50 protein-coding genes, 1 tRNA gene, 1 pseudogene and 1 riboswitch (1 of these 53 running past the window's edge) are annotated in these 57,671 nt (G+C 44.9%); of the genes and pseudogenes, 25 read left to right on the forward strand and 27 right to left on the reverse strand.

Annotated elements, in window-relative coordinates; genetic code table 11:
• Positions 1 to 712: diaminopimelate decarboxylase family protein (locus MD535_RS11800; protein ID WP_390902926.1), on the forward strand; the 712-nt coding region annotated here is incomplete at its 5' end.
• A gap of 124 nt (positions 713 to 836) precedes the next feature.
• Here MD535_RS11800 and udp read toward each other — a convergent pair.
• The 4 genes from udp to MD535_RS11820 form a co-directional block, all read right to left on the reverse strand.
• Positions 837 to 1,595, reverse strand: a complete 759-nt coding sequence (udp, locus tag MD535_RS11805) for a uridine phosphorylase (RefSeq protein ID WP_265675225.1) — start codon at positions 1,593 to 1,595, stop codon at positions 837 to 839.
• 216 nt (positions 1,596 to 1,811) lie between these two features.
• Positions 1,812 to 4,145, reverse strand: a complete 2,334-nt coding sequence (locus MD535_RS11810) for a zinc/cadmium/mercury/lead-transporting ATPase (RefSeq protein WP_265675226.1) — start codon at positions 4,143 to 4,145, stop codon at positions 1,812 to 1,814.
• A gap of 81 nt (positions 4,146 to 4,226) precedes the next feature.
• Complete coding sequence (locus MD535_RS11815) at positions 4,227 to 5,690, reverse strand: MATE family efflux transporter (RefSeq protein ID WP_265675228.1); 1,464 nt, start codon at positions 5,688 to 5,690, stop codon at positions 4,227 to 4,229.
• Between the two features lie 83 nt (positions 5,691 to 5,773).
• Positions 5,774 to 6,190: a CBS domain-containing protein gene (locus tag MD535_RS11820; RefSeq protein ID WP_265675230.1), complete on the reverse strand. Its 417-nt coding sequence runs from the start codon at positions 6,188 to 6,190 to the stop codon at positions 5,774 to 5,776.
• Between the two features lie 237 nt (positions 6,191 to 6,427).
• On the opposite strand from MD535_RS11820, the gene MD535_RS11825 reads away from it, so the two are divergent.
• Positions 6,428 to 6,685: a hypothetical protein gene (locus MD535_RS11825; RefSeq protein WP_265675231.1), complete on the forward strand. Its 258-nt coding sequence runs from the start codon at positions 6,428 to 6,430 to the stop codon at positions 6,683 to 6,685.
• A gap of 45 nt (positions 6,686 to 6,730) precedes the next feature.
• On the opposite strand, the gene MD535_RS11830 is transcribed toward MD535_RS11825, so the two are convergent.
• The 5 genes from MD535_RS11830 to cobA form a co-directional block, all read right to left on the reverse strand.
• Positions 6,731 to 8,485 (reverse strand): bifunctional protein-serine/threonine kinase/phosphatase, encoded by a 1,755-nt coding sequence (locus MD535_RS11830; RefSeq protein WP_265675232.1) that lies wholly within the window; start codon positions 8,483 to 8,485, stop codon positions 6,731 to 6,733.
• A gap of 193 nt (positions 8,486 to 8,678) precedes the next feature.
• Positions 8,679 to 10,148 (reverse strand): NarK family nitrate/nitrite MFS transporter, encoded by a 1,470-nt coding sequence (locus tag MD535_RS11835; protein ID WP_265675233.1) that lies wholly within the window; start codon positions 10,146 to 10,148, stop codon positions 8,679 to 8,681.
• Positions 10,149 to 10,291: 143 nt separating this feature from the next.
• Positions 10,292 to 10,630: a nitrite reductase small subunit NirD gene (gene nirD, locus MD535_RS11840; RefSeq protein ID WP_265675234.1), complete on the reverse strand. Its 339-nt coding sequence runs from the start codon at positions 10,628 to 10,630 to the stop codon at positions 10,292 to 10,294.
• Between the two features lie 52 nt (positions 10,631 to 10,682).
• Complete coding sequence (gene nirB / locus MD535_RS11845) at positions 10,683 to 13,241, reverse strand: nitrite reductase large subunit NirB (RefSeq protein ID WP_265675313.1); 2,559 nt, start codon at positions 13,239 to 13,241, stop codon at positions 10,683 to 10,685.
• 21 nt (positions 13,242 to 13,262) lie between these two features.
• A complete protein-coding gene (gene cobA, locus MD535_RS11850; protein ID WP_265675235.1) occupies positions 13,263 to 14,084 on the reverse strand; it encodes a uroporphyrinogen-III C-methyltransferase in 822 nt (273 codons plus the stop codon).
• Positions 14,085 to 14,500: 416 nt separating this feature from the next.
• Between cobA and MD535_RS11855 the strand changes: the two genes are divergently transcribed.
• Positions 14,501 to 17,014 carry a molybdopterin oxidoreductase family protein gene (locus MD535_RS11855; RefSeq protein ID WP_265675236.1) on the forward strand — a complete coding sequence of 838 codons (2,514 nt, stop codon included), beginning with the start codon at positions 14,501 to 14,503 and terminating at the stop codon, positions 17,012 to 17,014.
• Positions 17,015 to 17,413: 399 nt separating this feature from the next.
• Positions 17,414 to 17,844 (forward strand): annotated as a pseudogene (locus MD535_RS11860) (regulator).
• A 67-nt stretch (positions 17,845 to 17,911) separates the two neighbouring features.
• Here the strand turns inward: MD535_RS11860 and MD535_RS11865 are convergent.
• From MD535_RS11865 to MD535_RS11875, 3 genes are all read right to left on the reverse strand, one after another.
• Positions 17,912 to 19,465 (reverse strand): hypothetical protein, encoded by a 1,554-nt coding sequence (locus MD535_RS11865; protein ID WP_265675237.1) that lies wholly within the window; start codon positions 19,463 to 19,465, stop codon positions 17,912 to 17,914.
• A gap of 337 nt (positions 19,466 to 19,802) precedes the next feature.
• Positions 19,803 to 20,228: a GNAT family N-acetyltransferase gene (locus tag MD535_RS11870; RefSeq protein WP_390902927.1), complete on the reverse strand. Its 426-nt coding sequence runs from the start codon at positions 20,226 to 20,228 to the stop codon at positions 19,803 to 19,805.
• A gap of 154 nt (positions 20,229 to 20,382) precedes the next feature.
• A complete protein-coding gene (locus MD535_RS11875; protein WP_265675238.1) occupies positions 20,383 to 21,393 on the reverse strand; it encodes a glycosyl transferase family protein in 1,011 nt (336 codons plus the stop codon).
• Between the two features lie 261 nt (positions 21,394 to 21,654).
• On the opposite strand from MD535_RS11875, the gene MD535_RS11880 reads away from it, so the two are divergent.
• Together MD535_RS11880 and MD535_RS11885 are read left to right on the forward strand one after the other, a co-directional pair.
• Positions 21,655 to 22,440, forward strand: coding sequence for a family 16 glycosylhydrolase (locus MD535_RS11880; RefSeq protein WP_265675239.1), 786 nt, complete (start codon positions 21,655 to 21,657; stop codon positions 22,438 to 22,440).
• Between the two features lie 83 nt (positions 22,441 to 22,523).
• Positions 22,524 to 23,330 (forward strand): Cof-type HAD-IIB family hydrolase, encoded by an 807-nt coding sequence (locus tag MD535_RS11885; RefSeq protein ID WP_265675240.1) that lies wholly within the window; start codon positions 22,524 to 22,526, stop codon positions 23,328 to 23,330.
• Positions 23,331 to 23,452: 122 nt separating this feature from the next.
• On the opposite strand, the gene moaE is transcribed toward MD535_RS11885, so the two are convergent.
• From moaE to moaA, 5 genes are all read right to left on the reverse strand, one after another.
• A complete protein-coding gene (gene moaE, locus MD535_RS11890; RefSeq protein WP_265675241.1) occupies positions 23,453 to 23,914 on the reverse strand; it encodes a molybdopterin synthase catalytic subunit MoaE in 462 nt (153 codons plus the stop codon).
• 1 nt (position 23,915) lies between these two features.
• Positions 23,916 to 24,161: a molybdopterin synthase sulfur carrier subunit gene (gene moaD / locus MD535_RS11895; RefSeq protein WP_265675242.1), complete on the reverse strand. Its 246-nt coding sequence runs from the start codon at positions 24,159 to 24,161 to the stop codon at positions 23,916 to 23,918.
• Positions 24,158 to 24,637 (reverse strand): cyclic pyranopterin monophosphate synthase MoaC, encoded by a 480-nt coding sequence (gene moaC, locus MD535_RS11900; protein ID WP_239941082.1) that lies wholly within the window; start codon positions 24,635 to 24,637, stop codon positions 24,158 to 24,160. Before moaC ends, moaD begins: the two co-directional genes overlap by 4 nt.
• Before the next feature lie 10 nt (positions 24,638 to 24,647).
• A complete protein-coding gene (gene moaB, locus MD535_RS11905) occupies positions 24,648 to 25,160 on the reverse strand; it encodes a molybdenum cofactor biosynthesis protein B (protein ID WP_250616973.1) in 513 nt (170 codons plus the stop codon).
• A gap of 51 nt (positions 25,161 to 25,211) precedes the next feature.
• Positions 25,212 to 26,201 (reverse strand): GTP 3',8-cyclase MoaA, encoded by a 990-nt coding sequence (moaA, locus tag MD535_RS11910; protein WP_265675243.1) that lies wholly within the window; start codon positions 26,199 to 26,201, stop codon positions 25,212 to 25,214.
• A riboswitch (molybdenum cofactor riboswitch) is annotated at positions 26,190 to 26,337 on the reverse strand. Its footprint overlaps the gene before it by 12 nt.
• A 173-nt stretch (positions 26,338 to 26,510) precedes the next feature.
• Here moaA and yvcK point away from each other — a divergent pair.
• Positions 26,511 to 27,422, forward strand: a complete 912-nt coding sequence (yvcK, locus tag MD535_RS11915) for a uridine diphosphate-N-acetylglucosamine-binding protein YvcK (RefSeq protein WP_265675244.1) — start codon at positions 26,511 to 26,513, stop codon at positions 27,420 to 27,422.
• A 77-nt stretch (positions 27,423 to 27,499) separates the two neighbouring features.
• On the opposite strand, the gene MD535_RS11920 is transcribed toward yvcK, so the two are convergent.
• From MD535_RS11920 to uvrB, 3 genes are all read right to left on the reverse strand, one after another.
• Complete coding sequence (locus MD535_RS11920) at positions 27,500 to 27,847, reverse strand: Hpt domain-containing protein (protein ID WP_265675245.1); 348 nt, start codon at positions 27,845 to 27,847, stop codon at positions 27,500 to 27,502.
• The gene (gene luxO, locus MD535_RS11925) at positions 27,844 to 29,244 is read right to left on the reverse strand and encodes a quorum-sensing sigma-54 dependent transcriptional regulator LuxO (RefSeq protein WP_265675246.1); all 1,401 of its coding nucleotides are present in this window, start codon (positions 29,242 to 29,244) and stop codon (positions 27,844 to 27,846) included. The genes MD535_RS11920 and luxO overlap by 4 nt, the downstream gene beginning before the upstream one ends.
• A gap of 124 nt (positions 29,245 to 29,368) precedes the next feature.
• Positions 29,369 to 31,399: an excinuclease ABC subunit UvrB gene (gene uvrB, locus MD535_RS11930; RefSeq protein ID WP_265675247.1), complete on the reverse strand. Its 2,031-nt coding sequence runs from the start codon at positions 31,397 to 31,399 to the stop codon at positions 29,369 to 29,371.
• A gap of 487 nt (positions 31,400 to 31,886) precedes the next feature.
• Between uvrB and MD535_RS11935 the strand changes: the two genes are divergently transcribed.
• The 9 genes from MD535_RS11935 (at position 31,887) to gloA (ending at position 39,710) form a co-directional block, all read left to right on the forward strand.
• A tRNA-Asn gene (locus MD535_RS11935) sits at positions 31,887 to 31,962 on the forward strand.
• A 311-nt stretch (positions 31,963 to 32,273) separates the two neighbouring features.
• Positions 32,274 to 32,855, forward strand: a complete 582-nt coding sequence (rsxA, locus tag MD535_RS11940) for an electron transport complex subunit RsxA (protein WP_250616967.1) — start codon at positions 32,274 to 32,276, stop codon at positions 32,853 to 32,855.
• Positions 32,855 to 33,436: an electron transport complex subunit RsxB gene (gene rsxB, locus MD535_RS11945; RefSeq protein WP_265675248.1), complete on the forward strand. Its 582-nt coding sequence runs from the start codon at positions 32,855 to 32,857 to the stop codon at positions 33,434 to 33,436. Before rsxA ends, rsxB begins: the two co-directional genes overlap by 1 nt.
• 7 nt (positions 33,437 to 33,443) lie before the next feature.
• Positions 33,444 to 36,065, forward strand: a complete 2,622-nt coding sequence (gene rsxC / locus MD535_RS11950; RefSeq protein WP_265675249.1) for an electron transport complex subunit RsxC — start codon at positions 33,444 to 33,446, stop codon at positions 36,063 to 36,065.
• Positions 36,065 to 37,111 carry an electron transport complex subunit RsxD gene (gene rsxD, locus MD535_RS11955; protein ID WP_265675250.1) on the forward strand — a complete coding sequence of 349 codons (1,047 nt, stop codon included), beginning with the start codon at positions 36,065 to 36,067 and terminating at the stop codon, positions 37,109 to 37,111. Before rsxC ends, rsxD begins: the two co-directional genes overlap by 1 nt.
• A gap of 5 nt (positions 37,112 to 37,116) precedes the next feature.
• The gene (rsxG, locus tag MD535_RS11960) at positions 37,117 to 37,749 is read left to right on the forward strand and encodes an electron transport complex subunit RsxG (protein WP_265675315.1); all 633 of its coding nucleotides are present in this window, start codon (positions 37,117 to 37,119) and stop codon (positions 37,747 to 37,749) included.
• Positions 37,746 to 38,435, forward strand: coding sequence for an electron transport complex subunit E (locus MD535_RS11965; protein WP_250616963.1), 690 nt, complete (start codon positions 37,746 to 37,748; stop codon positions 38,433 to 38,435). The genes rsxG and MD535_RS11965 overlap by 4 nt, the downstream gene beginning before the upstream one ends.
• Before the next feature lie 148 nt (positions 38,436 to 38,583).
• A complete protein-coding gene (gene nth, locus MD535_RS11970) occupies positions 38,584 to 39,219 on the forward strand; it encodes an endonuclease III (protein WP_265675251.1) in 636 nt (211 codons plus the stop codon).
• Positions 39,220 to 39,293: 74 nt separating this feature from the next.
• Complete coding sequence (gene gloA, locus MD535_RS11975) at positions 39,294 to 39,710, forward strand: lactoylglutathione lyase (RefSeq protein ID WP_265675252.1); 417 nt, start codon at positions 39,294 to 39,296, stop codon at positions 39,708 to 39,710.
• 102 nt (positions 39,711 to 39,812) lie between these two features.
• Here the strand turns inward: gloA and motY are convergent, their stop codons facing one another.
• On the reverse strand, positions 39,813 to 40,697 hold the full coding sequence (gene motY / locus MD535_RS11980; RefSeq protein ID WP_265675253.1) for a flagellar protein MotY: 885 nt from the start codon (positions 40,695 to 40,697) through the stop codon (positions 39,813 to 39,815).
• Between the two features lie 342 nt (positions 40,698 to 41,039).
• On the opposite strand from motY, the gene rnt reads away from it, so the two are divergent.
• Both rnt and MD535_RS11990 read left to right on the forward strand, forming a co-directional pair.
• Positions 41,040 to 41,690: a ribonuclease T gene (rnt, locus tag MD535_RS11985; protein WP_265675254.1), complete on the forward strand. Its 651-nt coding sequence runs from the start codon at positions 41,040 to 41,042 to the stop codon at positions 41,688 to 41,690.
• A 26-nt stretch (positions 41,691 to 41,716) separates the two neighbouring features.
• The gene (locus tag MD535_RS11990) at positions 41,717 to 43,042 is read left to right on the forward strand and encodes a Na+/H+ antiporter family protein (RefSeq protein WP_265675255.1); all 1,326 of its coding nucleotides are present in this window, start codon (positions 41,717 to 41,719) and stop codon (positions 43,040 to 43,042) included.
• A 138-nt stretch (positions 43,043 to 43,180) separates the two neighbouring features.
• Here MD535_RS11990 and MD535_RS11995 read toward each other — a convergent pair whose 3' ends face one another.
• Positions 43,181 to 43,516: a Grx4 family monothiol glutaredoxin gene (locus MD535_RS11995; RefSeq protein WP_265675256.1), complete on the reverse strand. Its 336-nt coding sequence runs from the start codon at positions 43,514 to 43,516 to the stop codon at positions 43,181 to 43,183.
• 313 nt (positions 43,517 to 43,829) lie between these two features.
• Between MD535_RS11995 and sodB the strand changes: the two genes are divergently transcribed.
• From sodB to MD535_RS12010, 3 genes are all read left to right on the forward strand, one after another.
• Positions 43,830 to 44,414 carry a superoxide dismutase [Fe] gene (gene sodB, locus MD535_RS12000; protein WP_265675257.1) on the forward strand — a complete coding sequence of 195 codons (585 nt, stop codon included), beginning with the start codon at positions 43,830 to 43,832 and terminating at the stop codon, positions 44,412 to 44,414.
• Between the two features lie 141 nt (positions 44,415 to 44,555).
• Positions 44,556 to 45,059 carry a VC2046/SO_2500 family protein gene (locus MD535_RS12005; protein ID WP_265675258.1) on the forward strand — a complete coding sequence of 168 codons (504 nt, stop codon included), beginning with the start codon at positions 44,556 to 44,558 and terminating at the stop codon, positions 45,057 to 45,059.
• A gap of 204 nt (positions 45,060 to 45,263) precedes the next feature.
• The gene (locus MD535_RS12010; RefSeq protein WP_265675259.1) at positions 45,264 to 45,938 is read left to right on the forward strand and encodes an SDR family oxidoreductase; all 675 of its coding nucleotides are present in this window, start codon (positions 45,264 to 45,266) and stop codon (positions 45,936 to 45,938) included.
• A gap of 182 nt (positions 45,939 to 46,120) precedes the next feature.
• Here the strand turns inward: MD535_RS12010 and adhE are convergent, their stop codons facing one another.
• Complete coding sequence (gene adhE / locus MD535_RS12015; protein WP_265675260.1) at positions 46,121 to 48,823, reverse strand: bifunctional acetaldehyde-CoA/alcohol dehydrogenase; 2,703 nt, start codon at positions 48,821 to 48,823, stop codon at positions 46,121 to 46,123.
• 663 nt (positions 48,824 to 49,486) lie between these two features.
• Between adhE and MD535_RS12020 the strand changes: the two genes are divergently transcribed.
• Positions 49,487 to 50,125 (forward strand): YchE family NAAT transporter, encoded by a 639-nt coding sequence (locus MD535_RS12020; protein WP_265675261.1) that lies wholly within the window; start codon positions 49,487 to 49,489, stop codon positions 50,123 to 50,125.
• Positions 50,126 to 50,227: 102 nt separating this feature from the next.
• The gene (locus MD535_RS12025; RefSeq protein WP_265675262.1) at positions 50,228 to 51,070 is read left to right on the forward strand and encodes an ion transporter; all 843 of its coding nucleotides are present in this window, start codon (positions 50,228 to 50,230) and stop codon (positions 51,068 to 51,070) included.
• A gap of 79 nt (positions 51,071 to 51,149) precedes the next feature.
• Here MD535_RS12025 and asd read toward each other — a convergent pair whose 3' ends face one another.
• From asd to yejK, 4 genes are all read right to left on the reverse strand, one after another.
• Positions 51,150 to 52,262, reverse strand: coding sequence for an aspartate-semialdehyde dehydrogenase (gene asd / locus MD535_RS12030; protein WP_265675263.1), 1,113 nt, complete (start codon positions 52,260 to 52,262; stop codon positions 51,150 to 51,152).
• A 193-nt stretch (positions 52,263 to 52,455) separates the two neighbouring features.
• Positions 52,456 to 53,658, reverse strand: coding sequence for a chemotaxis protein (locus tag MD535_RS12035; RefSeq protein WP_265675264.1), 1,203 nt, complete (start codon positions 53,656 to 53,658; stop codon positions 52,456 to 52,458).
• Positions 53,659 to 53,775: 117 nt separating this feature from the next.
• Positions 53,776 to 55,263, reverse strand: a complete 1,488-nt coding sequence (locus tag MD535_RS12040; protein WP_265675265.1) for an Hpt domain-containing protein — start codon at positions 55,261 to 55,263, stop codon at positions 53,776 to 53,778.
• A gap of 77 nt (positions 55,264 to 55,340) precedes the next feature.
• The gene (yejK, locus tag MD535_RS12045) at positions 55,341 to 56,339 is read right to left on the reverse strand and encodes a nucleoid-associated protein YejK (RefSeq protein WP_265675266.1); all 999 of its coding nucleotides are present in this window, start codon (positions 56,337 to 56,339) and stop codon (positions 55,341 to 55,343) included.
• 84 nt (positions 56,340 to 56,423) lie between these two features.
• Between yejK and MD535_RS12050 the strand changes: the two genes are divergently transcribed.
• Both MD535_RS12050 and MD535_RS12055 read left to right on the forward strand, forming a co-directional pair.
• Positions 56,424 to 56,639 (forward strand): YejL family protein, encoded by a 216-nt coding sequence (locus MD535_RS12050; protein WP_250616947.1) that lies wholly within the window; start codon positions 56,424 to 56,426, stop codon positions 56,637 to 56,639.
• Between the two features lie 38 nt (positions 56,640 to 56,677).
• Positions 56,678 to 57,671: the 5' portion of a DUF3413 domain-containing protein gene (locus MD535_RS12055; protein WP_265675267.1), read on the forward strand. 830 nt of this gene lie beyond the right edge of the window; the window shows 994 of its 1,824 coding nt (coding positions 1-994); its start codon is at positions 56,678 to 56,680; its stop codon lies beyond the right edge, outside the window.

Genomic DNA, 57,671 nt, shown 5'->3' on the forward strand with positions numbered 1-57,671 from the left:
CGAATACGCACGCAACGTTATCGAAATCTCTCGTGAGTGTGGCGTACAACCTTTCCAAGTTGATCTAGGCGGCGGTTGGCCACGTGAGCGTGAGCCAGAGTGTCGTAGCAAAGAGCACATGATGAACTCAAACACTATCGAAGACTACGCGAAAATCGTATGTACTGGTATGTTAGAAGAGTTCAACAAAGAAGGTTTCGAGATCCCACAATTGTGGCTAGAACCTGGCCGTTACATTGCAGGTAACATCGGTACGCTACTGACTTCTGTTTACGTAGTGAAAGATGACCAAGAGATGGATTACACGTACACCATGGTGGACGCGTCTACTTACCTAGCAACGCTAGTGGAATCTCAAGAGTCTAAGAACCCGGTACTTCCTGCGAACAAGATGACTCAACCTCTCGTTGGTAAAACCACTGAAATCGCGGGTCCTATCTGTATCCCATCAATCTGGGAAAGCGGCGCAACTATGCCAGCTCTAGTACCTAACGACGTACTAGCTATCATGGATGTGGGTCACTACGCAGAATCTCAAGCGAGCCAGTTCAACTCTCTTCCACGTCCTGCAACGGTACTGGTTAAAGACGGCGAAGCTGAACTAATCAAGCGTGCTGAAACGGTTGAAGATGTATTTGCTACGCAAATCCTTCCTGAGCGTTTCAAGAAAGCAAAAGCTGAAATCGAGAAAAAGAACACAGCGAAAGCTTAATCTTCTAACTCTCTGATTGATAAAAGCCTCTCAAATGAGAGGCTTTTTTATACCTAGTATTTCTGACCAAAAAAAACCTCCACAGCGGAGGTTCTTCATTAATATTTTTTCTTTAACTCAAGTACTAAATCAGCTTACGCGCCGCTTCAACCACAATCTTAATTGAACGCGTTTCGGCTTTCTTCAACGTGTCATGGTCTGGCGTTTCTTTTTGCGTACGATTGATGATCACACCTGCCACACAACCCGCTTTCAGACCTGAGCTTGCACACATGGTCAACAAGGTTGCCGACTCCATTTCAAAGTTAAGCACACCCATTTGTTGCCATTCATCCATAGAGCCTTGGAAACGACGAACAACACGTCCAGAAAACGTATCATAGCGCTCTTGACCTGGGTAGAACGTATCACTTGAAGCCGTGACACCAGTATGTACCGTAGAGCCAGCTTCAATAGCGGCTTGTTTCATTGCCGTTGCTACATCAAAATCAGCAACCGCAGGGAATTCCATTGGGGCAAAATGTAAGCTTGCGCCATCAAGACGAACTGACCCTGTTGTTACGATCATATCACCCACATTCACATCTGGTTGAATCGCGCCTGTTGTCCCTACGCGAAGGAAAGTACGCACACCAAGTTGCGCTAATTCTTCAACCGCAATAGACGTCGAAGGACCACCGATACCAGTAGAGCATACGACCACTGTCTTACCGTCTAACTTAGCACGATACACCGTGTACTCACGTTGGCTGGCCAAAAACTCAGGCTCATCCATCAACTCTGCGATTTTTTGTACGCGAGCAGGATCGCCAGGGATAATCGCTAAAGTTGCACCTTGAAGATCATCTTGGTTTACGCCTAAATGGAAAACAGCTTGGGACATAGGGTGGTTCCTCTTATTTCTTAGTTATGGGATCAAGCTTATAAGATAACCGTGAGCCTTTCTGCCCACAGATCACACTTTAGGAAAGGTAATTGCATTGAATTACAAATTAAATCGTTTGGCATCACACTTTTTAGAGCACCAACCAATAATTAGCATAAAAACTAAACGCCCACCTCACAATGAGATGGGCATCACCATAATTATCTACTTAGCTTAGTCTAATTTAGATTTATGTCTAAGTAGACGTAATGCGTTTAAGGTCACGATGGCTGTCGCACCACTGTCAGCAAGCACTGCAACCCAAAGACCCGTCATCCCAAGCAAGGTTGTCACCAAAAACACCGCTTTTAGCCCTAATGCTAATGTCACGTTCTGTTTGATGTTATTAAGCGTGGCTCTAGACAGCTCAACCATCACTGGAAGTTCCGCTAAACGATTGTGAGTCAACGCCGCATCCGCTGTTTCTAATGCGACATCGGTTCCCCCTCCCATCGCAATACCTATGTTTGCCGCTTTCATCGCCGGGGCGTCATTAATGCCGTCGCCGACCATGGCAACTCGTTGGTGCTGAGCCAGCTCATTGACATAGGCGACTTTATCGGCAGGTAACAAACTCGCTTTGTAGTCCATACCCAATGGCGTGGCAATCGCGTGGGCGCTGCGAGCATTATCACCCGTTAGCATGATGGTATTAATACCCAGTTTAGCCAACTTTTCTACTGCTTCAGCCGCGTCAGCCCTTACTTCATCTCGCCAAGCAATAAGACCAAGTTCCTGTCCTTCATTCATTGAAGTCGTGCTTTGGTTGGTGAGTACTACCACTGTTTTGCCTTGATCTTCCAGCAGGGCGATCTGTGACTGCGTATCGGCGGTAAGTTCGAACGTCACTTTACTTGGCGCAAGCAACGCGTAATGCCGCTCATGAACAATCCCTTCAATACCAACCCCCACCAATGCTCTCTTTTCCGTGGCTTCTGGAATCGATAGACCTTTGTCTTCAACATAACGTACCAACGACGTCGCAAGTGGATGGTTAGAACCCGATTCAATAGCAGCGGCAACCTTAAGTAGCTCTTCCTGCGTAAAGTTCATTAGTGCTATCGTATCCGTTACATGAGGTCGACCAAGCGTCAATGTGCCCGTCTTATCAAAGGCGATAGCTTTTACATTCCCCAGTTGCTCTAACGCGGCACCACCTTTAATGAGAGCGCCACGTCGCGTTGCCGCGGCTAAACCAGACGTAATGGCAGCAGGGGTGGAGATCACCAGAGCACATGGACAAGCAATCAATAACAGCGCCAATCCACGGTATACCCACGTTTCCCATGGCTGGGCAAACAACAACGGTGGCGTAATGATGACGGCAAGAGACACTAACATCATAAGCGGCGTATACCAGCGGCTAAATTTATCTAAAAATCGTTCAATCGGCGCTTTACGAGATTCCGCTTCTTCAATGAGATGTAAGATCCGGTCAATCGCATTTTCACCTTGTTTCGAGGTGACTTTTAATATGACCACCTTGTCAGTCAACACAGCACCGGCCATCACATTGTCGCCAATTAGGCGTTCAACAGGCAAAGACTCACCGGTTAATGCACTTTCATCGAAGCTAGCACTAGTCGAAACCAATTCACCATCAGCTGGTAACCTGTCACCCGGTGCGACTTCAATCATATCGCCAGGCTGTAACTCTGAGGCACTTTTCTTTGAACGTACCCCATCTATCACAACGGTCGCATCTTCGGGCACTAATGACATTAAGGCCTGTACGCCACTTCTTGCTTTCGATGCTGCAAATGATTCAAGACGTTCGCCAATCAAGAACAGTAACAAAACCATGCCGGCTTCTACTGTCTCTCCCAAATACAGTGCCCCTATGGCAGCTACACTCATGAGTGTTTCAATCGCAAAGGGAGTGCCTGACTTTGCTAGCTGAAACGCTTTCTTCGTAATAGGCATTAACCCTAACAAGCAGGTGAGAACAAACAGCCATTCACTCAATTGAGGAAAAGAAGATCGACTTAACGCCGCAATGAGCATTCCAGATGAAATGGCTAAAATATGGGCATTTTCTGATACGGTTTTACGCCAGCCTGACGGCATAGGTTGTTGAACGGTATGGGGTGATGAGCCACCATTGAGCGACTGTAATGTAAAACCGACTTTCAGTACCGCAGATTCAACTTCTGACACCAACGCTGGGTCATTGACTCGAACCACCAGCTTCTCTGTGGCAAAAAGCACCTTTGCACTCACAATACCTGGAATTTTACTCATTGCCGATTCCACCTTGCGAGCACAAGATGGGCAATCCATTCCAATCACTTTCCAAGAATGCATAGACGGATTTGTTTCTAGATTTCCCTCACTAACATGAGGTTCCTCTGGTTCACTCGCGCTGCACTCACCTTGTGTCGAGCAACAACCTGATGAGCTCTCTTCATTAGCTGAAATCGCCGCGATTGTCGGCGCGCTGCAACTTGTCCCCACTGGGCGAATGGCATTAATTTTTTGAGTACGGCATGCATCATGTTTATTACACATGAGGATCTCCTTGATTGACATAAACCTGTATCTGTTAATACAAGTTTAAACCTTGGAGCTAACTCCAAGGTCAAGGATTAATTAGTCGATCATCGAAACCGGTGACGTGCCTTGTTTATTTTTCGCTACATCTTCAATTAAGACCGCATCATGAGTACAGAATGGCTGGGAGTTAACACTGGTCAAACTCGGATCTTTGTCTTGTTGGCATTGTCCCGTTCTTCTCAGTTCCACAATATGATACTTAAGAACAATCAGCCCCAACACGCCAAACACGATGTTACCAATGGCTTGCCCATAGAGAACGCCCAATGCACCAAACCAATGTGCCCCTAGATAAACAAACGGCAGAGTACCCGCCGTCGCTTTCCCCAGATTCAATGCGGTTGAATAAAGTGGCCGACCCAGGTTATTAAAAGAAGTATTCGCCACAAATAACGCACCATTAAAAATAAACGTGATCGCGACATAAGTGGCAAACGTCACCACGATTAGGGCAGCGTCCCCCGTCAAAGAGAAAGCCGCGATGACATAATCTTTGACAAGGTAAAGAACGAGGCAGACCACGATCGTGTAAGTAGTGGTAACAATCAATGAGTTACGTAGGGTTTCTTCTACCCTATCAATTCTAAGCGCGCCAAAGTTTTGTCCGATAATTGGACCTACCGCACCAGATAAAGCAAAAATAACCGCAAAACAAACCGGTATCAGACGACCAATTACCGCATAACCGGCAACAAAGTCTTCACCAAATTGTGCGATAGACGTGGTCACAATCGCATTACCTATAGGGGTTGCCGTATTGGCAATGATCGCTGGTAACGCGATGGCTAATATGACTCGGCTATTTTTGATTACTTGATTAATTTGCGGCGCGGAGAGCAATTTATGCACTTGCAGTAAAGGCATGAACGAGAAATAGAACACCGTAAAACGTGCAATCACCGATGCAATCGCTGCACCTTCAACGTTCCAACCAAAACCAAAAATGAACAATGGATCTAAGATTGCATTGACGATTCCACCATAGAGCGTTGCCCACATGGAACGCTTAGCGTCACCCGCAGCGCGCAGACCCGCACCACTTGCCATACCAAGCGCAATCAAAGGGCTACTTGGCATGATGATCCATAAATACGCTTCTGCCCTTTCATGGGCGCGCCCTTCCGCCCCTATAGCGGTCAGTAGTTCGGGAATATACGCACACATTATCGCCGTAATAATGGCACTAATGACAAAAGCAATGACTAAGACACTACTGCCTATTTGCTTAGCATAAGCGGTATTTTTAGCACCAATCGCTTTCGACATCAGTGCGCCCATGGCTATTGACGTGCCGATAGAGACGGATGTGGCGAAAAACGTTAACGTGCCAGCGAACCCCACCGCGGCGGCGAGCTCAACTTGTCCCAACATACTAATGAATAACATATCGAGCAGGTCAACAACAAATAACGACATTAACCCAATAGAACCTGCACCCGACATCACTAAGATATGGCGCATGGTCGATCCTTCGAGAAACTTGGCTGATGGCTCTGTCATTACAATCCTTTGTATCCCGTTACCAAAAAATAAGGCGCTCTCGCGCCTACTAAACCAATTTATTCATTTGAAAACAAGATGATCTACACCGGATGCTTAAAGCACTCTTTCAGATTCTTACCAATCGCCTGAAGCACATCACGACGAGAAATCATGCCAACTAAACGCCCCTGATCAATAACTGGGTATACTTTAGGCTTTCCTACTTTCATCATATCAGCGAGTTCAATGATCGACATCTCAGGTGTCACGGATAGCACTTCTTTGTACATACAATCCCCCACCGTGTGCGTATCTTGACAGTGATACGTGACCTTTACCAACTTCTCTAGAAGATCCTGCTCCGAAATAAAGCCAATGACTTTTTCGTTTTCATCAATGACAGGTCCACCTAAATGCTTTGATTCCATCACCTTATCTAAAGCGGCACTCAATGGCATATCAACGGTAAACGTAATTGCTCTTTGAGTCATATAATCTCTTACTTTTAAAGATTCCATGATGTTCTCCTTAATCCCCAATAACTTACTTTGTTATTTTCATTGTCGTCTAGTTTATCGATTTTGCTAAATCGGAATGAGTGATTTTATTCATAGGCGATACCTATGTGGCCTCACTAAACGTCACTCCTTTTCCCTAAGCGTAAGACGAAAACGACAGCTTTGCCTATCTTCCCTTTAAGAAATTTGTAACAATCTCAAAGCTGTGCCTCTGTTTCACGTTTAGGATTATTGTCATTGTTTAAGAAAATACTCGCTGTACTTGCCGATGCCGTTGAGTACCGCTCACGAATTTGGGTGGTTCACGTGTCTGAATCGCTATTAAAAGATCAGTCTTACGTGGTTAATGAAGATGGCTTCAACACCTCCTTAGAGTGGATGAAACGCAAAGGGTATTCGTCCACAATGCTCGAGCAAGTGGAAGGTATGAAACGTTCTCAAGTTCTTGTGTTTGAACTTGGTCATACTCAGCACCAGCTGATGCGAGTAAAATGAAATAACGATGTTTACTCGCTCTCGTTATCGCGTGATGGCGCGCGATTAATCTTTTATGAGTATCAAAAACTCAACAAAAGCGATAAGCGCAAACAGCACCGCGATACCTTTCCAAAACAGTACCGGACTTTTTTTCATTAAGGGTCTGGATTCTACGGCCTTCAAAAGCGCAGCGTTTGGCAAAGTAATATCGGTGACAAACTCTCCAAGCACTTGGTAGCGGGATGTGGCTTGCGGGTGGCAGGCTTTCTGTATTGCTAACTCGAACCATAACGGAACATCCTCTCTTAGTTCTGCCATGCTTCTATATTGCCACTTTTGATGCCTGGCTTGCTGCACGGACAGCGCCGTTACTTCTTTATATGGCAGTACGCCACATAGCATTTCATAGCTGATCACTCCTACGGAAAACAAATCCGATACGGTTGTTGCAGGCTCTCCAGATAAGTATTCTGGAGCGATATAATTCGCCGCCCCCAGAGGATTTTCAACACTCTGTTTTGGTTGACTTTCTTCCAGCCCTTTGACCGATACTGCCCCTAAATCGATAATTTTTATCGTACCATCAGCACTTATCATCACATTCTCAGGTTTGAGGTCTCGGTGAACCATATCTAGCCGCTGCAGCACCCGTACGGCTTTGATCAGTTCATCAATAATCGTCCTCACTTGTTGCAATGTTGGCTGTGGATTGTCATACATCCACTGTCGCAGTGTTATTCCATCTATCCACTCACATAGATGATAGAGATAAGGGGAGGACTCAGTATGAGGATAGATTTTCATAATTCGATGATTATTCACCCGACTTCCCACCCAGTATTCATTACTAAAAAACACCAGCGTATCGGTATCATCGGCGTAATGTTGGGAGGGCGCTTTAAGCACATAACGTTGCTCGGTGGCCTCTTCTATGACTTCATAGACGTGACTGCGACTGCCCGAATGTATGACTCGAGTCACTCGGTAATCGTCTATGCGATTATTTACCTTCAGCGCAGGCGGTAATACACGGTTAAGGGTTTGCTGTTGAAATTCTAAAAACGTTAATTGCGGCAACGCCTCTACCGACACAAACAAACACGTTGCGTTATCTTGTCCCCCCGCTTTGATTGCTTGCTGGCACAGCTGATTCGCCTGGTGCTCCAAATCCGTCGCAAACCCTGAAGCGGACTGAGCCTCCTGCATCACCTTACAGAGTGCGCTGTCATCAAGTACATCATGCACCCCATCGGTGGTGAACAAGAACTGGTCACCCGTATGTAATTCTATCGTTTGGTAGTCAACTTCAAGCGCTGTATCCATGCCCAAAGCACGGGTCAAGTACGCATTTTTTCCGCCATTTATTCTTTGGTGGTCACGAGTCAGCAAGCGTAATCCCCCCGCGCGAAATAGGTACACGCGGCTATCACCAACATGAAAAATATGGGCGGTATTGGACTTAAAGATCGCACTGCTAAATGTCGTCACCAAACCGTTGTGCCTAAGTGCCTCTTTCGCGCCAGACTCATACAACCAAGCATTGAGTGATTTCAGCACTTGGCTGGCACAATGCTGGACGCTCCAGCTGTCTGGCGTCGCATAGTAATCAGACACAAATTGCATCACACTGGTATGGCTAGCCTTTTGTCCATGAGAACTGCAACTCACACCGTCAGCGATACAGGCAATGGTCCCCTTAAGTTCTTGCTCTGATTTTTCCTCAGGATGACGCACGACAAATGCATCTTGGTTTTCTTGCCGCTTCCCCGTTAAAGATGCGCCACCATAACTCAGTGATAGCGACTTTTTATGTTCCATATCGGGCTTCTCCATCATTTTCGCGCCGTATCGAGAACCTTATTTGCTTAAGGATATTATTTGGCTAAAGATATTGTTTGAATAAGGATATAAAATTGCAATACGAACAAAAGCCTCGTGCTAGCGAGGCCTTTGAACGAGAGGACATGATTTCATAAACTCATGAGCCAATGCCCTCTCTCCCGATATCGAATTAATGAGAGACATTAATCAGTGTCACACTGCCATCCTCATTCACTTCAGCGATTTGTCCACTTGGCTCTTCCATAAACATGAGCGTGACAAAACCAAGAACCGCGGTTCCGGCAATGACATAAAAGAACGTCTGGTAATCAACAAATGACAATACCGTCAAATACACTACTGCGCCGACGTTGCCATACGCGCCAGTCATACCTGCAATCTGTCCAGTCATACGACGCTTGATAAGTGGCACCGTAGCAAACACTGCCCCCTCACCCGCCTGAACAAAGAACGAACATGCCATCGCCGCACATACCGCTAACCATAGTGGCCATTCGCTGTCGACTTGCCCCATCATGAAGTAACCACCCGCCAGCCCTGCCGTAAGAATAAGTAGCGTCGATTTACGACCAAATTTATCTGAAATCCAGCCGCCACCAGGTCGAGACATCAAATTCATGAAAGCATAAGCCGATGCGACCATCCCGGCTAGAACAGGCGTTAATTCAAACGTTTCCAAGAAAAATAACGGCAGCATAGAGACCACAGCAAGTTCAGAACCAAATGTGGCAAAGTAGAGCACATTTAAAACGGCAACTTGTTTAAACTTGTATTGGTGCATCTCTGGAACTGGCTTGGAAAATATCGACTTATTCACTTTCCATACTTGAGATACTTCGTACACATACAGAGCGAACAAGCCAAGATAGAACGCGTTCACTACGGTTTCACTCAACATGCCGATGTTTGATGGCGACAGTTTCCACGCGAGTAAAGCCAGTGCCGCATACATAGGGATCTTCATAATCAACAGAAAGAAGAAATCCCCTTTCGACGTCACTTCCATCGCGGTTAAGTGCTTGGGTCTAAAGTAAGTCGAGCCTTTCGGAGTATCTTGCACGCTGCGGTAGAAAACCACAGAGAACAACAAGCTCATCAGACCTGTAATTGCCACCGCGTAACGCCAGCCATCTTCGCCACCAAACATCAAAGCAAGCGTCGGGAGCGTAAATGCGGCCGCTGCCGAACCAAAGTTACCCCAGCCACCGTAGATACCTTCTGCGGTACCCAGCTCATCATGAGGGAACCATTCCGACACCAATCGGATGCCAATAACAAACCCTGCACCAATAAAGCCCAACAAGAAACGGGCTATCGCGGCTTGAATAAACGAATCTGACAGCGCGAAGACAAAACACGGAATAGAGCACACCGCGAGTAAAGTGGAGTAAACCAGCCTTGGGCCATACTTATCCGTCAGCATGCCAATGACCACCCTAGCAGGAATGGTAAGCGCGACGTTTAAAATCAATAACGTCTTTATTTCTTGAGTCGATAACCCCAGTGACGTTTTCACCATTTGCAGCAATGGTGCAAAGTTAAACCACACCACAAAGGTAATAAAGAAGGCCATCCAACTCAGATGGAGCGTTTTCATTTTTCCAGAAAATGAAAACAGATTGAACTTAGTGTTTTCCATAATAAAATCCTTTTTACTGGTCAGCGAACTAACCAGAGTTCCTTGATAAATAGTCGATTACGTCGCCTGATGCTGTGATAGCTAGCTTAAGCGGTGATGGATAACTTAAGCGGCTATTAATAACTTAAGCCGCCATAGGTAACTTAAGCTGCAATTGGTAATTTCAGTTGAACCTCGCTACCACTTACTCTCACATCAAAGCGCGTGAGCGTAACCGCTGGCTCCTCAATACAAACACCGGTATGCAAATTAAAATGTTGCTTATAAAGGGGCGATGCCACACAAGGTTGCCCCTCAAATGACCCCATAATGCCGCGAGACATCACATAGGCGTGACCAAAAGGATCGTAATTACACAGCGCATACAGCTCATCACTACGCTGGCAATAAAAAATCGCGACTTGTTTATCTTCCACTCTGGCGCACACCCCCGTGTGCGGGACCAGATCGTCTGTTGAGCAGACGGTTAACCACTGACTCATCGTGTTCTCCTTAACTATCAAAATCGCTTCGCTAATGACGTAATAATCATGGTTACACTTCAACCACATCAATACGCTGCTCTAGAATGAGCGCTTGTTTCTTGTTATTCGTTGGGAATCTTTGTTGACGAATATTGACAAACTGCAAGGTACTATCTAGCTCATCAGTATTGATAAAATGTTGGAATCGTTTTAGTTTTTCTGGATTCTCAAGCGTGGTTTTCCATTCACATTGATATTTTCCAACGTTGGTGGCCATATCGGCTTCAAGTTCCTCGGCTAGGTTAAGCTTATCGTCGACGATAATTTGTTTGAGGTACTCGATGCCTCCTTCTAAATTTTCTAACCACACCGAAGTACGTTGCAAACGATCAGCGGTGCGAATATAGAACATCAACACACGATCGATATACCGTATCAAGGTTTCTTCATCGAGATCCGTTGCCAATAAATCGGCGTGACGAGGGCGCATACCACCGTTACCACATACGTATAAGTTCCAGCCTTTATCTGAGGCAATCACACCAATATCTTTTGACTGAGCTTCGGCACATTCGCGGGTACAGCCTGAGACTGCGAATTTAAGCTTATGGGGTGAACGTAACCCCTTATAACGATTCTCAAGGTCAATGGCTAAACCCACACTGTCTGCCACGCCGTATCGACACCATGTACTCCCCACACACGATTTAACGGTTCTGACGGATTTGCCGTAAGCATGCCCCGTTTCAAAGCCAGCATCGACCAATCGCTTCCAAATCAGCGGCAGCTCGTTTAATTGAGCGCCAAACAAATCCACACGCTGGCCACCGGTTATCTTGGTATACAAATCAAACTCTTTTGCCACTTGCCCCAATACAATTAGCTTGTCTGGCGTAATTTCCCCCCCAGCAATACGGGGAACAACCGAATAAGTGCCATCTTTTTGCATGTTGCCAAGATAGATATCATTGGTGTCTTGCAGCTCCATATGCTGCTCTTCCAAAATGTAGTCATTCCAGAATGACGCCAATATTGAGCCAACGGTCGGCTTACAAATCTCGCAGCCAAGCCCACTGCCGTGCGTTTCCAGTAAATCATCAAACGTTTTGATTTGGTTGACGCGCACAATGTCGCTCAATTCTTGGCGCGAATAAGCAAAGTGCTCACAAATATCGTTATTGACTTCAACACCGAGGTTAAGTAATTCGCTGTCTAGAACTTGTTTGGCAAGAGCGGAACAACCGCCACAACCCGTAGACGCATTCGTTGTCTCTTTTAGCGCGGCCATCGTATTACAACCACTTGCCACCGCTTGTTTGATGTCCCCTTTAGTCACATCAAAACAAGAACAGATTACGGCCGAATCTGGCAATGCATCCACGCCAAGTCCTGTCGCGCTATCGTCTGCGACATTTGGTAGAATCAGCACGGATGGGTTTTCTGGTAATGGCATATCATTTTGTTTAAGCTGCAACAGCGTCCCGTAGGCGTCCGCGTCACCAACTAATACCGCCCCAACGATTTTACTGCCATCTTCAGAGACAATTAAGCGTTTGTAGACTTGTTCAATTTCGTCATTATACGTGTAAGACTGCGCGCCCGGTGTTTGCCCATGCACTTCGCCAATACTTGCCACATCTACACCCAACAGCTTGAGCTTGGTACTCATGTCCGCGCCAATAAATAACGAATCCGACTCGCCATCACTCAAAATTTGTGACGCCGCTACTTTTGCCATTTGGTAGCCCGGAGCCACTAAGCCAAAAATTTTATTATCCCATAACGCACATTCACCTACCGCATAGACATCTTTGATATTGGTCTGGCAGTTGTTGTCGATCACAATGCCACCACGCTCACCAATGGCGATATTTGACTGCCTTGCCAATTCATCTTGTGGACGGATGCCTGCGGAAAAAACAATCACATCCGTTTCAAGGTGAGTACCATCTGCGAAGTTCATGCGATAGCGAGAATGGCTACCAGCAACAATCTCTGTGGTCGCTTTTTGGGTATGAACGGTGACGCCAAGATCTTCAATCTTTCGCTTCAGTAACGCACCGCCACCATCATCTAATTGCACCGCCATTAAACGAGGGGCAAATTCAACAACATGAGTTTCTAAACCTAAATTTTTAACGGCATTTGCCGCCTCTAAACCTAGCAACCCACCACCAATCACTACGCCACTTTTTCCCGTCTTGCTTGATGCCTCAATGGCATCCAAATCTTCAATGGTTCGATAAACGTGGCAATGTGCCTGATCATTACCAGGGATCGGTGGCACAAACGGAAATGACCCTGTTGCTAATACCAGCTTGTCATAAACTTCACGTCGACCACTTTGCGTGACAACGGTTTTAGCGTCTGTATCCAGTGATACTACTTTGTCATTGAGTACGAACTGAATGCCGTTTTCTTCGTAGTAATTGCCATCGGTTAGTGCCAGATCACTGGCCCCTTTGCCTTCATCAAAATAACTCGTGAGCTGCACTCGGTCGTAAGCCAAACGTGGCTCTTCTGAAAATGTAATAACCTGAAACTCTGCCGTTTCAGACGAAATAATTGAATCAATAAACTTGTGGCCAACCATTCCATTGCCAACAACAACTATTCTCTGCTTACTCATCATCCATTCCTTTTAATAATATTAAGCGGTCAGTTTTAATTTTCGCAGTTCCTGCTCGACTGCTGACTCATTCGATACCGCATTGATTGAGCGCTGCGCCAACCACTGCATTTTTTCTGCTACCGTCACTACCTGACCAATCACTATCAAGGCCGGCGACTGCACCTGATGCTGTCGCTTAAGTGAGTCCAATTCGCCCAATTTTCCGATAAGCGTGCGCTGTTCAGGACAGCAACCTTTTTCAATCAATGCCACTGGCGTATTTGGGTCCATGCCAGCGTCAATAAGCGCCGCGGATATCAGCCGCGTCTTAGTCAATCCCATATAAATCACCAGCGTTTGATTTAATTTGGCTAAGGCATCCCAATGCACGTCTAAATCATGTTCAGCATGCGCGGTGATGAATGTACATCCCTGCGCTAAGCCACGATGGGTAAGTGGGATTTGCGAATACGTTGTGCAACCCGACGCCGCCGTAATGCCGGGAATGACCTCAACGTCAATACCATGTTGACGAAGCCACAACATCTCTTCACCACCGCGACCAAACACAAACGAATCTCCTCCTTTAACTCTGCAGATTCGCTCACCACTATTCACTCGCTCTAATAATGTTTGGTTGATCTCATCTTGAGTCGAACTGTGACAACCTTTTTGCTTGCCGACAAAAATTAACGTTGCGGTACTCGGGAATAGCGCTCGAATCGGCTCGCTGACCAAATTATCAAATATGATCGTGTCTGCGGCTTGTATCGCTTTCATTGCTTTAATGGTTAGTAGGTCGGGATCTCCCGGACCTGCACCAATCAGCGAAACAGTGGCGTGATGGCTGAATCCTTTCATATAACACTCCATGATCATTCAATGACTCACTGTCATTTTGTCTACTATGGCTGGAGCAAAGACAGTGCCAACATCATAAAAAAGAGGGGAAGTAATTTAAAAAAACACTAATAAACAGCAATTTAAAAAACAAAACACGCAAAACCACCAATAAGAAACATGTCACCAAAAATACAACCAACATCAATTTTTGAGCACTTTTAGTGCATTTACCTCCAAAACAGTGCATCTACTCAACTTTATCCCAATAATTCACCCAAAACACCCATATACCACTTTAGTGGTATATGGGTTACTATTTGATTTATATGACGTTTATTTTAAAAAATGCTTGAAGAAGCACTTTAAGGTGATATGGCGCGGAACTTGCTCTCTTATACATATAGTGGATTAACTCTGAACTGAGAGGGAAAGTTATGGATGATGGTAGTTGGACTAAATCAACATGCCCGTATTGTGGCGTCGGATGTGGAATAGAAGCACGACCTACCGCGAAAGGATTGCTAGAAATAAGAGGGGATAAGTCTCATCCATCAAACTATGGCAAGCTTTGTAGCAAAGGTATTGCGCTAGGTGAAACGGTGATTCAAGATGGACGAGCACGTTACCCACTCTTCCGTTCACAGACGAAAGTAGCCACGAATCGCAACGAGATCGCTAATCAGACACACGTAGACACGATCAGTGATTGGGAGACCATCACCGAACATGTCGCGACACAGTTTACCCGCACCATTGATCAATACGGCCCAGACTCCGTCGCCTTCTATGTGTCAGGACAACTGCTTACCGAAGATTACTACGTGGCAAACAAGCTGATGAAAGGCTTCATAGGCAGCGGTAATATCGACAGTAACTCGCGGCTATGTATGGCATCGAGTGTTGTAGGCCATAAACGGGCATTTGGCTCCGATACGGTTCCCATCTGTTACGACGATCTAGAGCAGGCTGAACTGGTGATCATCACGGGCTCAAATCTCGCGTGGTGTCATCCTGTGTTATTTCAGCGTCTTCGCCTCGCAAAACAGCAAAACCCAGCCATGAACATTGTCGTTATTGACCCAAGAGAAACGGCCACCTGTGAGATCGCCGATCTGCACCTAGCCCTTAACTCTGGCTCCGATGTGGCGTTGTTCAATGGTTTATTGGCGTATCTTTATACTCATCAAAGCCTTAATTATGACTATATCGATGCGTATACCGACGGTTTTGATGCCGCGCTGAAGATGGCTAACACGGAGAAAAACACCCAAGAGATAACAGGGCTTGATTTAGAAAAGCTTGAGCGTTTCTATACATTATTTGCCAAGACTGAAAAGGTCGTCACCGTCTACTCTCAAGGCGTGAATCAATCCAGCCAAGGCTCTGACAAAGTGAATGCCATACTTAACTGCCACTTAGCGACGGGGAAAATTGGCAAACCTGGCGCAGGACCCTTTTCTGTTACTGGTCAGCCAAATGCAATGGGCGGTCGAGAAGTGGGCGGCCTTGCCAATACCCTCGCCAGTCACATGGAGTTTTATAACCCACAACACCAATCTCTTATTCAAGATTATTGGCAAACCAGCCAACTGGCCACCAAGCCCGGATTAAAAGCCATTGAGCTGTTTGATGCCATTGAATCTGGCAAAATTAAAGCGGTATGGATCATAGCCACCAATCCCGTAGTGAGCCTCCCTGATAGCCAAAAGATCCAAGCAGCACTGCGTCAGTGTCCGTTTGTCGTCGTGTCGGACTGCATCCAAGATACGGAAACGACCCAGTTCGCTGATGTCATCCTCCCCTCCCAAGGTTGGAGTGAAAAATCAGGTACCGTAACGAATTCAGAGCGACGGATTTCACGCCAACGTCGCCTCCTGCCAAGCCCAGGGCTGGCAAAACCAGATTGGTGGGTCATGAGTCAGGTGGCGAAAAAAATGGGCTTTGCCTCAGCGTTTAATTATTTGCATGAAGGACAAATTTTCAGCGAATACGCCACAATGACAACACTCGGCAATGATGCAGGCCAACGCGACCTCAACCTGATTGGTCTCACGTCGCTTGATGATAAAGGCTATAGCCGATTGTCCCCCCAGCAATGGCCTGTCACGGAGCGACAATCTGAGATCGTCAACCAACGTTTATTTAGCGATAATCAATTTTTTACACCCAACAAGCGGGCGCAATTTATTGCCGTTCGCCACCAGGCACCAAAAAGTAGCCCCTCTGTTGACTTACCGCTGATCCTTAATAGTGGGCGAGCTCGCGATCATTGGCACACCATGAGCCGTACCGGATTGTCCACCAGCCTAGCAAGCCACTCACCTGAGCCGTATGTCACGGTTCATCCCGATACCGCGCAACGCTTCGGCGTTAAGCATGGGCACATCGCCAGCATAAACAACAACCAAACAGCCATTCAAGCCCGTGTTCATTGTTCTACCGCTATGACACCAAACCAGCTGTTTATGCCGATACATTGGAATAACTCAACCGCCAGCAACGGTAAACCTTGTTCGCTCATTGAGCCAAACTCAGACGTTAACTCTGGTCAACCTGAATTCAAACACACGCCAGTATCCCTATCTGCATGGCCACAACGGTGTGAAGCTCTGCTCTTTAGCCAACACGCTTTGAACCTGAGTAATATCGACTATTGGGCGCAACAAAAGGTCGCCGATGGGTATTTGTACCGGATTGCGTCGCAGCAAAACCCAATGCAGTTGATCGTAGCACTCACGGATTACATGCATATAGAAGGAGAGAAAACACTATCGGTGGACGGGAGTGACGCTTCGCTTGGGTTTAGACAGGCACACCTGACATCACAATCGCTTCACTGCGCCTTCGTGGTAAAAACCACCCTTTCGGAGCTCGATATTGACTGGTTTATGACGCTACTTTCAGAAGCTAACAGTGAAGCCTTAGAAGAGCACTTTATGAAGGCATAGCGTAAGGTCACCAAGATGTTACGCAGGCGGTACAAGCAGCATCAGCATGATGCTGCTGCTGCCTATTGACTCGTGATGTTGGCGTGAGTCCACGTAACATTCTGATGTGGGTTGATACCGTTCACGCGTTAGGGGCCTTCCATAAACCATCATTAATCGAATTAAAATTCAAAGTAAAATAGATCACACAGACACGTTTCTGGACAAAACCTTGCCAGTGCTTTTGCTAAATTGTAAACCATCAGCAACTAGGGGGGAAAATCTACTTGTGAAGAGCTAGTGCGGTGAGTAGCATCGCACTAGCAAAGTATTGGTTTAGGTGCGCACTATGTCCACTTATATTTAATGGTGCATACATCCTTAACTCAGTTCAACCTCTTGCATTTAGAGGTTTTATCTGTGAAGTGTCGCGAAATGAGTAAGAATTACATTTTTCGAGAGTTAGAGTGCCAAATGACCAAGGAAGAGGTCGTTAAACTGTGTTTTAAAACTGTCAGGGCCGTCACAGGTTGGGGTGGGGGAAAACCAATCCCCCCGAATGCAAGAGGCTTATGAGAATGGCCAAAGGTCGGGAACTCAGCGTTAGTGAAGATTGGGAACAGTTTAAAATGTTATATGACAGCATGGAGCTGCCGACAGGCCAAGTAGTTAGGCCACAACAAATCTTAGCAGGGATTGCGCTATTAGGTATTCAATCGGAATTAGAAATTAAGACTTCAACGCATCTACTAAAATTAGCAAGAGCTTTAGCTAAGGTAAGAGAGAGAGAATGTAAGGTAAGAAAAAGCAGCCATCAGGCTGCTTTAATGTGTAGTTCTAACGACGTTTAGGTTGGGTTTTCTTTCTCATATGAAATTTCTCCAATAGTCATTTAAATTGCGCAAAATCTTAGTTGTTCTATGGTTTGTCTGAACAGGTACCTGTTGGTTTAATAGCTTCAGAATCAATATTGTCTTCAGAATCGTCTTCTAGTTTTTCACTAGCATCTAATAATTCATTATCAGATGAAGTTTCATCTTCATCTGATACAACTTGTATCATACTGATATCTTTTTCGTCTACTTCTTTTTCATGGTCATGAGCGCTTTGCTGCATTTTAGTTATAAATGGATAGCCATATACTTCCGCAAATGCTGACAAGAATTGCTCTGTGTTTCTAAACTGTTTGAATAAAGGCCACTCTAAGTAAGCTCTTTCACAAATTAAGTCACTAGAAACACCGATTTGAAGCATCAGTGCATGCGCTTCATCGAAATCATCTTCTAATACCGCAGCTGAAAGCCTGAAGTCATGTATTGAAGCTGACCAATCTTGTGAGCGCAAGATTTTCTTAGCGATATCTTGCGAACCTGAAAATTTATGCGCTATAACAAGATTTGTGAGGTTGATTTTCTGCATAAGATCAGTTTTGGAGCGAGCAGTATGCCTTACAAAGTCCGCTATATTTATCGCGCGAGCCCACTTCTCATCGTTCAAATAATCAAAAACGAAATGGTGTAAGGCATCATCAGACAGTTCAGTTTCTTCTGGTAAAACCTTACGCCAAAGTACATTTGCTAATTTAATCGCTACTTCACTCATCACATCTAATACTTGTGTGAGGTAACTATAAGACAAGGTTAGCTTATCGCCAACTTTCACGTTCTTTAGATCGCACTTATGTTCAGAACAAATTTTAATATATTGCTCACTAACAATGCCATCACAGTGCATGAACAAGTTTCGGCGTTGAGTTGCTTCAACAAATACAGCCCAGTTCTTAAAATCCTTTAGTGTCTTAATACTAAATTGTTTCTCTAATTCATCAAATTGTTCGACGTAACTTTTTCGCCTAAAATTTTCGATATCCTCAGATAGAATGCGTGTTTTTAAAGTATCGATATCTGCATATTTGAGAATGTCACTAAAAGGTACATTTTTTGAAATTGACTGATATAAGACAGGCTTTTTTTCATAAATCGAGGCTAATAGCTCGCCAGTAAATGTATCGAAATCACTAAAAACATTTAAAAACAAAGATTTGACTAACGTCCTTGGTACCTGTGACTTTACATATCGATCAGACAGCCGATTCGTCTTCAAAATTATCGAAGCACTCATTGTTTGACTCGATTCATCTTTGGCGTACTGATCAGCAAGCTTATATTGTTCTAATATAAAGTCGCTTTGCTTCTCAGCTTTATCAAACGCTAACGGCACGAACTGTTCTAGTGCTTCTTCTACATCAGCTACCGAGTGAATGAAACGATAGGTACAAGTTATAATCGGATCTTCAAAAATTTCATCATTTGAAGCAGAGCATTGCTCACATTCCGAATTTTCTCCTTCACAATGAGCACATTCTTCAGTGCACTCATCATCTATATTGGCTGTTTGTTCTGCTTGTTCAGTTGACTCTTCAGTATCAACTGCTTGGAGAATTTCTTCGGAATGATTTTCTTCTTTAAACATGTACTTAAAGCTCATATAGTTAAAATAGTTAGGTGAGCGATTGTATTTTACTTATTGCTTACATTCAATGTAATGATATGCATTTGTTGACTCTTAAATCAAACTCATATTGATAGGGCTATCATTAAGTTGAGACTGCCCAAATGTTGAGACTTAGGTCGAATTTACCCCCGTGATACAACACGGGGATTGACGACGACAGCATTTGAAGAATGGATAACTTTTAGTAGGGCAAAACCCCATGAACAGGATATGAATGAGTCAAAGGTCTAGCTTACAATGGGGCAAAAATAATTTAGACCAACCACGCCTACCCGTTAAACCCGCAGTGAGAGTGTCAGGATATGCGCATGACTTTATGGTTTGGCTCCGACTCTGTATCAACCTCTGACCAACCCAGTGATTGATACAGGGCTGGAACATTTGTGTATGCATACAGACCAGATTTAGAGGGGGTGAGTTGTCTTTGAGCATATCGAATCAACTGGCTTGCTATTCCTTGCCCACGGAAGTCACACCTAACATAGACGGCGTTAAGCCAAACGACTTTATGAGTGCATCCCGGCTCTTCAAATAGCGAAAAAGCTAAGCCACCCACTAGCTGACCGTCTGATACCGCAGCAATGGGTAATGGCACTTCTGGATTTAAAATGCCTAAGTCACTCTCCTTAAAGTCAGACCATTTAGAATGAAACATGGACGCTAAGGCACTAATTAGCGGCGAGTTTTCATCGACTTGCAACAAGCTGATTTTAGGCATCATTCATTTAATTCCTTGGAAAATGAATAAAACGATGAACATGACGGCAGGCACAATAGCGGGTAACCAAAACGAGCGCTCTGGTTACTCAGAAGGCAGCCCGCTAGCGCCTAGATAGCCGTTTGCTCAAATAATACGGCAAACTGCTATTCATGACTTAGCACGTTTTCAAAGGCTGGCTTAAATCCGTCATATAAGTGTTACGACAATACGCTGACCAATACGATTCAGCTTTTGACACCGACAATGAATAATCGCCTGACATGGTGAACAGTGCCGCGGCTAGCGTTGCCACGACGGTATTAGCCATGAGTTGCCATTCTTCTTGCGGCGTCTCAAACGGACAATATTTCGGTACTTCTCTGTCCTGCATGGTCTCTTCAATATAGGTTGAATGCACCGAATCGCCTTCTACCCACCACACGGTTTGACTTACCTTAGGGTTAAACTCCGTTTCCCCTGACTGTCCTTTAAAAGACAACATACGCTTGTATTCATGTTCACTGCCGGCATGACGAACGAGTAAGTGCTCGATTTGTGCATGTAACTCTTGAAAACCTGGATGAAAGCTGCCTCTCATTCCATAGGGGGCATTTGCCGGGTTCAGTGCTCTTATCACTGTATTGATAGGCGTTCTTAATCCGTAACGATGCTTCCAATCTAGCATTCGTTTCGCTAATGGCGAAACGTGACTCAACGGTAAATAAGCGATATTTTGCTGCGCTAACATTTGCCCAGCATGCTCAATGTCGTCTGCCTTGGTGATATTGAGTGACGACAGGCAATCGCGAGCATGAATACGCTCACTTTCTTTATCCAAATCGCCATGGAGTAACACTTTTACGCCATTTTCAGCGAGAATACTTGCAGCCAATAAATGCCAAGGCTTACCAGACGTTTGGCCAACTCGCTTACCTGCGTATAGTGGCCAGTCGAAATCGGCTTGTACCTGATGATTCTTCGGCTTCAGTGCCTCCACAAAACCTGCGATTTCTTCGGCAGTTTCATCTCTCACTCGAATCAGCATTAACAACATCGCCACTTGATCATCGTCGATCTTACCCTCGACATATTGCTCCATAACCAATCTGGCTTGTTCCTGCGTTAGTGGGCCTCGACCTCGTGAGCCTCGTCCAACGGTTCTGATACATTCTTTAATAATCGACAAGTTCATTCCCTATCTTGCGTTTAGTGACACTGATAACCTGATTGTAATTCAGCAAACGCGACTCGTAACCCTAATTTTTGACTCACCGCTAAAAATGCCCATTTCGACAGTCACTTAGCAACCAAATATTGAAAATAGTAAGCTTGCGTTACGTCATCTTATTCGTTTTTCTCAAAAACTAGACGTCAAACACTCGGAAAAACCGTCACACTAATTAATGTTCACGGAAGAATAACGCCAACCAACTCAAGGAAATCGTCAATGAAAAAGCAATCCCTACTCCTCTTAACTGCCGGCCTCACTTCATTGTCTGCAACCGAGACATTCGGTGTTGAAGTGCCATTTTCTGACGACTTTCATCAACTCGACGATCAACGTTGGTTTCTCGCTCATGATTGGGAGAATGGCTTTCCGTTTCTCAACCGTTGGCAAAATAGCCAAATCGATTTTGGCCCTGAAGGGATGGCTATACATTTGGAAAACACCGAAGACAGTCATGGTTACTTAGATATCGTGTCCGGTGAAATACGAACGCTCGACTTTTATGGTAATGGTTGCTTTCAAGTCGACATGAAACCTGTCAAAGCGGATGGAGTGATCAGTGCCTTTTTCTTATTCGCCGGCCCTCATGACCAACCTGACGGGGGCAATGGTTTACACAACGAAATTGATATTGAATTTCTCGGTTCTAATACCAACCTTGTTCAATTCAACTTCTGGACCAACGATGACAATTACCAACAGAAAAATGAATATATTCACTATCTAGATTTTGATGCCGCTGAAGACTTTCATACCTACGCTATTGAGTGGAATCGACGCGCAATCCGCTGGTTGATTGATGGGCAAGTCGTCTATAAAGTCAGACACTCAAAGCGACTGCCGATTCCGATGAAATCCGATACTAAACTCCGAGCCATGATGAACGTATGGGCCGTCAACTCAGAAATCAGTAATTGGGCTGGACAGTACAGCACTGAGATAGGCATCAAACACTCAGCCTACTATCGAAACTTTCTTTACAAAGCGTCTCGATGTCACCAATAGTATGGCGACGATTGATCCCACGCCCTATGCCATAAAAGTGAATCACTCTATAATGCGTGCGTACCCTTTATGAGAAAGCAAAAATGCCGACCAACGAAATAAAATTTATTGCCTCCGATATGGACGGGACCTTGCTTAACCCACAAGGAAAACTTGATACCGATTTCTTTAACCTACATCGTCAACTTAACGATAACGGCATCATATTTTGTGCGGCTTCAGGTCGTCAATACTACAGCCTATTAGAAACCTTTGCGCCAATCCAAGACCAGATGATGTTCATCGCTGAAAACGGCACACTGGTCATGCACCAAGGTAAAGAGCTTTACAGCTGTGAAATAGAGAAACACGCTATTCATCGTATTATTAGCGAAGTTCGCAAGATTCCTAATGCGCATATTGTACTTTGTGGCAAGCGAACGGCTTATATAGAAACACAGGATGAGCAGGCGCTTGAAGAAATGGCGAAATACTACCATCGCCGTGAATCTGTCTCCGATCTACTCAGTGTTGAAGACGACTTTATTAAGGTCGCTATTTGTCATTTTGACGGCACAGAACAACATGTATATCCCGCTATAAATCAAGAGTTTGGCCATGATCACCAAGTCGTGGTGAGTGCCAAAATCTGGCTTGATGTGATGAATGTCGAAGCCTCAAAAGGTACAGCGATTCGTCATCTCCAAAAAACACTTGGCTTTACGCACGAACAAACCATGAGCTTTGGTGATTACTTTAATGACGTTGAAATGCTGCAAGCTAGCTATCATTCTTACGCCGTCGACAACGCCCATGAAAAAGTCAAAACGTTCGCAAAATTTAATGCACCAAGCAACGCCGAACAAGGTGTACAACAGGTGATTAGTGCGTACTTAGCCACGCTTAAATAGCGTGGCAGGCTCTACTATTGCGTATAAACACATTGCGCATAAAACTTGCGTATAAGAATATCGCGCACAAAAAAGGCACGGTTAACCGTGCCTTTTTTGTCATGGATATTAATGCTTTTGGCTCAATCTTCTTGTTGCCATCTTGATGCTGCTTGGGCGTCTGACTCTCTTGAATCAACCCAGCGCGTCGACTGAGTCGTGCGTTCTTTTTTCCAAAAGGGTGCTTTGGTTTTCAGATAATCCATCACAAACTCGCACGCTTCAAACGCCGCACCACGATGCGCACTCGATACCCCAACAAACACGATTTGATCGCCTGCGTCCATATCACCAACACGATGAATCACACGGATTCCGTTGAGTAACCAACGGTTTTCAGCTTCATCACAGATCGCTTCCAGTGACTTTTCCGTCATACCTGGATAGTGCTCGAGTGACAGCCCCACGACATCGTCTCCCAGATTCATATCTCGAACCTTGCCGACAAACGTGACCACAGCGCCTGATGCGGTACCTTGAGCTAATGCATCATACTCTTCACCCACGTTAAAGTCGTCGGCTTGTACTGCTACTCTAGGATTCATATTAGCCACCCGTTACAGGAGGAAAAAAGGCAATTTCATCACCATCATTCACCGCTTCAGTCATCGCAACAATATCTTGATTACGCGCAGCCAGTAACTTGCCACTTTCAAGAGCAAGTGACCACTTACCTTCTTGATTGGCTAAATGGGCTCGTACCGCTTCGATGGATGAAAACTCACCTTCAAGCTCGACGCTGTCAGTACCTAGCAACTCGCGTGTTTGTGCAAAAAACAGTACTTTAATCATGATTCCACCTTGAAATGTCCCGACTTGCCACCTGTCTTTTCAAGTAAGCGAACGTTCTCGATCACCATATCTTTCTGCACAGCTTTACACATATCATAGATCGTCAAAGCCGCCACAGACGCCGCAGTGAGGGCTTCCATTTCTACGCCAGTTTTACCCGCCAGCTTACACACAGACTCTATACGAACTTTGTTTTCGGCTTCGATTGCTTCTAGTTGAACTTCAACCTTGGATAGCAGCAACGGGTGACATAGCGGAATAAGATCCCATGTTTTCTTCGCTGCTTGAATACCCGCGATACGGGCAGTCGCAAACACGTCACCTTTGTGATGATTTCCAGAAGTAATCATCTTTAATGTTTCAGGTGCCATGTGAACAAACGCTTCTGCGCGAGCTTCGCGTACGGTTTCTGCTTTGGCAGAAACGTCCACCATATTGGCTTCGCCTGACGCATTAATATGAGTAAACTCTGACATTCCAGCTCCCTTAGATACTTAGATGTGGCATAAAGTTACAAGGGCGGTGGCTCGCGTCCATCTGCTGCTTAATAATTTTCGTCCAACCAGTACGGCAAGCACCTGTTGAACCTGGCATCGCAAAAATCACCGTGTGATTCGCAAAACCTGCAATAGCGCGAGATTGGATCGTTGAAGTCCCAATTTCTTCATAAGAAACTTGACGGAATAGCTCACCAAAACCTTCCACTTGCTTATCAAACAAAGGAACTAAGGCTTCTGGCGTGCTATCACGTGATGTAAACCCTGTACCACCCGTGATCATCACGGCCTGTACCGATTCGTCTGCAATCCACTGAGAAACAATGGCGCGAATTTGGTAGATATCATCGATAACAATTTTCTTGTCTGCAAGGGTATGACCTGCGTCTTGCAAGTTCTCAACTAAATAGCGACCCGATGTATCATTGTCTTCTGTACGTGTGTCAGAAACGGTTAACACTGCAATGTTAGCAGGCACAAATTTGCTTTCTGCGTGACCCATGATTTGTTCACCCTATCAAAATTTATTTATCATTTATGGAGCGGCTAGAGGCTAGCCGCCAATTGAAGCTAAGTGAGGTGTCATTCCAGAATTTCCATCCTGTAAAAAATGACTCACTGATTTCGTTTGCAGTTGCGCTTGAATGCGCTCGATCAATGCCTGTTCTTGAGTGTCTTGTTGCAACAAATCGCGTAGCTCTACGCCATGCTCGCCAAACAAACACAAATGCAGTTTGCCCATGGCAGATACTCTTAGGCGATTGCAGCTTTCACAAAAGTTCTTTTCATAAGGCATGATTAAACCAATCTCGCCACGATAGTCTGCGTGCACAAACACTTGAGCAGGGCCATCGTTTTCACTTCTGGCTTTTAAAATCCAACCATTAGCAATGAGTTGATTTCGAATATCAACACCGGATACATGATGCTTTTGAAATAAGTCATCCATCTCGCCCGTTTGCATCAGCTCAATGAATCGTAACTGAATAGGACGATCTTTTATCCAACGAAGGAAAGCAGGAAGCTCTTTGGCATTGAGATCTTTCATCAAAACAACGTTTACCTTGACTTGGTTGTAGCCAATTTCAAGGGCACGGTCGATACCTTGCATCACGTCGGTGAACTTATTTTCACCCGTTATTTGATAAAACATACGAGGGTCAAGACTATCTACGCTCACGTTAATGTGCGTTAAACCAGCACTCTGCCATTGATCGACCTGTTTAGCCATACGATAGCCATTCGTCGTCGTCGCAACCTTGACAATACCTGGCGTATTGGCAACGGTTTCGATAATCTCTGGAAAGTCTTTTCTTAAACTAGGCTCACCACCGGTGATCCTCACTTTAGACGTACCACAGTCCGCAAACGCAGTGACTACGCGTTTGATTTCTGGAAGCGTCAGAAAAGCCGGTCGTTTATGACCGGGCGGCTTATAGCCATCAGGGAGGCAATAAGTGCATTTAAAGTTACACACATCGGTAACAGACAAGCGCAAGTAATAAAACTTGCGATGGAATTTATCTTCAAATTGTTGCGCCACGGAACACCTTTCCAAATACGGGAGGCAAGATCATTTCCAATCCTGCCCTGGTGACAACTTGTCACTGGCTCTAGAGGCGTATCTTGGCTTATACCAGCGAAGACTTAGCGTGTAGAGCTCGGAGTTATGGCAATCTTCGCTATTTTCACGAGGACAGCTTTACGAGTAAAATACTCAATTACAGTATGGTTTTCTACCTCTAATGTAAAAAAACCTTACATATTCATCATTTTTATTGTAGCTGAGTATATCAGTTGAACAAATTACCTTATCTTATATAGATAAAATAAATCATAAAAGAAGAATAAGATGAGCATATATTCATCAAACAAAGTCGTGGCAATTGGCGGCGGTCATGGGCTAGGACGTATGTTGGCAGCATTGGCTGATTTTGGTTCAAACGCAACGGGAATTGTTGCTACAACCGATAATGGTGGCTCCACTGGTCGTATCCGTGACTGCCAAGGTGGCATAGCTTGGGGCGATACTCGCAACTGCATCAATCAGTTGATTACAGAGCCCTCTATTAGCTCGATGATGTTTGAATACCGCTTTCGTGGTGCCGGAGAGCTTAACGGTCACAATCTGGGCAACCTCATGCTCACCGCTCTCGATAACTTGTCGGTTCGCCCATTAGAAGCCATCGACTTAATCCGAAGCATGCTGAAAGTTGACGTGAATATTATTCCCATGTCTGAACACCCTTCTGACCTTACCGCGCTATCGGTCGAAGGAAGCTGGGTCACTGGTGAAACCTCCGTCGATGAAATGGAGCAAGATTTACAACGCTTAGACTTAGACCCGATCGTGCCCGCAACAAAAGAAGCGGTGGAAGCCATATTGCAAGCGGATTGCATTATCCTTGGTCCAGGAAGCTTTTTAACCAGTATCATGCCGCCGTTGCTGCTCGCGGACATTAGCAAGGCAATGAATCAAAACAAGCATGCGAAAATTGTTTTTGTTGAGAACTTGTCACCAGAATACGGGCCGGCAGGAAGAATGACGTTGAAGCAAAAACTAGAGTGGTGCGAGCGCGCATTACAAGGGCGCAAGCTAGATATTATTCTTGGCGAAGAAGCGCACCCTGAACTGATCGACGACTGGCCATGCATCACACGACCGCTTGCTTCACCCAATCGAGATTGGCGCCATGACCGTGAAAAGTTGAAACACGCTATCACCTCGCTGCTATCAACTGAGTCAAGCCGCGCTGGCGAGTGATTGCGAACGTGAGACCTAGATGCTTTTCATCTAGGTCTACCTTTGATTCAACCTAAACCGTTTCAATCTAAACCGTTTCAATCTAAACCGTTCAAAAATTCGATATATTGCTCATGCGTTGCTTGTAAATGAGTGAGCATGACATCAATACGATGTTGATTGATCGCTAGTGCCTCTCCCTTTGCCTCGCTATCAATAGCGAGTGCGAAATCACATAACGCCTCTGCACCAAAACTCGCCGCACTGCTTTTTAACGCATGGGAAATGTCTTTCATGCACATCACTTTCTCACTCAGTGTCCCCGTCGTTAATTGGGTTTGATAAGTCACGAGCTCACCAGTAAAAATGCCAAGTAAAATAGGCAGATTATCCATACCTATTTCAGAACCTAGTTTTTTCACTTTATCGTGATTCATATAATTCATGTGTTTTTCTCGCTGGCATTCCATGCTTGAATTTTTCTATAAAGAGTGGATGGGCTAACACTTAAATAGCCCGCTGCAATAGGGATATTTCCGTCACAGGCTTCGATAGCTTGTTCGATGATCGCGCGCTCACTTTGATGAAGTGGGACAATGTCTTGCGGTCGAAAAGCCATATTAGCGACAGGCTCAATGGTCACCACTTTCGCTTCAACAGGAATATTGAGCGGTGGTGGGAGCATGTCCAATAAAATCTCTTTGCCTTGATTAAGTACCACCACGTTGCGCAGCACATTTTGCAATTGCCTCACGTTGCCCGGCCATTCATATTGAATAAACCGATCAATAACATCAGGAGAAAAACGAACAAAGCTCTTACCTTCCTCGTGCGACATGAAACCAAGCAATGAGTACGCGATTTCAATGACATCTTCACCCCGCTCCCGAAGCGGCGGCAAATGCAGCGGTATCACATATAACCGATAGTACAGATCTTCACGAAAACGCCCTTGTTCCACCTCCTTCCATGGATCTCGGTTTGTCGCAGAAACAAACCGGACGTCGACTTTTTTCATTCGTGACGAGCCGACTTTTTGAAAAGTTCCGGTTTGAATAAAACGCAACAATTTAGTTTGAAGCTCTAAATCCATTTCACACAATTCATCAAGAAACAACGTGCCACCATCGGCCAGCTCAGCCGCACCTTGGCGATCGGTCGCCGCTCCGGTAAATGCACCTTTAACGTGGCCAAATAACTCGCTTTCTATCAGATCTTTAGGGATGGCAGCGCAGTTAATCGCAATGAATGGTTTATCACCACGTCGACTGGCGGCGTGAATTGCTTCCGCGCACACTTCTTTGCCAGTGCCACTTTCACCAGTGATGAAGATACTGGCTTTGCTGGTCGCCGCGGAGTCGATAGTACGATACACCGCCTGCATTGTCTGACTACTTCCAATAAAGCCTTGGTAACTTGGACTACCGGTTTCATTCAGTTCGTCTCGTCTTTTTGACGCTTTACGAATCGCATTATTCACCGTGACACGCAATCGGTCTGCTTCACAAGGTTTGATTAAGAAGTCTTGCGCGCCATGTTGCATCGCATCCACAGCGATATCGATGGAACCATGGGCGGTCATAAAAATGACCGGCACGTTAGGGTTCACTTCGCGAACGGCATCAAGAACATCCATTCCGGTCATATCCGGTAGACGCAAATCGAGCAGTATTAAATCCGGAGTGCGGTGAGCAAGACTATGGATGGCATCTCGTCCATTGCCGACGATATTTATATCAATACCTAGCGGTGTCAGATATGAGCGATACAGCGCGGCGACGGAGGCGGTATCTTCTACCATTAAAAGATAACGAGATTTAGGCTCACTAATAATCTGCTGCATAATTCCTAACTAATATCGTGAAAGACGAGTACAGGCTAAGCACGACGTCTAGGGCTAATTTCAATCTATGACCAGTATTTATATGACTGATATTTAAGCACACTACCAAAGATAGTGAGCACTGTTAACTATTCGCAATAAAATGTGCTCTAAGTTTCTCTATTTCATCGCGTTTTTGGGCAGCCTGCTCAAATTCAAGGTTCTGAGCATGTCGATACATCTCCGCTTCCAACGCCAGAATTTTCTTTTCTATGTCTTGAGAGGACATCGCAACATAAGTCTGTGATGGTTCTGCGACTTTTGATAATGGCACTTGCTTAGACGGTTGCTTATTGCGCGCTTTTGTTGCGCTGCCCAGCTCCATAATATCTTTAACATTCCTTTTCAATGCCATTGGAACCAGTCCGTTGAGTTCATTGTAGGCGTGCTGTTTTTCACGACGTCGGCTGGTTTCGCTCATTGCTTTTTCCATCGACTTAGTGATCTTATCCGCGTACAAAATAGCACGCCCTTCTAAGTGCCTTGCCGCACGACCAATCGTCTGAATTAGCGAACGTTCAGAGCGTAAGAAACCTTCTTTATCCGCGTCCAAAATCGCGACCAATGAGACTTCTGGCATATCAAGCCCTTCTCGCAGCAAGTTGATACCGACAAGCACATCAAACACACCTAAACGAAGATCGCGGATAATCTCAACGCGTTCTACGGTATCAATATCAGAGTGCAAATAACGAACGCGGACACCATGTTCACTTAGATACTCGGTCAAGTCTTCCGCCATACGCTTTGTTAACGTCGTCACCAAGACTCGTTCATCTTTCGCCGCTCGTTTTTTAGCTTCTGAAAGCAGATCATCCACTTGTGTTGCAACAGGCCTCACTTCAAGTTCTGGATCTAACAAACCAGTAGGACGAACAACTTGATCGGCCACTGCACCCACGGATTTTTCCATTTCATAATTGCCCGGCGTTGCAGACACGTAAATCGTTTGCGGTGCCAGCATTTCAAATTCGTCAAACTTCATCGGGCGATTATCCAACGCCGATGGCAAACGAAAACCGTATTCGACTAGCGTTTCTTTGCGAGAGCGGTCGCCTTTATACATCGCCCCTATTTGCGGCACGGTCACGTGGGATTCGTCGATGATCAGTAAGCCATCAGCGGGTAAGTAATCGAATAGTGTTGGAGGCGGCTCGCCTTCACTACGACCACTCAAATAACGTGAATAGTTTTCAATGCCCGAGCAAAAACCTAACTCATTCATCATCTCAAGATCGAACTGAGTACGCTGCGAAATCCGCTGTTCTTCGAGCAATTTATTATTGTCCGTTAAATAAGCCTGGCGAGACTTCAGTTCTACTTTTATCTCTTCGATCGCTTCAAGAATACGCTCTCTTGGGGTGACATAGTGGGTTTTAGGATAAATCGTATACCGTGCAAGGTCACGCTGAACGACAACGCCTGTGAGCGGGTCAAAAAGGCTAATACAGTCGATTTCATCATCGAACATCTCAATACGGACAGCTTCTTGATCAGATTCAGCGGGGAATACATCAATAACCTCACCACGAACTCGGAACTGACCACGTTCAAATGCGACATCATTACGTGAATACTGTAGCTCAGCCAGGCGGCGGATAATATCTCGCTGATCCAGCACATCCCCGCGCGTCACGTGTAGCATCATTTTTAAGTACGACTGCGGATCACCAAGGCCATAAATGGCAGAAACAGACGCGACAATAATGGCGTCTTTACGTTCAAGTAATGCTTTGGTTGCAGACAAACGCATCTGCTCAATGTGTGCGTTAACAGACGAGTCTTTTTCAATAAAGGTGTCCGTTGTCGGCACATACGCTTCTGGTTGATAATAATCATAGTAAGAAACAAAGTACTCTACCGCGTTGTTCGGGAAAAAAGCCTTCATCTCACCATACAATTGCGCAGCCAGTGTTTTATTAGGAGCAAGGATGATGGCAGGACGCTGAGCCGTTGCGACTACATTTGCCAGAGTAAACGTCTTACCCGACCCCGTGACCCCCAGTAAAGTTTGATGCGCAAGGCCAGAATCGAGACCTTCCAACAACTGCTCAATGGCAGTAGGCTGATCGCCTGAGGGCTGATAGTCTGAAACTAATTCGAAGTGTTTTGCCATGATACCGAGTCCTTTGTTTATCCCGCTCATATTGTCGCCGTTACTCCGCTACTTTTGCAACTCTTTGCTCGCTTTTCTCCATAAGTTTAGGTATATTAATCGCCCTTCTGTTCCAAGCTACCATGTGCTGATACTAAATTTCATCCACGGTTTGTCCCCAAATTTTCATAACTCTCTCAACTATGAGAATTACTCAACTCTCTCAATTATTTTTTCAATCTAAAAACAAGCAATAGAATCAATAAATTACAACACACACCCTGTAAGTTATTCACATGCCTTATTTTCATTTATATCAGTTATCAGCCTTTGTACCGGACAATTAACACTCTTATCCACAATTTTGGTGGATAACTAAAAACATCTCATAGCGGATAAGGCATTCAAGAAAGTAAAGATATTTCTAAGAATATTTTGTTTTTATTTTTTTGAAAAAACCATTGACTCAAAACCGTGCTATCGCTAATATTCGCCGCGCTAAAGCAATTCCCCCTTAGTTCAGTTGGTAGAACGGCGGACTGTTAATCCGTATGTCGCAAGTTCAAGTCTTGCAGGGGGAGCCAAATTCGAAAAGCCGCATCATTTGATGCGGCTTTTTTCGTTCTAGGTGCAATCAATTCGACTATCTTTGACACACGTCATCACATCTAAAGTGAGCAACCTCTCGTAAAACAAGTCAATATCGCTAAACGCTAACCATTTAAGGCAGAACCCATATTGCTCACAAGAGGCAACAATGTTGACCAGAAGCCCGGCAAATTGGCTAGAAACCAATAAATTTACGACAAACCAATAAAACCTTATCTTTCATTGGTTGTTATTAGCTACACAAAGCACGATAATAACCAGATCGGAGCTCTTTACACTTACTATTATGACCGAATATTTCCTATTGCTTGTGGGCACAGTCCTCGTCAATAACTTTGTACTGGTAAAATTTCTTGGTTTATGCCCTTTCATGGGTGTATCAAAAAAACTTGAAACCGCAATCGGCATGGGGTTAGCGACGACGTTCGTCCTTACCTTGGCTTCTGTGTGTGCCTACCTTGTCGAAACTTACATACTCATTCCTCTTGGTATCCAGTACCTAAGAACCATGAGTTTTATCCTCGTCATTGCCGTTGTTGTGCAGTTTACTGAAATGGTCGTTCACAAAACCAGCCCTACCTTGTATCGTCTGCTGGGTATTTTCCTGCCGCTTATCACGACTAACTGTGCCGTCTTAGGTGTTGCATTACTCAACATTAATGAAAATCACAACTTCATGGAATCCATTATTTATGGTTTTGGTGCCGCGGTCGGTTTTTCATTGGTCTTAATTCTATTTGCCTCCATGCGTGAACGCATCACGGCTGCCGATGTTCCCGCCCCCTTTAAAGGCGCATCCATCGCCATGATCACCGCTGGGCTTATGTCTCTTGCCTTTATGGGCTTTACTGGCTTGGTGAAACTGTAATGACGACGATAATGATTGCAGTAGCGGCGATTGTCGTTCTCGCCGCCTTTTTTGGCGCTATCCTTGGTTTCGCCTCCATCAAATTTAAAGTAGAAGCGGATCCTATCGTCGAACAGATCGATGCCATTTTGCCACAAACACAATGTGGTCAATGTGGTTACCCGGGGTGTAAGCCTTATGCAGAAGCTATCGCAAATGGCGATACGATCAATAAATGCCCTCCGGGCGGTCAAGCAACCATTGAAAAGCTCGCGGATTTAATGGGGGTTGAAGTCGAAAACTCTGCTCACGATGATGAAAAGTCACTGAAGAAAGTCGCGTTTATTCATGAAGATATGTGCATTGGCTGTACTAAATGCATTCAAGCCTGTCCGGTTGATGCCATTGTCGGCGGCACAAAAGCGCTGCATACCGTGATAAAGGATGAATGTACTGGATGTGACCTGTGTGTTGCGCCTTGCCCAACCGATTGTATTGAAATGATTCCTGTCCAGACCACCGTCGACTCTTGGAAATGGCAACTTAACGCCATTCCGGTGGTCAATGTCACCGCTCCAAACACTCAGCCAAGTAAGCAGTAGGTAGGGTATGTTGTCACTAATTGAACAAATTCAATCTGGCTCATTATGGGATTTCCCAGGTGGAGTCCATCCAGCTGAAAATAAAAAACAATCCAACAAGCAAGCGATCTCTAGAGCGTCAATTCCTGTTGAATTGATTATTCCTATTAAGCAACACATCGGTAAGCCCGGCGACTTACTCGTTGAGGTGGGTAGCCAAGTATTAAAAGGTCAGCCACTGACCGAAGTGAACGCAGCGTTTATGCTGCCCGTACACGCACCAACATCTGGTAAAGTGATCGCGATTGAGCCAAGAACGGTCGCCCACCCTTCTGGACTGACTGATTTATGCATCGTCATTCAACCCGACGGTCAAGATCAATGGATCGAGCGTGAGCCTTCAAGCGACTATCACTTATCGCAACCAGAGCAACTTATCGAAGCGCTGCGCCAAGCTGGCATCTCTGGTATGGGCGGAGCGGGCTTTCCCACGGCAAAGAAAATTCAATCCGGTTTACAAAGAACAGACATCCTGATCTTAAACGCCGCTGAATGTGAACCTTATATCACCGCCGATGACCGACTCATGCAGGACTGTGCTGAGGATGTGATTGAAGGCATCCGAATCCTCAAACATATTTTAAAGCCAAAACTGACCGTCATTGGCATTGAGGATAACAAGCCAGATGCGATTAAAGCACTAGAAATTGCGGCCAAAAATGATGATATCGTCATTCGCGTGATCCCAACAAAATACCCGTCCGGTGGCGAAAAACAATTAATTAAGATACTGACCAACCTCGAAGTTCCTGTGGGTGGTATACCAGCAGACATTGGTCTTTTGGTGCAAAACATTGGCTCCGCGTATGCGATTAAGCGTGCTATCTGCAATGCAGAACCGCTTTTAGAACGAGTAGTCACTCTGACCGGAAAAGCCTTTAAACAGCCGCAAAATGTTTGGGTGAGAATCGGCACGCCCGTGCAATCTCTGCTTGACGAGTTTGGTTATAAAGCCGATAAAAAAGCACCACGCTTGATTATGGGTGGTCCTATGATGGGATTCACTCTACCGCACGCAAATGTGCCAATAACTAAAACATCAAACTGTATCTTGGCACCAACCTCCCGTGAGATTGACCCACGCCAAGATGAAATGGCGTGCATACGTTGCAGCCAATGTGCCGAAGCTTGCCCGGCCTCGCTGTTACCGCAACAGCTGCAATGGTACGCAAAATCACAAGAATTCGATAAATGTGAAGAACTAAACCTCAAAGACTGTATAGAGTGCGGAGCCTGCGCCTTTGTTTGCCCAAGCGAAATCCCACTGGTTCAGTACTATCGCCAAGCAAAAGCTGAGATCCGGACTAGGACAAAAGAAGCCGAAGCAGCAGAGCGTGCAAGAGTGCGTTTTGAGGAGCGAAAAGCTCGCTTAGAGCGAGATAAAGCTGAGCGAGAAAATCGCTTTAAGAAAGCCGCCGACGATCGTCGTAAACAAATGGCGACCTCGAGCGGCGATGACGCGGTTGCCGCAGCCATTGCCAGAGTTAAAGCACAAAAAGCTCAACCTAAAGATGACGAGGTAAAACCAGCCGTGGCAGCGGCCATTGCTCGCGCTAAAGCCAAGCAAGCAGCGGCGAAATCCTCCGATGCCGCAGAGCCGGATAACAGTGAGATGGCGAAGTTAAGGGAAGAGCGTAAACGCCTCGCTCGAGAACGAAAAGCAAGCCAATCTGCTGTAGATAATGCCGCTCAATCTGATGATAAAAAATCAGCGGTTGCCGACGCTATTGCTCGTGCAAAAGCCCGCAAGGCACAACAAGCATCTGAAGCAGAAGTAAAACTATCGCAACCAGAACAAACCATAGACTCAGACCCGAAAAAAGCCGCAGTCTCTGCGGCAATTGCTCGTGCAAAGGCACGCAAAGCGCAGCAAGCAGATAAGCCTACGCAGCCTGCCGCGCCAAGCGAAACTCAGCCAGAATCGGACAACGCAGAATCGGTCAGCAATGACCCGAAAAAAGCCGCTGTTGCTGCGGCAATTGCTCGTGCAAAGGCACGTAAAGCGCAGCAAGCAGATAAGCCTACGCAGCCTGCCGCGCCAAGCGAAACTCAGCCAGAATCGGACAACGCAGAATCGGTCAGCAATGACCCGAAAAAAGCGGCCGTTGCTGCAGCCGTTGCTCGTGCAAAAGCACGCAAAGCGCAGCAAGCAGATAAGCCTACGCAGCCTGCCGCGCCAAGCGAAACTCAGCCAAAATCGGACAACGAAGAATCGGTCAGTCATGACCCGAAAAAAGCCGCGGTTGCTGCAGCCGTTGCTCGTGCAAAGGCACGCAAAGCGCAGCAAGCAGATAAGCCTACGCAGCCTGCCGCACCAAGCGAAACTCAGCCTGAATCGGACAACGCAGAATCGGTCAGCAATGACCCGAAAAAAGCCGCGGTTGCCGCAGCCGTTGCTCGTGCAAAGGCACGTAAAGCGCAGCAAGCAGATAAGCCTACGCAGCCTGCCGCGCCAAGCGAAACTCAGCCTGAATCGGACCACGAAGAATCGGTCAGTCATGACCCGAAAAAAGCCGCTGTTGCTGCAGCAATTGCTCGTGCAAAGGCACGTAAGATTAAAAATGAACAACAAGATAAGGAGAACAACTAGTGGCGTTCTTTATTGCTAGCTCTCCACATGCACACAATCGCAAGCGCACCCCTGATCTCATGAAAGGCGTGGCACTGTGTGCACTACCTGGCTTACTCACTCAAAGCTACTTCTTTGGCTGGGGCACTATTATCCAATTGTGTTTAGCCCTTATCATAGGCTTAACACTTGAAGCATTGGTGATGCTACTTCGTAAGCGTTCTCCAAAGCGCGCGCTTAACGATTATAGTGCGCTGGTCACGGCGTGGTTATTAGCGATAGCAATCCCCCCCATGTCGCCATGGTGGGTAGTCACTATTGGTTTGATTTTTGCGATTATCATCGCGAAACATCTTTACGGTGGATTAGGGCAAAACCCATTTAACCCCGCGATGGTCGCCTATGTCGTGCTCCTTATTTCATTCCCTGTAGAAATGACCAGCTGGATTACTCCACTCTCTCTAAGCGGTGAGTCAATCACGTTCCAAGATACGTTTTCGCTGATCTTTACCGGCTTTGACGTAGATGGCTACTCATTACAGCAAATTAGAACCGGTATTGATGGCATTACGATGGCTACACCACTGGATGCGCTAAAAACTGGATTTAAAAACAGCTACACTGCGACGGAAATTTTTCAGCAACCGATCTTTTCGGGTTTAGCGGGTATCGGTTGGGAGTGGGTAAATCTGGCGTATTTGGCTGGCGGACTGGTACTGCTTAAGCTACGTATTATCCAATGGCATATCCCAGTCGCCTTTCTCAGTGCGTTGGTAATAATCAGTGGTTTGTTTGCTCTGGTCTTCCCTGGCGAGTCGGCTTCACCATTAATGCACCTATTATCCGGTGCCACAATGCTAGGGGCGTTTTTCATTGCCACGGATCCTGTTTCAGCATCAACAACGGTCAAGGGAAGATTGATATTCGGCGCGTTTATTGGTGCGATGGTGTTTGTTATACGTACCTGGGGTGGTTTTCCAGATGGCGTCGCTTTCGCGGTACTGCTTGCCAACATGTGCGTGCCGCTTATTGATTACTACACCAAACCTAGAACTTACGGACATTAATGACTATGTTAAATTCGATTCGTAAAAATGGGCTAACACTGGCAATCTTCGCTTGTGCCTCTACCGGCGTGGTCGCGTTGACTCAGTATCTCACAAAAGACCAAATTTTAGCGCAAGAACGAGCGCAATTGCAGGCAACGTTAAATGAAGTTATTCCACATGACCTGCATGATAACGAGCTTTATGCTTCTTGTACGCTAGTACGGGATCCCTTACTTGGCAGTGACGCTATGCAGCCACTTTATATCGCAACCAAAGCGGGCGTCCCTACTGCAATGGCAATCGAAAGCGTCGCACCAGATGGATACAATGGCGCCATTCGTATTATTGTTGGTATTGATACAAATGGGGTAATCTTAGGGTCCCGCGTGTTGGCACATCAAGAAACTCCTGGACTTGGTGATAAGATCGACTTAAGGATCACCAACTGGATATTGGGCTTCGCTGGAAAGCAAGTCACCCAAGACAATGAGTCCGAGTGGGCAGTACGTAAAGATGGCGGACAATTTGACTCCTTCACTGGAGCGACGATTACGCCACGAGCTGTGGTCAAAGCGATTAAAAACACAGTGAGTTTTGTCAATGCCAACCAAGCTCGTCTATTAACACAGCCACTAAACTGTGGAGATGAATCATGAGTACATCAAAACAACTCGCTAAAAACGGCTTATGGGATAACAACCCAGCGTTAGTTCAGCTGTTAGGCTTATGCCCCCTATTAGCGGTCTCTTCGACCATAACCAATGCGCTTGGTTTAGGGCTTGCTACTCTTGCGGTATTAGTCGGCTCTAACGTCACGGTCTCGCTCATACGCGATTATGTGCCAAAAGAAGTCAGAATCCCGGTTTTTGTCATGATTATTGCGGCGCTCGTAACCTGTGTACAGCTACTCATGAATGCCTACGCGTATGGATTGTACTTGTCACTTGGTATCTTCATCCCATTGATCGTGACCAACTGCATCATCATTGGACGCGCCGAAGCTTTTGCTTCGAAAAATGAAGTTCTGCCAGCCGCGCTCGACGGTTTATGGATGGGACTCGGCATGACCGCGGTTCTGGTTGTTTTAGGCGCAATGCGCGAAATCATAGGTAACGGTACCTTGTTTGATGGTGCAGACTTACTTCTGGGTGACTGGGCGTTAGCGCTTAGAATTCAACTGTTCCAGTTTGATAGCCAATTCTTGCTCGCCCTGCTGCCACCGGGAGCGTTCATTGGCGTTGGTTTTCTTATTGCCCTTAAAAACGTCATCGATCGTAAAATAGCAATGCGTCAACCAACACAAGAAAAGCCAACGATTGAGCGAGCAAGAGTCACCAACTAATCACGCCTAATAATGCCCCAATTTTTGGGGCATTATTGTAAAGACTATAGATATAATTCAGCGTATATGTATGATTCAAAACATATGCATGATTCAAAATATGTATGGCACAGAGCGTTTATTCACCGGAAGAAAAAGTTAGCAAGTCATGAATAATATAAAAAGAAGAGAAATCCTAGAAAGGCTTCGAGAGAATAACCCTAAACCTGAAACAGAGCTCAACTGGAGTAGTCCATTTGAGTTATTGATCGCAGTACTGCTGTCAGCGCAAGCCACCGACGTCAGCGTAAATAAAGCGACAGATAAGCTCTACCCTATCGCTAACACACCAGAAGCGATCTTGGCTTTAGGTGTTGATGGAGTAAAAGAGTACATAAAGACGATTGGCTTATTTAATTCAAAAGCAGAAAACGTCATTAAAACCTGCCGCATATTGATTGAGCAGCATGGCAGCGTGGTTCCTGAGAACCGAGAAGCCTTAGAAGCGCTACCGGGTGTAGGGCGTAAAACCGCAAACGTGGTACTCAACACCGCTTTTGGCTGGCCCACTATCGCCGTTGATACCCATATTTACCGCGTATCAAATCGTACTAAGTTAGCAATGGGTAAAACCGTTGATGACGTCGAGACCAAACTATTAAAAGTCGTACCGAAAGAATTCAAACTCGATGTTCACCACTGGTTAATTCTACACGGTCGCTATACCTGTGTAGCTCGAAAGCCACGCTGTGGCAGCTGCATCATCGAAGATTTATGCGAATTTAAAGACAAAACCGACGTATAGACCAAACGATGCGACAAACCATCGTGTTTACATAAACAAGTAGTGGCTATACAAAGACAATTAAGGAGCAATGCATGTCAAACGGTCGTATTTTACATACTATGCTACGCGTAGGAGATCTGGATAAATCGATTTCTTTCTATAGCGATGTGATTGGAATGAACTTACTACGTAAAAATGAAAATACCGAGTATAAATACACACTCGCATTTTTAGGTTTTGGTGATGAGTCTGAAGGTTCCGTTATTGAGCTCACCTATAACTGGGGTGTGACTGAGTACGAACTAGGCTCTGCTTATGGACACATTGCCATTGGTGTTGATGATATCTACTCAACGTGTGATGCGATTAAAGCGGCAGGTGGCAATGTGACTCGTGAGCCGGGCCCTGTTAAAGGTGGCACAACTCAGATCGCGTTTGTGAAAGATCCTGATGGCTACATGATTGAACTGATTCAAAACAAGCAGGCAAGTGCTGGCTTAGAAGGCTAACTCACTTACCAATCCTAAGCGATAATCAAGGCGTACTTCTCAGTACGCCTTATTTATATCCTATCACCTGCACACCCTGTATCGGACAATGGAGGGCGACGGTTAAACCTCCGTTCGACCAAAAGAAATGACGACTCGCTGGTTTTTTGCTTTACCAATTGGTGACGCATTGTCTGCAATTGGGCGGCGCTTTCCATAACCTTGAACCTGAATTCGATCCTTTGGCAAACCAAGTGATTGGAAGTAATCTTGCAGTATTGTGGCTCGCTTCTCCGACAATCGCTGACTCTCACTCTTTGTTTCTGATGCATCTGTATAAGTAGACACCAAAACCAAATCGATATTTTGATTGTAGCGAACGTATTCGGCTATTTGTTGCAAGCGATGTTGAGATGTTTTGTTTAGCTGTTCACTATTGGCATCATAATGGAGAATCGTAAACGAGATATCTTCAAAACTATATGGCAATAGGTTGGCGATACAGTCACTAAAGACATTGTACTTGGCTTGAAACAACACAGAGGACAGTGACACTTCGATACGCTCATCACGACTCTGCCAATCTTGATAACTGAACGTGGGATAACGCCCTTTCTCTAGTTCACTGAGTAAGCTCCATGCCGCTTGTCCACCCACATAGCCGTTAAATTGTCGGAAAAACTGCAAATTAGAAATACGGTCAGCACTATCACCTGGACGCCATGGTGGTGGCATAGAAACCAAGCTGACATTTCGAGTTTCTCCCATTGAACGTAACATTTTTAGTTCAAAGTCGAGATTCATTTTCTTACCTGCTTTAGCGGTAAATTGTGCATCTCCAAAATTCGGGATCGGGTGCACCAACTGACATTCCAGAGGCGTGTTCATCACCATTTCCCATTGAGATTGAGTCGGCGTGGCCACATAGCGCTTTTCAATTGCCGCTTCAACCTGAGGCGCCAGTACGCAAGATAACAATGGCAAGGTGAATAAGGCTTTTAATTTCATAAAGATAAATAACTCGACTTTTACAGCATAGCGGCACGGGATTGCCGCTATGCTGTATATTAATTCTAACTCTGTTTTACATTGCAAAAATCTAGCCAGTTTCACTGATGCCGCGCTTAAGTGGCAAGTGCTGATTAAATTACGCACTACTTGCATAATTTTACGGTATTGATATGCGCACATTAGCATCAATTAAATACACATAATGGGCGTTAGCATTACTGTTGTCGAATAGATTCAATAAATAGCGACTAATATTGGCTAAATTAAATGCAGTAGCAGGTATGTTATAGGCGAATAATCTGCAATAATGCAACCTTCGTCACCATTGATAAATCTAAAATGACTGTAGAAAACGAAGCTCTCACCTTAAAAAAGCGATTCCGTGGCTATTTTCCTGTAGTTGTCGATGTAGAGACGGCTGGATTTAACGCCAAGACCGATGCTTTACTCGAGATCTGTGCCATCACATTAAAAATGGACGATGCCGGGGATCTTATCCCTGCGAGTGTTTTACACTACCACATTGAACCATTCGAAGGCGCCAACCTTGAAAAAGAAGCGTTAGAGTTTATAGGTATTCGTGACCCTTTTAGTCCACTTCGTGGTGCGGTTTCCGAGCAAGAAGCGCTAAAAGAAATCTACAAAGTCATTCGTAAAGAACAGAAGCTGCATGATTGTAGCCGCGCCATCATGGTGGCGCATAATGCTAACTTCGATCATAGTTTTGTCAGTGCCGCGAATGAACGTTCAAAATTAAAACGTGTCCCTTTTCACCCTTTTGCAACGTTTGATACCGCTACCTTAAGTGGTCTTGCTTTCGGTCAAACCGTTTTGGCGAAAGCTTGCAAAACAGCAGGGATGGAATTTGATAATAAAGAAGCCCACTCGGCACTCTACGATACTCAGAAAACCGCTGAGCTATTTTGCCGAATCGTTAACAAGTGGAAAGCACTAGGTGGCTGGCCGCTTATTGACGATGATAAACAATAATACAAACACAACTTTTAGAGTTTAATATGAATCCTGTTGTTATTTCCGTTTGCATCATGCTGCTGCTAGCACTAATGCGCGTCAACGTTGTCGTTGCGTTGACATTTAGTGCCATTGTTGGCGGTGTCGTTTCTGGTATGTCACTCACCGATGCGGTCAGTGCCTTTGAAGGCGGTTTGGGTGGCGGTGCCACCATCGCACTTAGCTACGCTATGCTTGGGACCTTTGCGGTTGCCATCTCAAAATCAGGCGTAACTGATCTATTAGCACAAAGCGTCATTAAAAGAATCCATGGTAAAGAAAATGCGGCTTCCGCTACTGGTTTAAAATATGTGGTGCTAATAGCCCTTATTTTAGTAACCGTATCGTCGCAAAATATCGTTCCTGTGCATATCGCCTTCATTCCAATTTTGATTCCACCTTTGTTGGGCGTGTTTGCTAAAATGAAACTTGACCGACGCCTTATTGCTTGTGTACTGACTTTTGGATTGGTCACGCCATACATGATCCTTCCTGTTGGATTTGGTGGGATCTTCTTAAACAATATTCTTTTGAAAAACTTGCATGACAATGGGCTTGAATCAATCACCGCTGCCCAAGTGCCGATGGCGATGGTTCTTCCTGCTATCGGGATGATTACTGGTTTGCTTGCCGCGGTGTTCTTTAGCTACCGTAAGCCTCGCCAATATCAAGAAACCGAGCTTACTCATGTGGATCCAGAACCTACACATATCAACAAGAAAAACATCTATGTTGCCTTGATTGGTATTGTCATGGCACTCGCGGTACAGCTCACGTCAGGATCAATGATTATTGGTGCGCTTGCTGGCTTCATGGTGTTCACTTTTGGTGGTGTAATTGCTTGGAAGGAAACACAAGATGTGTTTACAAAAGGCGTGCACATGATGGCAATGATCGGCTTTATTATGATTGCCGCTGCAGGCTTCGCCGCGGTCATGAAGCAAACCGGTGGTGTTGAGTCTCTAGTAGAAGCGCTATCAACGAGCATTGGCGATAACAAGCCACTCGCGGCGCTACTTATGCTAATTGTTGGACTACTCGTCACAATGGGCATTGGTTCTTCATTCTCAACCATTCCAATCCTCGCAACGATTTATGTTCCGCTGGCGTTAGCATTTGGTTTCTCACCAATGGCAACAGTAGCGCTGGTCGGTACAGCTGCCGCACTAGGTGATGCAGGCTCGCCAGCATCGGACTCAACCTTAGGTCCAACATCGGGTCTAAATGCTGATGGCCAACACGAACATATTTGGGAAACGGTTGTTCCTACCTTTATTCACTACAACATTCCACTCATCATCTTTGGATGGATTGCGGCAATGGTGCTCTAAATGCAATGAGCGTGTGTGCAATCTAGACATGGGCACACCATTGTCTATCCGCACATAATGCAATAAAAAAGGCTTGGTCAATGACCAAGCCTTTTTACTATTTACCTTAAACATATTAAGTCTAAGACAAACTATAGATTACTCTGAATCACCAGCGTTGCGCGCGGCAGCTTCTTTAATTAAAGGTTGAAGCTCGCCCTTCTGGAACATTTCCATGATGATGTCACAACCACCAACTAACTCACCTTCAACCCATAATTGTGGGAATGTTGGCCATTGCGCGTAACTCGGCAATTCTGCGCGGATATCTGGGTTTTGCAGAATATCAACATAAGCAAACTTCTCACCACAACCCATTAGAGCTTGTGCTGCCTGTGAAGAAAAACCACAGCTTGGTAGTTTTGGTGAACCTTTCATGTAAAGAAGGATCGTGTTTTCTTCAATTTGCTGTTTGATTTTATCGATAGTTTCCATTGCTTCCTCGAAATACTAGTACTGCGGATGTGTTCACATTCTAGCGAATCGGCGCAGAATAAAAAGCACAATAATTATAAGGTTATAATGGCGTTCACAATTGTTAAGCTTGTGCCGCGAATTTTGGCGTTAAAAGAGGATTTCGAGCCTATTGACCCCGGTCACAATGCAAGAAAATCAGACATAACTCTTTTAATAAAGTAAAAACTTGCTAAAATAACAATCAGTCAGTCAATACCTTGACTCATATATAAAATAAATTGGAAGCAATCATAGGGTTAGCCCCTTACTACACTCAATGGAGAAGCGAGCAATGGCATTTGAATTACCAGCACTTCCGTACGCGAAAGACGCACTAGAACCACATATCTCAGCAGAGACTCTGGATTTCCACCACGGTAAACACCACAACACATATGTTGTTAAGCTTAATGGCCTTGTTCCTGGTACTGAGTTTGAAGGCAAAACACTAGAAGAAGTGGTTAAGACCTCTACTGGCGGTATCTTCAACAACGCTGCACAGATCTGGAACCACACATTCTACTGGCACTGTCTTGCTCCAAACGCAGGTGGTGAACCAACTGGTGCGGTTGCAGACGCAATCAACGCTGCATTCGGTTCTTTTGAAGAGTTCAAAGCTAAGTTCACAGATTCTGCGATCAACAACTTTGGTTCTTCATGGACATGGTTGGTGAAAAAAGCAGATGGCACGCTAGACATCGTAAACACGTCAAATGCTGCTACTCCGCTAACTGAAGACGGCGTGACACCACTATTGACGGTTGATTTGTGGGAACACGCTTACTACATCGACTACCGCAATGTTCGTCCTGACTACATGAACGGTTTCTGGGCACTTGTTAACTGGTCATTCGTTGAGAAAAACCTAGCTCAATAAGCGAGTATTTCCAACTAATGATATTAAGCCTGCTTTCGCAGGCTTTTTTGTGTCTTTAAGTAAGAAAACATTAACTTAGATAATAAAATACTAAAGTGCCCCCTCGACTCGCCGATAACTCTATTGACCATCGAGGATACTATGCAAATTCATACGTTAGACCAAGCACACTTAATCAACGAATTACAATGTGGAACATCACTTAGTCGTGCTGTTGTACAAGGTCGACGTGCCGATTTTGCTTTGCTGCTTTCTATGCTCAGCAATGACTCCCGAGAAACATCCGTGATCGAAGATGTTGACTCTGCCATTACCGATGAGGCGGTACTAAAGAAAAGATTTGATGTCCCTACCGCACAAAAGCTATCCGGAAGCCTGGACGACTATGATAACTCGGCTGCCATTGCTCATCAATTTCATCAAGGTGGTCTCGCCAGCGCCAAACTGCGCCATTATAGTTCCCCTGAACCACTAAGCTTCCAACCAACGCATACACAAGGCTTAACCGAAGAGGTATACCAAAACCTGTCCGGGCACACGCGCAGACAACTTACCCATGGCGCTCCTCATCAGCAACAAGTTGATGTGCTGTACAACACACTATCCACCGCCTACCGCAAAGATCAAATCTCCGTTCGCTTATAACCCTTTAAAAAATATGGATAACTACTGCAACACTCAACATTAGTACACTACGCAATGTGATTTGCTGCAAATTTAACCAAATTAAACCGTACGCATATACAAAACCTTGACGATATTCACAACTCACGCACAGTTTATATACCAAGTTATTAAATCACTGACCTCGCCAATTTGGGCTAACCGAAACCAATTTTCGGAGATTCTATGATCATTAAAGACTCGGTAGTACTGATTACCTCTGCCGGTACCACATTAGGTGCGATGCTAGCGATTCATTTTTCTCGTTTGGGAGCCCATGTCTTTCTGTGTGACACCGATGCTTCCAAGCTGCACAGTACCTATGTCCGCTGCAAAGATATGACACATCAAGTCGAAAAAGTCTTAATTAGCGACATTTCAATGCCTAATATCGAGCAGCTATTTAATGCTGTTGAACAGAAGTCAGGAAAGGTACCTGACGTACTCGTCAATCATTGGCTTTCACTACCAAGACAGTCTTTAACTGATACTATTTCTGGGCGACAGTTCATTACTCAATTCTCATTACTCGCATCCAGTTTATTTATGTTTGGACAAGTCGCCGCAGAAAGAATGTCTCAAGGACAGTCCGGTGTGATTGTGAATGTCGTCGCCCAAGAACCTAATCAGAACCTAAGCGATTTAGACAACACTATGTCAATGGTTTCTGGGTTTACTAAGAGTTGGGCGAAAGAACTCGAACCTCATAATGTACGCGTGGGTGGCGTCATTCCCATGAAAAGCCATAACTTTAATATTTCTGGGCATTGGGCAGAAATACAAGATGAGCTCACCCGCACCACCGAGTACATCGTCACCAACGATTACTTCAGCGGGAGAGTCGTCAGCACCGAGGCTTAGCCACCATTAAAGCCTTATCACGCCAAAGCTTAATCAGCACCGAAAAGGTGCGCCGCAACAATATCGAAGCCCCTTCCAACCAATAAAAAAAGGCCCCTCTTCTTACGAAGAGGGGCCTTTATCTTTTCCCGATGTGGCTTATTTTGATGCAGTATCCGTGCTAGCGAAAACTACGTTCGAAATTAAGCTTCAGCTTTTTGTTTCTTTGCTTTTGCTACAGGTTTAGCCGCCACTTGGTCTTCTGTTTTTTTAATAACAGTCGTACCTTCGAAGGTTTCGCCTTCGACAAATGCTTTACCGTAGTAAGAAGCCGTTAGTACTTCTTTCAACTCACTGATTAGTGGGTAACGTGGGTTAGCACCTGTACATTGGTCATCGAACGCTTCAACAGATAGTTGGTCTAGTTTCGCTAGGAAATCTGCTTCTGGTACACCAGCAGCTTGAATAGATAGCGGGATATCTAGAGCAATTTTCAGTTCTTCCAACCATGCTAGTAGACGTTCAATCTTCTGAGCAGTACGGTCACCAACTTGGCTTAGACCTAGGTGGTCTGCCACTTCAGCGTAACGACGACGAGCTTGTGGGCTAGCGTACTGAGAGAATGCCGTTTGCTTAGTTGGGTTATCGTTCGCGTTGTAACGTACAACGTTAGAGATAAGCAGTGCGTTAGCTAAACCGTGCGGTACGTGGAACTCTGCACCCACTTTGTGAGCCATAGAGTGACATACACCTAGGAAAGCGTTCGCAAACGCAATACCAGCGATAGTTGCCGCGTTATGTACTTTCTCACGAGCGATTGGGTCAGCTGCACCGTTTGCGTAGCTTGATGGTAGGTATTCCTTAAGCATCTTAAGTGCTTGAAGAGCTTGACCATCTGAGTATTCGTTCGCTAGAACAGACACGTAAGCTTCTAGAGCGTGAGTCACTGCATCGTAACCACCAAATGCTGTTAGAGACTTAGGCATGTTCATCACTAGGTTCGCATCAACGATAGCCATGTTTGGCGTTAGCTCGTAATCCGCTAGTGGGTACTTAGCCCCTGTTTTGTCGTCAGTAACAACGGCAAATGGCGTTACTTCAGAACCTGTACCAGACGTTGTTGTGATACATACTAGTTCAGCTTTTTCACCCATTTTAGGGAACTTGTAGATACGTTTACGGATGTCCATAAAGCGCATTGCGAGTTCTTCGAAGTGAGTTTCTGGGTGCTCGTACATTACCCACATGATCTTCGCAGCATCCATTGGAGAACCGCCACCTAGTGCTAGGATAACGTCAGGTTGGAAGCTCTTCATTGCTTCAGCACCTTTCTCAACAACAGATAGTGTTGGATCCGCTTCTACATCAAAGAACGTTTGAACTTCAATGCCTTGAGCTTTAAGTAGCTTAACGATTTCGTCTGCGTAACCGTTATTGAATAGGAAACGGTCAGTGACTAGGAATGCACGTTTCTTACCTTCTAGATCGCTCATTGCGATTGGAAGGCTACCACGACGGAAGTAGATTGACTTAGGTAGTTTGTGCCACAACATATTTTCAGCTCGCTTCGCTACAGTTTTCTTGTTGATAAGGTGCTTAGGACCTACGTTCTCAGAGATAGAGTTACCACCCCATGAACCACAACCAAGAGTAAGAGAAGGTGCTACGTTAAAGTTGTAAAGGTCACCGATACCACCGTGAGTAGTTGGGATGTTTACAAGAATACGTGCAGTCTTCATCTTGTCACCGAAGTAACGAATACGGTCTGCGTTAGTGTCTTGGTTAGTGTAAAGACCAGATGTGTGGCCGATACCGCCAATTTCTACCATAGTCACAGCTTGTGCTACTGCGTTTTCAAAAGAAGACGCACGGAACATACCTAGCGTTGGAGACAGTTTTTCGTGAGCAAATTCGTCATCGTAAGATACTTCGCCAATGCCTTCACCAACAAGAATCTTAGTATCTGCAGGAACGCTAACGCCAGCCATTTCAGCAATCGCCGTTGCAGGTTGACCTACAATCTTCGCGTTTAGGTTGCCATCGATAAGCAGTACTTTACGAACTTTGTCCGCATCAGTTTTACTTAGTACGTGAGCTTTGTGAGTAGCAAAACGCTCTTTCACTTCGTCATAGACTTCGTCCATTACGATAACTGCTTGCTCAGAAGCACAAACTACGCCGTTATCAAATGTCTTAGACATAAGAACAGAAGCAACAGCACGCTTGATGTCAGCCGTTTCGTCGATAACAACAGGAACGTTACCTGCACCAACACCGATTGCTGGTTTACCAGAAGAGTATGCTGCTTTAACCATGCCTGGACCACCAGTTGCAAGGATAAGTGCGATGCCATCATGCTTCATTAGCGCGTTAGAAAGCTCAACTGAAGGCTGGTCAATCCAACCAATGATGTCTTTTGGAGCACCCGCTGCTACTGCTGCGTCTAGTACTAGCTTAGCCGCATCATTTGTTGAGTTCTTAGCGCGTGGGTGTGGTGAGAAGATGATGCCGTTACGAGTCTTCAAAGAGATAAGAGATTTGAAGATAGCCGTTGACGTTGGGTTCGTTGTTGGAACGATACCACAGATGATACCAACAGGTTCAGCGATAGTCATTGTGCCGAATTCTTCGTTCTCTTCAAGAATGCCACATGTCTTTTCATCTTTGTATTTGTTGTAGATAAACTCAGAAGCAAAGTGGTTTTTAATTACTTTGTCTTCAACAATACCCATGCCAGATTCTGCTACAGCTTGTTGAGCTAGAGGGATACGCGCTTGGTTCGCCGCTAGTGATGCTGCGCGAAAGATTGCGTCAACTTTCTCTTGAGAGTAAGTTGCGAACTCTTTTTGTGCTGCTTCAACACGTGCTACTAGAGCATCTAGTTCAGCCAAATTAGTTACAGGCATAATGAATCTCCTAAAAATAAAAATATAAAATTAAAAACTTTTTAGTAAGTTAGCTGGTTTGACTAATGAATCACTCATCGTTAGCTCAACTCGACTTAGTAAATTGCTTTCATGGCTGAGTATAATATTTCACGACGTGAAAAAAATTGACTCAGATCAGTTCTGAAAAGTAATTTACCTACTTAGTAGTAACCATTAAGTATAACCAGACGTAACTACCTGTTTTACAACAAAATAAACCACAAAAACAGAGCGATTAAAAAAGTAGCAATCAGACAACTTTTTTAAAAGTTCTTCGTAAAAATGTAAAAAAGTTTCATTTTCGTACGATTTTTCCAAGTAAACCACTCGATCCGTGCTACAGATAGTATATACACACCAAGCACTCCATTCATCACATATTGATTTTTTATTAAAATTTGAGCTTTCCTTAACACTTTTCCAACACCTCCATCCTGAACCAGCCTAAAAATAGACATAAATCTTCACAAGTATTCATAAGTTATACGCAGCAGAAATGAATACGATTGTTGCCGTTTTTTTTATGCGATCTGTTAGTTTTTTTCATTCGCCAAAAAGCATATCTTGACGTACATTAGCGCGTGCTGAATTGGTGCTGAGTCAAGCGCTAGGTTTAAATCTCTTTCGTCGAAGAACATCCACATGAATAACATCGAACTTGCTATCTACTTACAGTTTTTCCTTGGCCTTGTCGCTGCGGTTAACCCTGTTGGCATCATGCCTGTTTTTGTCTCTCTTTCAGGGCATATGTCGCCAGAAGACAAAAATAAAACCGCGGCTACAGCAAATATTGCCGTGGCGATTATCCTCATTGTTTCTCTACTCGCGGGACAAGTGCTGCTGGATATGTTCAGCATTTCACTCGATTCATTTCGAGTCGCTGGCGGCCTACTATTACTCAGCATTGCATTTTCGATGATGTCGGGGAAATTAGGGGAAGATAAACAGAACAAGCAAGAAAAGTCTGAGTATGTGAGTAAAGAGCAGATCGGCGTTGTGCCACTAGCAATGCCATTGATGGCCGGCCCTGGTGCAATCAGCTCCACCATTGTTTACGGCTCTCGCTACCCAAACATGCTAGAGACTGTCGGCATCATTATAACCATTGCTCTATTTGCACTCTGTTCATGGCTATTATTTCGTTCGGCTCCTTTAATTGTACGCTTCTTAGGCCAGACTGGTATCAACGTCATCACTCGTATCATGGGCTTGATCCTTGGCGCTCTTGGCATCGAGTTTATGGCAAATGGTCTACGTGCTCTTTTCCCTGGGTTAGCCTAATCAAAATGGCTCACTAATTACTCCCGATTGGTGAGCCAAATACCCTTTACTGTCAGAGCGGTATATAATAGTAAGTAATCTTTTCAGCCTGTTACACAGCTAATGACCGACCATAAATTCAAACACAAGCTCTACATCATCATATTTGGTACCCATACTAAAGCAGGGTGGGCATTTGATGTCGCCCTGATCATTGCCATTTTGATGTCGCTTACCGTATTAGTCGTGCACTCCCTTCCTAACGTTGCGGTAGAATGGGGAGGAACATTAGAAAAATTAGAGTATGCTTTTACGGCTCTTTTTACTATTGAATACCTATTAAGACTCTATTGCTCCCCGAAACCGAAAGCTTATGCCAAAAGTTTCTATGGCGTCGTAGACCTACTCTCCATCTTACCCACGTATCTCGCGTTGCTATTCCCTAGTGCTTCCTTCATGGGCGTATTACGTTTACTTCGTGTCATGCGTATTTTCCGAGTCCTGAAACTGGTTCGCTACCTCAAAGATTCCAATATTTTATTGCGCTCACTTTTAATGGCGAAACGCAAGATATTGGTCTTTTTTAGCTGTGTCGCCATCCTAGTCACCATTTTTGGCTCATTAATTTTTGTCATTGAAGGTCCTGAAAATGGTTTTACCAGCATACCGCAAAGTATCTACTGGGCCATTGTGACCATCACTACCGTCGGCTACGGCGACTTAGTACCCGCTACCCCATTGGGTAAAGCCATCGCATCACTCACGATGCTACTTGGTTATTCTATTCTTGCCGTCCCGACTGGTATAATTACGGCGGAGCTCAATAACGAAATGCACGCGCATCGAAACCTGGTTAAGTGTCCTAACTGTTCACAGTCAGGCCATGAAAGCGACGCGTTGTTTTGCAAACACTGTGGCAGTGAACTCGCAGAGCCTGATAAACGGATCATTAATCCTGATGAGTAATGCGTTGCTTTCTAAATTATGAGCATAAAAAAAGCGCCGTAAGGCGCTTTTTTTATGCGTAATGTGTATCCGATAGAGATTATCGTTGAGATAGGATAATACGCAGTGTACGTCTTAGAGGCTCAGCCGCTCCCCATAACAGTTGGTCACCCACTGTGAACGCGTTTAAGAAATCATTACCCATTGCCATCTTACGAAGACGACCAACAGGAATAGACATCGTCCCTGTTACTTTCGCTGGCGTTAACTCTTGAGCCGTAATATCGCGCTCATTTGGAATGACTTTAACCCAATCGTTATGAGTAGCGATAATCTCTTCAACTTCATCCATTGGGACATCTTGCTTGAGTTTGATCGTCAATGCTTGCGCGTGACAGCGCATCGCACCGATTCGCACGCACGTACCATCAATGGCGACCGGATTATCTTGCAAACCTAAGATTTTGTTCGCTTCAACACCTGCTTTCCATTCCTCTTTGCTCTGTCCATTTTCACGTTTCACATCAATCCATGGGATTAATGAACCAGCAAGCGGCACACCAAACTGATCTGTTGGGAATGAAGAAGAACGAATGGTGTCAGCCACTTTGCGGTCAATATCTAAAATAGAGCTTGCAGGGTTAGCCAGTTCAGAAGTCACGGCGTCATTAACAACACCCATTTGACCAATCAACTCGCGCATATTCTTTGCACCTGCGCCAGAAGCGGCTTGATAGGTCATGGCACTCGTCCACTCAACTAGGCCCTTCTCAAATAGCCCACCAAGACCTAGCAGCATCAGACTTACGGTACAGTTACCGCCCACGAAAGTGTTCAAACCTTTATGGATGCCTTCTTGAATTTGTGTCAAGTTAACTGGATCTAAGGTGATAATAGCGTCGCTTTCCATACGAAGTGTTGAAGCGGCATCAATCCAGTAGCCTTTCCAACCGGCCTGCTTAAGCGCAGGGTATACTTTTTCAGTGTAGCTACCGCCTTGGCAGGTAATGATAGCGTCAAGCTGTTTGAGGCTATCAATATTATAGGCATCTTGAAGTAGTCCTGCATCCTTACCGAAATTAGGCGCAGGGATACCAATTTGAGAAGTGCTGTAAAATACTGGTTCGATTACATCAAAGTCTTTTTCTTCGACCATGCGCTGCATCAATACCGATCCAACCATGCCACGCCAACCAACTAAACCAACTCTCATCCAATTACTCTCCATGTGATATTTAAAATGCTTCCCCCATCTATAAAATTTTCGAGACAAGAAAACAAGCGCAATTTCAAATATCCGAGTAATTTTTTAACAAACCCAACCAGTTTACTGTCGATTCTATAAAAATTACTGCGATGTTAGCAAAATCGACGGTCAACGTATGAGCGGGCTAGCGGCTCTGCGTTTAAGAATCTAAACTTATATTCTTCTTCTGTTGTGCCTTTTTGCCTAGGAAATAACCCAAGCCCAACGGTGCAAAGAAAATAACTAATATGAATAAAATAAAATAGAGAATCGTACTCTTAATCAACTGAATTAACTTATCGACGGCAAGCGTGACGACATCTTGAGAGATCTTATCTAAATCGTCGGCAAACAGGCGACGCTCAGTATTAACCAATACCGCTAACTCTTTACGTTCGCGTTCGACCATTTTTATCAATTCATCCCTTTCTCGAGCCACCATCATGTCTAGCGCTTGGCGCTCTGCACTTAGCTGCGTCAGCTTATCTTGGGTCTTAGCATCGAAATCATTTAATAAGGGCTGAAGTTCAATCGCCATCTTCTGCGCGAGATCTTGCATATACTCTGGGTTATTGCTCACAAAATCCTGAAACGCATCCGCACTCATCTGGAAACTTTGTAATGCACCACGAATATCATTGCCGCTCACATTGCTGTTTAGGGCAATCAGTTGCGCTTTCCACGTCATTAGCTTAGGTGTTTGCTCAGACATCAGCGCCAGCCTATCTGACACATCGGCTAATGCCTCCGGCATAGTACCCAACGTTGAAGCCACTTCACTTTCGTCAATACCTTGTGCTTTAAGCCATTCACGATACGCCGGTGTTCTGGCAAAAGTCAGATTCTCAAAGGGATGCAAGCGAGCAAATTTCTCAACAAATGTTTTACTCGTTTGATAACTGTCGCCCTTAAACAATGATTGAGCTAGCTGATCAATATTTTTGCTAAGCGCTTGTGATGTGGCCTTGGCATCCTGGCTGGCAAAAAGCGACTGACCTTCACCATCGGTAAAAAAGTTCGCCATCTGCGTGGTAAATACCCAAGAGTCAATTAAACCCGCGGTTGGCGATACTTGAAATGCTGCCTGTTGCAACCCTTCTTCCGCGTGTATTTTCCATAAGAGAACATAAGACTGGTTAATCACGTCAGATTCTGGGTACAAGGTGGTTAAGGTATCGGCGGTGGTCTCTACTTGGGTGAAAAACTCGCGACTGTACTCTCGAGTCATCAGCCTCATATTAAGCTCTTGCTTAGTTAACGGTGTGGTTTGACTGTCTAACTTCACTTCTAAAAGTGAGCATCCCGCTAACAAAACAAGCGTGATATAAAACCCTACATTGCGAATAAGCCGCACAATGTCCATGAATCAACCTCAACAATAAAACATATATAAAAGAGAATGAATTATAACTCAGCACCGTCAGATTGACGTTAGCTATTGATACTTATAGTCGATTATTTGAGTATTGCGACGACATTATTATGATTGTTCTCGCTTAATGTAAGCTTCTGCTGACTCGACCGCTCGACTGAGTTTTTCGGATAATGTTTCGATGAGTTCGTTTGGGACCACCTCCGCTTGCTTAAGCTTTTTCTCAACCTCTGACGATACTTGATGCAAAGCCCCTGCATAGATACTCCCGGAGACACCTTTTAGGGTATGAGCAATGCGTGTTGCAGACTCGTGGTCCTTATCTAAGAGCGCTTGTAACCGTTTAACGTCATCACGGTGCTCACTAATAAATACCTCTAGAAGCATCAAGACTGACTCTTTATCACCATCTAATGTATTCAACATCATGGCAAAATTGATAACGGCAGTATTTACAATTTCTTCCGACGTCGCTTTATTCAATGCTTGTTCTGTTAATGCTTCCGTTGCTACTTGTTCAGCTCTTAGCGTTTCAGGCGCTACCAATTCGTTATCACTTTCAGTAAATGACGTAGAATTACTGTCGGTCTCAGACGTACACTCTGCTGTCGTGCTATTGTTCTTAGCACGAGTCACATCGTGGCCATTAGAAACCTCGCTCAATAGTGCGGTATCGTGAGTCGCCGCTTTAGGTGTGAGAGCTTCAGGTATGAGGGCTTTACTGCTTCCTTCAACATGCCCACTTAAAGGCTCCTTAACCGTACGCTCTTCAGCAAGCGATTCACTTCCACCTCGCTTACTAGATCGTAAGCTTAATAAGTCTAACTTTCCAATCCTCACCATCCTGGCGCTAATAAACACTAAGATCAGCAACGCCAACAAACTCGAGACCGATATAATGACTAACTGGTGGCCTAAATACGTCTCTGATTGCAGTCTTCGCTGAGCCAACTCATTCACTACAGGGTGATTCACAACACGGTCAAGCAAAAATGCTGTATTCGCAGACTGAGCCAATAATACCGAAGCCTTCGAGTTTAATAACAACAAAGCTTGTTGATCCTGAAGGGGAAGCTTGTAAGCACTTTGCTGGATGCTTTCCAACTTCAGATACACCTGACGCGCTTCCATGGCATCGTTAAATAGAGTTTCTAATACAATAGAAGACAATTTATGGCTAAGACGTTGCCCTTCCGGTGTGAGTGCTGGTAGTCCTACACTCATATTGGAGACAAACGCCTGAAGGCGTGTCTCATCATGAGAAAGCTGCTCCGATTGTTCGACAAATCGCTCTAGAAGATAAACCATATGAGTGAAATCTGACGACATATCAGATTGCGTTAACGCCTTTAACTGCATGGTCTGTGCGTAAATTATCTGCAGGTCTAATTCAATCTGTTGAGTCACTTTAGAGCGATAGGGTTGGGGAATAAATAGAACTTGGCGAAGTTTGTCGATACTAATGGATATTTCATCCACTAACTTCGTTGCTTGGTCTTCTTTAAACGATACTCGAAGCACCACTGCGACAACAATGGCCCACACGAACAACGTAAAAATAGTGGCACGAAATAAAGACTTACGATATTTCAACAACGACAGCCCTTCCTTGGTATGACGAAGACTAAAAGCGCTACCTAAACGTAACGCTTTATAAAGACAATGTTAGGACGTTAACGATTACGACTCAACTGGTCTCGCAAATTAGGTGGTGTGCCTTTGATGGTCAATGTGTCTGTTTCAGGATCATAAAAGACGCGCTCACCTAATAACAAGCTATCAAAGCTGAGATTCAAACCACCGCCCGCACCAACAAACTTAGTGAGTTTACGCACCGTTGAGCGATCGGCAGGAAAACTTTCTTCCAATTCATAGCCCTGCTCTTGCGTGTAATCAAGAAATGAAGAGCCCTCATTGGCAGGTAGCTCTCCAGACAGTTCTCGAACCTGAACCTCATCACCCGTTTTAAGCTGTTCGTTACAGTACTCGTAAACTTGCTTTTTATAACTAACGGTCTCTTCTTTATCAAGTTGCGCATCAGCACAGAAGTCTTCCACCGCCTGCATCAAAATTGTATTTTGCTGTTTGGTATCTAATCCAACTTCAGCCTGCAGGAAATCTAAGAAGAAATCAGCAACCTTACGACCGACTCGACCCTTAATGTACGTCAAATAACGATTCGAGTTTTTATCAACGTCATAGCTGGTCAAATCGATACGAGCAACGATATCCATTTTACCGATATCTAAATAATCAATAGCGCCAATGTTCAAACCTTCGGTGATTTGCAAGCTGTTATACGACGGTAATAAACCAATGAACAAGTACTCAGTAGCAAGCGACTGATATTGTGCCATTACTAATGTGCCGGCATCCGCAAAGGGGTACTTGGCAAGCTCGGTTTTAAGACGTTGGGCACTATCTTGAGAGAACGAATAAAAATCTTTCTCACCATTTTTTAGCTCGTTAAGCCATACCTGAAAATCACTGTCATTTTTAAATGCACCAAAGCCCTTACCCGCCTTTGCATTAAAGACTCGATGCAGTTCAGCCACAAGGTTTTCTGTTGCGCTATCATTAGGAAGTAGTTCATCGCGATAGTGGACGGTTAGCTCTTCCTGCTCATTTATCGCTAACTGGTGTAAAATAACGTTAGATAGGTTCAAACTCATAGTGAAATTATTATCGTTGCTGTTTCGTTTGTGATGCAGAGTAGGGTATCATAAGCCGCTTTCATTATCATTAGCAGAGTCTTTATGCCAATTACATCGAAATATACCGACCAACAAGTAGAACAAATTTTAACCGAAATCGCAGCAGTGCTTGACAAACACGGCGCTGGCGCCGAACTTTCACTAATGATTGCAGGAAATATCGCAACCAATGTCTTAAATAACGATGTTGCGCCTTCACAACGAGCAGCAATTGCGGAAAAATTCTCTAAAGCTCTGATTTCTTCTGTAGAAGCGTGAGAACAATACTAATTTAGGCACGGAATCAATAACGGCAAATGGTAGATAGCGGAAATTCATACGGTGAGCGCGTCTCCCGACTCGTAGGTTGGGGACACTGGTTCGCGTTCTTCAATATCATTGCAGCGATGCTAGTAGGTACTCGCTATATTTCCGCGTCTCCGTGGCCGGACACCCTATTTGGTCAGATTTATCTTCTGACCTCATGGGTTGGTCACTTTGGGTTTCTCGTATTTGCACTCTATTTGCTCATACTGTTCCCGCTGACGTTTATTATTCCATCTCGAAAACTGTTCCGGTTAATTGCCGTTTGTTTTGCCACTTTCGGCTTAACGGTTCTGCTCATTGATACTCAAGCTTATCAAACCATCAATCTACACTTGTCTCCCGTAGTTTGGGAGCTGTTGTTTGGCGATGAAAGTAGCCCTGTCAGTAGCGACCTACAGCACCTATTTATTGTGTTACCCCCTATTTTCCTCGCGCAACTTGCGCTGTCGGAATGGGTATGGCGTAAACAACGCAAACTATCGCACACTCACATCGGTCGCCCTATTTCGGCGCTGTTTTTCCTATGCTTTATATCTAGTCATTTGATTTTCATTTGGGCAGATGCCTATTTTTACAATCCAATTACTGTGCAAAAGGCAAACTTCCCACTTTCTTATCCTATGACTGCCAAGTCATTTATGGAAAAGCATGGCCTGCTTGATCGCGAAGAGTACTTACAAAAATTAAAAGATAATGAAGGTTCGGTCGATCTCGTCTCTTACCCACTGTCTGAAATTGAGTTCAACCGCCGCTCTGAAAACCTCAATGTGCTGATCGTTAGTATCAATAATTTACGAAGTGACATGTTGTCGCCGGACGTGATGCCTGTTAGCTATGGTTTTTCGCTAAATAACCAAAACTTCTTGAATCATTACAGCTCAAGTAACGACGATTTTGGTGTGTTTGGCCTAATGTATGGTATTCCAACCAGCTATGCGAGTAGCATTAAATCGCAAGGTACGCCGCCGTTATTTTTATCGACAC

This window comes from Vibrio qingdaonensis (assembly GCF_026191675.1).
Lineage (GTDB): Bacteria > Pseudomonadota > Gammaproteobacteria > Enterobacterales > Vibrionaceae > Vibrio > Vibrio qingdaonensis.

What these genes read in the sequence shown, in the direction of transcription:
- rsxA (WP_250616967.1), top strand. Translation starts at nt 32,274, where the DNA reads ATGACCGAATATTTCCTATTGCTTGTGGGCACAGTCCTCGTCAATAAC.
- MD535_RS12010 (WP_265675259.1), top strand. Translation starts at nt 45,264, where the DNA reads ATGATCATTAAAGACTCGGTAGTACTGATTACCTCTGCCGGTACCACA.
- adhE (WP_265675260.1), bottom strand. Translation starts at nt 48,823, where the DNA reads ATGCCTGTAACTAATTTGGCTGAACTAGATGCTCTAGTAGCACGTGTT.
- moaD (WP_265675242.1), bottom strand. Translation starts at nt 24,161, where the DNA reads ATGATTAAAGTACTGTTTTTTGCACAAACACGCGAGTTGCTAGGTACT.
- MD535_RS12020 (WP_265675261.1), top strand. Translation starts at nt 49,487, where the DNA reads ATGAATAACATCGAACTTGCTATCTACTTACAGTTTTTCCTTGGCCTT.
- nirB (WP_265675313.1), bottom strand. Translation starts at nt 13,241, where the DNA reads ATGAGTAAGCAGAGAATAGTTGTTGTTGGCAATGGAATGGTTGGCCAC.
- yvcK (WP_265675244.1), top strand. Translation starts at nt 26,511, where the DNA reads ATGAGCATATATTCATCAAACAAAGTCGTGGCAATTGGCGGCGGTCAT.
- MD535_RS11820 (WP_265675230.1), bottom strand. Translation starts at nt 6,190, where the DNA reads ATGGAATCTTTAAAAGTAAGAGATTATATGACTCAAAGAGCAATTACG.
- nirD (WP_265675234.1), bottom strand. Translation starts at nt 10,630, where the DNA reads ATGAGTCAGTGGTTAACCGTCTGCTCAACAGACGATCTGGTCCCGCAC.
- MD535_RS11885 (WP_265675240.1), top strand. Translation starts at nt 22,524, where the DNA reads ATGCCGACCAACGAAATAAAATTTATTGCCTCCGATATGGACGGGACC.
- moaC (WP_239941082.1), bottom strand. Translation starts at nt 24,637, where the DNA reads ATGTCAGAGTTTACTCATATTAATGCGTCAGGCGAAGCCAATATGGTG.
- MD535_RS11830 (WP_265675232.1), bottom strand. Translation starts at nt 8,485, where the DNA reads ATGGAACATAAAAAGTCGCTATCACTGAGTTATGGTGGCGCATCTTTA.
- nth (WP_265675251.1), top strand. Translation starts at nt 38,584, where the DNA reads ATGAATAATATAAAAAGAAGAGAAATCCTAGAAAGGCTTCGAGAGAAT.
- asd (WP_265675263.1), bottom strand. Translation starts at nt 52,262, where the DNA reads ATGAGAGTTGGTTTAGTTGGTTGGCGTGGCATGGTTGGATCGGTATTG.
- rsxC (WP_265675249.1), top strand. Translation starts at nt 33,444, where the DNA reads ATGTTGTCACTAATTGAACAAATTCAATCTGGCTCATTATGGGATTTC.
- uvrB (WP_265675247.1), bottom strand. Translation starts at nt 31,399, where the DNA reads ATGGCAAAACACTTCGAATTAGTTTCAGACTATCAGCCCTCAGGCGAT.
- yejK (WP_265675266.1), bottom strand. Translation starts at nt 56,339, where the DNA reads ATGAGTTTGAACCTATCTAACGTTATTTTACACCAGTTAGCGATAAAT.
- motY (WP_265675253.1), bottom strand. Translation starts at nt 40,697, where the DNA reads ATGAAATTAAAAGCCTTATTCACCTTGCCATTGTTATCTTGCGTACTG.
- MD535_RS11880 (WP_265675239.1), top strand. Translation starts at nt 21,655, where the DNA reads ATGAAAAAGCAATCCCTACTCCTCTTAACTGCCGGCCTCACTTCATTG.
- MD535_RS11810 (WP_265675226.1), bottom strand. Translation starts at nt 4,145, where the DNA reads ATGTGTAATAAACATGATGCATGCCGTACTCAAAAAATTAATGCCATT.
- sodB (WP_265675257.1), top strand. Translation starts at nt 43,830, where the DNA reads ATGGCATTTGAATTACCAGCACTTCCGTACGCGAAAGACGCACTAGAA.
- MD535_RS11865 (WP_265675237.1), bottom strand. Translation starts at nt 19,465, where the DNA reads ATGTTTAAAGAAGAAAATCATTCCGAAGAAATTCTCCAAGCAGTTGAT.
- MD535_RS11855 (WP_265675236.1), top strand. Translation starts at nt 14,501, where the DNA reads ATGGATGATGGTAGTTGGACTAAATCAACATGCCCGTATTGTGGCGTC.
- MD535_RS12025 (WP_265675262.1), top strand. Translation starts at nt 50,228, where the DNA reads ATGACCGACCATAAATTCAAACACAAGCTCTACATCATCATATTTGGT.
- rsxG (WP_265675315.1), top strand. Translation starts at nt 37,117, where the DNA reads ATGTTAAATTCGATTCGTAAAAATGGGCTAACACTGGCAATCTTCGCT.
- MD535_RS12005 (WP_265675258.1), top strand. Translation starts at nt 44,556, where the DNA reads ATGCAAATTCATACGTTAGACCAAGCACACTTAATCAACGAATTACAA.
- udp (WP_265675225.1), bottom strand. Translation starts at nt 1,595, where the DNA reads ATGTCCCAAGCTGTTTTCCATTTAGGCGTAAACCAAGATGATCTTCAA.
- cobA (WP_265675235.1), bottom strand. Translation starts at nt 14,084, where the DNA reads ATGAAAGGATTCAGCCATCACGCCACTGTTTCGCTGATTGGTGCAGGT.
- gloA (WP_265675252.1), top strand. Translation starts at nt 39,294, where the DNA reads ATGTCAAACGGTCGTATTTTACATACTATGCTACGCGTAGGAGATCTG.
- MD535_RS11835 (WP_265675233.1), bottom strand. Translation starts at nt 10,148, where the DNA reads ATGGAAAACACTAAGTTCAATCTGTTTTCATTTTCTGGAAAAATGAAA.
- moaE (WP_265675241.1), bottom strand. Translation starts at nt 23,914, where the DNA reads ATGAATCCTAGAGTAGCAGTACAAGCCGACGACTTTAACGTGGGTGAA.
- MD535_RS11870 (WP_390902927.1), bottom strand. Translation starts at nt 20,228, where the DNA reads ATGATGCCTAAAATCAGCTTGTTGCAAGTCGATGAAAACTCGCCGCTA.
- MD535_RS11990 (WP_265675255.1), top strand. Translation starts at nt 41,717, where the DNA reads ATGAATCCTGTTGTTATTTCCGTTTGCATCATGCTGCTGCTAGCACTA.
- MD535_RS12050 (WP_250616947.1), top strand. Translation starts at nt 56,424, where the DNA reads ATGCCAATTACATCGAAATATACCGACCAACAAGTAGAACAAATTTTA.
- MD535_RS11965 (WP_250616963.1), top strand. Translation starts at nt 37,746, where the DNA reads ATGAGTACATCAAAACAACTCGCTAAAAACGGCTTATGGGATAACAAC.
- MD535_RS12035 (WP_265675264.1), bottom strand. Translation starts at nt 53,658, where the DNA reads ATGGACATTGTGCGGCTTATTCGCAATGTAGGGTTTTATATCACGCTT.
- rsxB (WP_265675248.1), top strand. Translation starts at nt 32,855, where the DNA reads ATGACGACGATAATGATTGCAGTAGCGGCGATTGTCGTTCTCGCCGCC.
- luxO (WP_265675246.1), bottom strand. Translation starts at nt 29,244, where the DNA reads ATGCAGCAGATTATTAGTGAGCCTAAATCTCGTTATCTTTTAATGGTA.
- moaB (WP_250616973.1), bottom strand. Translation starts at nt 25,160, where the DNA reads ATGGGTCACGCAGAAAGCAAATTTGTGCCTGCTAACATTGCAGTGTTA.
- MD535_RS11920 (WP_265675245.1), bottom strand. Translation starts at nt 27,847, where the DNA reads ATGAATTATATGAATCACGATAAAGTGAAAAAACTAGGTTCTGAAATA.
- rnt (WP_265675254.1), top strand. Translation starts at nt 41,040, where the DNA reads ATGACTGTAGAAAACGAAGCTCTCACCTTAAAAAAGCGATTCCGTGGC.
- MD535_RS11815 (WP_265675228.1), bottom strand. Translation starts at nt 5,690, where the DNA reads ATGACAGAGCCATCAGCCAAGTTTCTCGAAGGATCGACCATGCGCCAT.
- MD535_RS11995 (WP_265675256.1), bottom strand. Translation starts at nt 43,516, where the DNA reads ATGGAAACTATCGATAAAATCAAACAGCAAATTGAAGAAAACACGATC.